The 52,102-nt window shown below is 34.2% G+C and carries 53 protein-coding genes; 22 read left to right on the forward strand and 31 right to left on the reverse strand.

Annotated elements, in window-relative coordinates:
- Positions 1 to 132: 132 nt before the first annotated feature.
- The 5 genes from lpdA to ACH6CY_RS11655 form a co-directional block, all read right to left on the reverse strand.
- Complete coding sequence (gene lpdA, locus ACH6CY_RS11635; RefSeq protein ID WP_374067504.1) at positions 133 to 1,542, reverse strand: dihydrolipoyl dehydrogenase; 1,410 nt, start codon at positions 1,540 to 1,542, stop codon at positions 133 to 135.
- 4 nt (positions 1,543 to 1,546) lie between these two features.
- Complete coding sequence (locus tag ACH6CY_RS11640) at positions 1,547 to 3,127, reverse strand: dihydrolipoyllysine-residue acetyltransferase (RefSeq protein ID WP_374067505.1); 1,581 nt, start codon at positions 3,125 to 3,127, stop codon at positions 1,547 to 1,549.
- Positions 3,128 to 3,154: 27 nt separating this feature from the next.
- Positions 3,155 to 4,132: an alpha-ketoacid dehydrogenase subunit beta gene (locus tag ACH6CY_RS11645; protein ID WP_374067506.1), complete on the reverse strand. Its 978-nt coding sequence runs from the start codon at positions 4,130 to 4,132 to the stop codon at positions 3,155 to 3,157.
- 3 nt (positions 4,133 to 4,135) lie between these two features.
- Positions 4,136 to 5,218 (reverse strand): pyruvate dehydrogenase (acetyl-transferring) E1 component subunit alpha, encoded by a 1,083-nt coding sequence (gene pdhA / locus ACH6CY_RS11650; RefSeq protein ID WP_374067507.1) that lies wholly within the window; start codon positions 5,216 to 5,218, stop codon positions 4,136 to 4,138.
- A 395-nt stretch (positions 5,219 to 5,613) separates the two neighbouring features.
- On the reverse strand, positions 5,614 to 6,273 hold the full coding sequence (locus ACH6CY_RS11655) for a YkyA family protein (RefSeq protein WP_374067508.1): 660 nt from the start codon (positions 6,271 to 6,273) through the stop codon (positions 5,614 to 5,616).
- Positions 6,274 to 6,453: 180 nt separating this feature from the next.
- On the opposite strand from ACH6CY_RS11655, the gene def reads away from it, so the two are divergent.
- The 3 genes from def to rnjA all read left to right on the forward strand — a co-directional run bounded on the left by def (position 6,454) and on the right by rnjA (position 9,374).
- A complete protein-coding gene (gene def / locus ACH6CY_RS11660; RefSeq protein WP_374067509.1) occupies positions 6,454 to 7,011 on the forward strand; it encodes a peptide deformylase in 558 nt (185 codons plus the stop codon).
- A gap of 482 nt (positions 7,012 to 7,493) precedes the next feature.
- Positions 7,494 to 7,703: a DNA-dependent RNA polymerase subunit epsilon gene (locus ACH6CY_RS11665; RefSeq protein WP_374067510.1), complete on the forward strand. Its 210-nt coding sequence runs from the start codon at positions 7,494 to 7,496 to the stop codon at positions 7,701 to 7,703.
- Positions 7,704 to 7,706: 3 nt separating this feature from the next.
- Positions 7,707 to 9,374: a ribonuclease J1 gene (gene rnjA, locus ACH6CY_RS11670; RefSeq protein WP_374067511.1), complete on the forward strand. Its 1,668-nt coding sequence runs from the start codon at positions 7,707 to 7,709 to the stop codon at positions 9,372 to 9,374.
- 55 nt (positions 9,375 to 9,429) lie between these two features.
- On the opposite strand, the gene ACH6CY_RS11675 is transcribed toward rnjA, so the two are convergent.
- The 3 genes from ACH6CY_RS11675 to ACH6CY_RS11685 all read right to left on the reverse strand — a co-directional run bounded on the left by ACH6CY_RS11675 (position 9,430) and on the right by ACH6CY_RS11685 (position 13,822).
- On the reverse strand, positions 9,430 to 10,101 hold the full coding sequence (locus tag ACH6CY_RS11675) for a potassium channel family protein (protein WP_374067512.1): 672 nt from the start codon (positions 10,099 to 10,101) through the stop codon (positions 9,430 to 9,432).
- A gap of 123 nt (positions 10,102 to 10,224) precedes the next feature.
- Positions 10,225 to 12,054 (reverse strand): ABC transporter ATP-binding protein, encoded by a 1,830-nt coding sequence (locus ACH6CY_RS11680; protein WP_374067513.1) that lies wholly within the window; start codon positions 12,052 to 12,054, stop codon positions 10,225 to 10,227.
- Between the two features lie 16 nt (positions 12,055 to 12,070).
- A complete protein-coding gene (locus tag ACH6CY_RS11685; RefSeq protein WP_374067514.1) occupies positions 12,071 to 13,822 on the reverse strand; it encodes an ABC transporter ATP-binding protein in 1,752 nt (583 codons plus the stop codon).
- Positions 13,823 to 14,083: 261 nt separating this feature from the next.
- On the opposite strand from ACH6CY_RS11685, the gene ACH6CY_RS11690 reads away from it, so the two are divergent.
- Complete coding sequence (locus ACH6CY_RS11690; RefSeq protein ID WP_374067515.1) at positions 14,084 to 14,905, forward strand: mechanosensitive ion channel family protein; 822 nt, start codon at positions 14,084 to 14,086, stop codon at positions 14,903 to 14,905.
- A gap of 43 nt (positions 14,906 to 14,948) precedes the next feature.
- Here the strand turns inward: ACH6CY_RS11690 and ACH6CY_RS11695 are convergent, their stop codons facing one another.
- From ACH6CY_RS11695 to cbpB, 4 genes are all read right to left on the reverse strand, one after another.
- A complete protein-coding gene (locus ACH6CY_RS11695) occupies positions 14,949 to 15,188 on the reverse strand; it encodes a YkuS family protein (protein WP_374067516.1) in 240 nt (79 codons plus the stop codon).
- Between the two features lie 85 nt (positions 15,189 to 15,273).
- Positions 15,274 to 16,389 (reverse strand): N-acetyldiaminopimelate deacetylase, encoded by a 1,116-nt coding sequence (locus ACH6CY_RS11700; protein WP_374067517.1) that lies wholly within the window; start codon positions 16,387 to 16,389, stop codon positions 15,274 to 15,276.
- An 87-nt stretch (positions 16,390 to 16,476) separates the two neighbouring features.
- On the reverse strand, positions 16,477 to 17,199 hold the full coding sequence (gene dapD / locus ACH6CY_RS11705) for a 2,3,4,5-tetrahydropyridine-2,6-dicarboxylate N-acetyltransferase (protein ID WP_374067518.1): 723 nt from the start codon (positions 17,197 to 17,199) through the stop codon (positions 16,477 to 16,479).
- Positions 17,200 to 17,270: 71 nt separating this feature from the next.
- Entirely contained in the window at positions 17,271 to 17,735 is a 465-nt protein-coding gene (gene cbpB, locus ACH6CY_RS11710) for a cyclic-di-AMP-binding protein CbpB (protein ID WP_374067519.1), read from the reverse strand.
- A gap of 308 nt (positions 17,736 to 18,043) precedes the next feature.
- On the opposite strand from cbpB, the gene ACH6CY_RS11715 reads away from it, so the two are divergent.
- A complete protein-coding gene (locus ACH6CY_RS11715; protein ID WP_374067520.1) occupies positions 18,044 to 18,508 on the forward strand; it encodes a YkyB family protein in 465 nt (154 codons plus the stop codon).
- A 448-nt stretch (positions 18,509 to 18,956) separates the two neighbouring features.
- Here the strand turns inward: ACH6CY_RS11715 and ACH6CY_RS11720 are convergent, their stop codons facing one another.
- Positions 18,957 to 19,805 (reverse strand): patatin-like phospholipase family protein, encoded by an 849-nt coding sequence (locus ACH6CY_RS11720; RefSeq protein WP_374067521.1) that lies wholly within the window; start codon positions 19,803 to 19,805, stop codon positions 18,957 to 18,959.
- A gap of 368 nt (positions 19,806 to 20,173) precedes the next feature.
- Here ACH6CY_RS11720 and ACH6CY_RS11725 point away from each other — a divergent pair, with 368 nt between their 5' ends.
- The gene (locus tag ACH6CY_RS11725; RefSeq protein WP_374067522.1) at positions 20,174 to 21,334 is read left to right on the forward strand and encodes an aminotransferase A; all 1,161 of its coding nucleotides are present in this window, start codon (positions 20,174 to 20,176) and stop codon (positions 21,332 to 21,334) included.
- Positions 21,335 to 21,348: 14 nt separating this feature from the next.
- Here the strand turns inward: ACH6CY_RS11725 and ACH6CY_RS11730 are convergent, their stop codons facing one another.
- Entirely contained in the window at positions 21,349 to 21,516 is a 168-nt protein-coding gene (locus ACH6CY_RS11730) for a Spo0E family sporulation regulatory protein-aspartic acid phosphatase (RefSeq protein ID WP_374067523.1), read from the reverse strand.
- 218 nt (positions 21,517 to 21,734) lie between these two features.
- Between ACH6CY_RS11730 and ACH6CY_RS11735 the strand changes: the two genes are divergently transcribed.
- Positions 21,735 to 22,484, forward strand: a complete 750-nt coding sequence (locus ACH6CY_RS11735) for a hypothetical protein (RefSeq protein ID WP_374067524.1) — start codon at positions 21,735 to 21,737, stop codon at positions 22,482 to 22,484.
- A gap of 275 nt (positions 22,485 to 22,759) precedes the next feature.
- On the opposite strand, the gene ACH6CY_RS11740 is transcribed toward ACH6CY_RS11735, so the two are convergent.
- Entirely contained in the window at positions 22,760 to 23,209 is a 450-nt protein-coding gene (locus tag ACH6CY_RS11740) for a hypothetical protein (protein WP_374067525.1), read from the reverse strand.
- A gap of 222 nt (positions 23,210 to 23,431) precedes the next feature.
- Here ACH6CY_RS11740 and ACH6CY_RS11745 point away from each other — a divergent pair, with 222 nt between their 5' ends.
- From ACH6CY_RS11745 to spoVAE, 4 genes are read left to right on the forward strand one after another with little or no spacing between them, the layout of a single operon-like run.
- Complete coding sequence (locus ACH6CY_RS11745; protein WP_374067526.1) at positions 23,432 to 23,857, forward strand: YhcN/YlaJ family sporulation lipoprotein; 426 nt, start codon at positions 23,432 to 23,434, stop codon at positions 23,855 to 23,857.
- Between the two features lie 17 nt (positions 23,858 to 23,874).
- The gene (spoVAC, locus tag ACH6CY_RS11750; protein WP_374067527.1) at positions 23,875 to 24,342 is read left to right on the forward strand and encodes a stage V sporulation protein AC; all 468 of its coding nucleotides are present in this window, start codon (positions 23,875 to 23,877) and stop codon (positions 24,340 to 24,342) included.
- Positions 24,342 to 25,352 (forward strand): stage V sporulation protein AD, encoded by a 1,011-nt coding sequence (gene spoVAD / locus ACH6CY_RS11755; protein ID WP_374067528.1) that lies wholly within the window; start codon positions 24,342 to 24,344, stop codon positions 25,350 to 25,352. The genes spoVAC and spoVAD overlap by 1 nt, the downstream gene beginning before the upstream one ends.
- A gap of 2 nt (positions 25,353 to 25,354) precedes the next feature.
- Entirely contained in the window at positions 25,355 to 25,705 is a 351-nt protein-coding gene (gene spoVAE / locus ACH6CY_RS11760) for a stage V sporulation protein AE (protein WP_374067529.1), read from the forward strand.
- 19 nt (positions 25,706 to 25,724) lie between these two features.
- Here the strand turns inward: spoVAE and ACH6CY_RS11765 are convergent, their stop codons facing one another.
- Complete coding sequence (locus ACH6CY_RS11765; protein ID WP_374067530.1) at positions 25,725 to 26,717, reverse strand: zinc-binding dehydrogenase; 993 nt, start codon at positions 26,715 to 26,717, stop codon at positions 25,725 to 25,727.
- Between the two features lie 84 nt (positions 26,718 to 26,801).
- Between ACH6CY_RS11765 and ACH6CY_RS11770 the strand changes: the two genes are divergently transcribed.
- Entirely contained in the window at positions 26,802 to 27,095 is a 294-nt protein-coding gene (locus ACH6CY_RS11770; RefSeq protein WP_374067531.1) for a hypothetical protein, read from the forward strand.
- Between the two features lie 32 nt (positions 27,096 to 27,127).
- On the opposite strand, the gene ACH6CY_RS11775 is transcribed toward ACH6CY_RS11770, so the two are convergent.
- Entirely contained in the window at positions 27,128 to 27,946 is an 819-nt protein-coding gene (locus ACH6CY_RS11775) for an N-acetylmuramoyl-L-alanine amidase (protein WP_374067532.1), read from the reverse strand.
- A gap of 35 nt (positions 27,947 to 27,981) precedes the next feature.
- Entirely contained in the window at positions 27,982 to 28,215 is a 234-nt protein-coding gene (locus ACH6CY_RS11780; protein ID WP_374067533.1) for a phage holin, read from the reverse strand.
- A 207-nt stretch (positions 28,216 to 28,422) separates the two neighbouring features.
- Between ACH6CY_RS11780 and ACH6CY_RS11785 the strand changes: the two genes are divergently transcribed.
- The 8 genes from ACH6CY_RS11785 to leuD all read left to right on the forward strand — a co-directional run bounded on the left by ACH6CY_RS11785 (position 28,423) and on the right by leuD (position 38,610).
- A complete protein-coding gene (locus tag ACH6CY_RS11785) occupies positions 28,423 to 29,751 on the forward strand; it encodes a TrkH family potassium uptake protein (protein ID WP_374067534.1) in 1,329 nt (442 codons plus the stop codon).
- A gap of 832 nt (positions 29,752 to 30,583) precedes the next feature.
- Positions 30,584 to 32,317, forward strand: a complete 1,734-nt coding sequence (gene ilvB / locus ACH6CY_RS11790) for a biosynthetic-type acetolactate synthase large subunit (RefSeq protein ID WP_374067535.1) — start codon at positions 30,584 to 30,586, stop codon at positions 32,315 to 32,317.
- Positions 32,314 to 32,838, forward strand: a complete 525-nt coding sequence (gene ilvN / locus ACH6CY_RS11795; RefSeq protein WP_374067536.1) for an acetolactate synthase small subunit — start codon at positions 32,314 to 32,316, stop codon at positions 32,836 to 32,838. The genes ilvB and ilvN overlap by 4 nt, the downstream gene beginning before the upstream one ends.
- A 58-nt stretch (positions 32,839 to 32,896) precedes the next feature.
- Positions 32,897 to 33,928: a ketol-acid reductoisomerase gene (gene ilvC, locus ACH6CY_RS11800; protein ID WP_374067537.1), complete on the forward strand. Its 1,032-nt coding sequence runs from the start codon at positions 32,897 to 32,899 to the stop codon at positions 33,926 to 33,928.
- Positions 33,915 to 35,462 (forward strand): 2-isopropylmalate synthase, encoded by a 1,548-nt coding sequence (locus ACH6CY_RS11805; protein WP_374067538.1) that lies wholly within the window; start codon positions 33,915 to 33,917, stop codon positions 35,460 to 35,462. Before ilvC ends, ACH6CY_RS11805 begins: the two co-directional genes overlap by 14 nt.
- A 19-nt stretch (positions 35,463 to 35,481) precedes the next feature.
- A complete protein-coding gene (gene leuB / locus ACH6CY_RS11810) occupies positions 35,482 to 36,549 on the forward strand; it encodes a 3-isopropylmalate dehydrogenase (RefSeq protein ID WP_374067539.1) in 1,068 nt (355 codons plus the stop codon).
- A 28-nt stretch (positions 36,550 to 36,577) separates the two neighbouring features.
- On the forward strand, positions 36,578 to 37,993 hold the full coding sequence (gene leuC / locus ACH6CY_RS11815) for a 3-isopropylmalate dehydratase large subunit (RefSeq protein WP_374067540.1): 1,416 nt from the start codon (positions 36,578 to 36,580) through the stop codon (positions 37,991 to 37,993).
- Between the two features lie 26 nt (positions 37,994 to 38,019).
- Entirely contained in the window at positions 38,020 to 38,610 is a 591-nt protein-coding gene (gene leuD / locus ACH6CY_RS11820) for a 3-isopropylmalate dehydratase small subunit (RefSeq protein ID WP_374067541.1), read from the forward strand.
- A gap of 405 nt (positions 38,611 to 39,015) precedes the next feature.
- Here leuD and ACH6CY_RS11825 read toward each other — a convergent pair whose 3' ends face one another.
- From ACH6CY_RS11825 to ACH6CY_RS11850, 6 genes are all read right to left on the reverse strand, one after another.
- Positions 39,016 to 40,065, reverse strand: a complete 1,050-nt coding sequence (locus tag ACH6CY_RS11825; protein ID WP_374067542.1) for a lactonase family protein — start codon at positions 40,063 to 40,065, stop codon at positions 39,016 to 39,018.
- Between the two features lie 119 nt (positions 40,066 to 40,184).
- On the reverse strand, positions 40,185 to 40,319 hold the full coding sequence (locus ACH6CY_RS11830) for a hypothetical protein (RefSeq protein WP_374067543.1): 135 nt from the start codon (positions 40,317 to 40,319) through the stop codon (positions 40,185 to 40,187).
- Positions 40,320 to 40,400: 81 nt separating this feature from the next.
- Positions 40,401 to 40,973 (reverse strand): RNA polymerase sigma factor, encoded by a 573-nt coding sequence (locus ACH6CY_RS11835; RefSeq protein ID WP_374067544.1) that lies wholly within the window; start codon positions 40,971 to 40,973, stop codon positions 40,401 to 40,403.
- A 17-nt stretch (positions 40,974 to 40,990) separates the two neighbouring features.
- Positions 40,991 to 42,967, reverse strand: a complete 1,977-nt coding sequence (locus tag ACH6CY_RS11840; RefSeq protein WP_374067545.1) for a DUF6449 domain-containing protein — start codon at positions 42,965 to 42,967, stop codon at positions 40,991 to 40,993.
- On the reverse strand, positions 42,942 to 43,838 hold the full coding sequence (locus ACH6CY_RS11845; RefSeq protein ID WP_374067546.1) for an ABC transporter ATP-binding protein: 897 nt from the start codon (positions 43,836 to 43,838) through the stop codon (positions 42,942 to 42,944). Before ACH6CY_RS11845 ends, ACH6CY_RS11840 begins: the two co-directional genes overlap by 26 nt.
- Entirely contained in the window at positions 43,831 to 44,220 is a 390-nt protein-coding gene (locus ACH6CY_RS11850; RefSeq protein ID WP_374067547.1) for a GntR family transcriptional regulator, read from the reverse strand. The genes ACH6CY_RS11845 and ACH6CY_RS11850 overlap by 8 nt, the downstream gene beginning before the upstream one ends.
- A 204-nt stretch (positions 44,221 to 44,424) precedes the next feature.
- Between ACH6CY_RS11850 and ACH6CY_RS11855 the strand changes: the two genes are divergently transcribed.
- Both ACH6CY_RS11855 and ACH6CY_RS11860 read left to right on the forward strand, forming a co-directional pair.
- Entirely contained in the window at positions 44,425 to 44,949 is a 525-nt protein-coding gene (locus ACH6CY_RS11855) for a DUF2975 domain-containing protein (protein WP_374067548.1), read from the forward strand.
- A gap of 9 nt (positions 44,950 to 44,958) precedes the next feature.
- Positions 44,959 to 45,165 (forward strand): helix-turn-helix domain-containing protein, encoded by a 207-nt coding sequence (locus tag ACH6CY_RS11860; protein WP_374067549.1) that lies wholly within the window; start codon positions 44,959 to 44,961, stop codon positions 45,163 to 45,165.
- 588 nt (positions 45,166 to 45,753) lie between these two features.
- On the opposite strand, the gene ACH6CY_RS11865 is transcribed toward ACH6CY_RS11860, so the two are convergent.
- From ACH6CY_RS11865 to ACH6CY_RS11895, 7 genes are all read right to left on the reverse strand, one after another.
- Entirely contained in the window at positions 45,754 to 46,197 is a 444-nt protein-coding gene (locus ACH6CY_RS11865; protein ID WP_374067550.1) for a DUF5392 family protein, read from the reverse strand.
- A 305-nt stretch (positions 46,198 to 46,502) separates the two neighbouring features.
- Positions 46,503 to 47,225: an amino acid ABC transporter ATP-binding protein gene (locus ACH6CY_RS11870; RefSeq protein WP_374067551.1), complete on the reverse strand. Its 723-nt coding sequence runs from the start codon at positions 47,223 to 47,225 to the stop codon at positions 46,503 to 46,505.
- Positions 47,218 to 47,877: an amino acid ABC transporter permease gene (locus ACH6CY_RS11875; RefSeq protein WP_374067552.1), complete on the reverse strand. Its 660-nt coding sequence runs from the start codon at positions 47,875 to 47,877 to the stop codon at positions 47,218 to 47,220. The genes ACH6CY_RS11870 and ACH6CY_RS11875 overlap by 8 nt, the downstream gene beginning before the upstream one ends.
- A 28-nt stretch (positions 47,878 to 47,905) precedes the next feature.
- On the reverse strand, positions 47,906 to 48,688 hold the full coding sequence (locus tag ACH6CY_RS11880; protein ID WP_374067553.1) for a transporter substrate-binding domain-containing protein: 783 nt from the start codon (positions 48,686 to 48,688) through the stop codon (positions 47,906 to 47,908).
- A 107-nt stretch (positions 48,689 to 48,795) separates the two neighbouring features.
- Positions 48,796 to 49,959 carry a M20 family metallopeptidase gene (locus ACH6CY_RS11885; protein ID WP_374067554.1) on the reverse strand — a complete coding sequence of 388 codons (1,164 nt, stop codon included), beginning with the start codon at positions 49,957 to 49,959 and terminating at the stop codon, positions 48,796 to 48,798.
- 101 nt (positions 49,960 to 50,060) lie between these two features.
- Positions 50,061 to 50,681 (reverse strand): 3'-5' exonuclease, encoded by a 621-nt coding sequence (locus ACH6CY_RS11890; RefSeq protein ID WP_374067555.1) that lies wholly within the window; start codon positions 50,679 to 50,681, stop codon positions 50,061 to 50,063.
- A gap of 225 nt (positions 50,682 to 50,906) precedes the next feature.
- Positions 50,907 to 51,626 (reverse strand): YebC/PmpR family DNA-binding transcriptional regulator, encoded by a 720-nt coding sequence (locus ACH6CY_RS11895; RefSeq protein ID WP_374067556.1) that lies wholly within the window; start codon positions 51,624 to 51,626, stop codon positions 50,907 to 50,909.
- Between the last annotated feature and the right edge of the window lie 476 nt (positions 51,627 to 52,102).

The following is a 52,102-nucleotide window of genomic DNA, read 5'->3' on the forward strand; positions in this document are numbered from 1 at the left end:
GGAATTTTTTAAAATTACATTATTAATTTTCTGCAGGTCTTTGTATTTTTAAAAAGAGCAATTATGAAATTGATTCACTTAAATAAACAATCCAAAAAAGCTTACACTTGAAAGTGTAAGCTTTTTTATCTTTTATTTTACAATGTGAATTGGTGTTCCCATTGCTACTTCTGCAGCTTCCATTGTAATCTCCCCTAATGTTGGGTGAGCATGAATCGTTAAAGCTAAATCTTCAGCTGTCATGCCTGTTTCAATTGCCAAACCAAGTTCAGAGATCATATCACTTGCATTTGCACCAGCAATTTGAGCTCCTAATACTAAGCCGTCTTCTGTTCGAGTAACAAGCTTAACAAATCCATCTCCGCTACCTAATGATAGCGCGCGACCATTTGCAGCAAATGGGAATTTTGCAGCTTTAACATCGAAGCCAGCATCTTTCGCACCTTGTTCTGTATAACCAACAGTAGCTAATTCTGGTTCGGAGAATACAACAGCAGGAATACCGTTGTAATCAATTTCTGTTTTCTCACCAGCAATTACCTCAGCAGCAATTTTTCCTTCATAAGATGCCTTGTGAGCAAGCGGAGCTCCAGGGACAATATCACCAATCGCATAAATATTATCTATATTTGTGCGACATTGTTTGTCAATTTGTATTAGACCTCTATCATCCATTTCAATACCTAATGACTCCAAGCCAATTTCAGATGTATTTGGATAACGTCCAACAGTAACTAGTACATAATCTGCTTCAATTGTTTCTTCTTTACCTTTTGCTTCATATGTCACTTTCACACCATTATCTGTTACTTCTGAACTTTTTGCCATTGCTTCCGTAACAATAGAAACATTTTTCTTCTTCAAGTTACGTTTAACTAGAGATGACATTTGACTTTCGAAACCACCTAGAATATCTTTCGCACCTTCAAGAATGGTTACTTCTGTGCCGAAGTTTGCATATGCAGTACCTAATTCTGTACCTACATACCCACCACCGATTACAACCATTTTCTTAGGAATTTCTTTTAAATTCAACGCACCTGTAGAATCTATGATACGCTCAGAAAATTTAAAAGTTGGAATTTCGATCGGTGTTGAACCAGTTGCAATAATACAATTCTTAAATGTGTAACTTTGAGAATTTTTCTCATCCATTACACGTACTGTATTCTTGTCAACAAAGTAAACTTCACCTTTAACAATATCCACTTTGTTTCCTTTTAATAATCCTTCTACACCACTTGTTAATTTGTTTACAACACTTGATTTCCATTCTTGTACTTTTGAAAAATCAACTGACACATTCTCAGCAGTAATACCCATTTCCGCAGCACCATGTGCTTCTTCATAACGGTGTCCTGCTTGGATTAAAGCTTTAGAAGGAATACAACCAACGTTTAAACAAACGCCACCTAGCGCTCCTTTATCAACAATGGTAACTTTTTGCCCTGTTTGTGCAGCACGAATCGCAGCTACATAACCACCAGGACCTGCTCCAACTACTAATGTATCTAATTCGATTGGAAAATCGCCTACTACCATAACTCTACGCCTCCATCATAATTAATTGTGGATCGTTTAATAAACGTTTCACTTGATTTAATGCCATTTGCGCTGTAGCTCCATCAACAATACGGTGATCAAAGCTCAATGATAATGCCAATACTGGAGCAACAACAATTTCTCCATTTTTCACAACTGGTTTTTCTGCAATTCGACCAATTCCTAAGATTGCAGCTTCTGGATAATTGATTACCGGAGTAAACCACTGACCTCCAGCTGAACCAATATTAGTAATTGTACATGAAGCACCTTTCATCTCATTAGGAGCAAGCTTTCCACTTTTTGCTTTTCCAGCTAATTCATTAATTTCTTGAGAGATATCAAAGATTGATTTCTTATCTGCATCTTTAACTACAGGCACAAGTAAACCTTTCTCTGTATCCGCTGCTATGCCAACATTATAATAATGCTTGTAAACAATCTCGTCAGTATTATCATCAATAGAAGCATTAATGATAGGATATTTTTTCAATGCTGAAACAAGTGCTTTCACAACATAAGGTAAATAAGTTAACTTAATTTCTTTCTCTGCAGCAACCGGTTTGAATTTCTTACGGTGAGCTACTAATTCAGTTACATCAATTTCATCATGTAATGTAACGTGTGGTGCCTTATGTTTTGAATTAACCATTGCATTTGCAATTGATTTACGGATACCAGACATTTTTTCACGTGTTTCTGGTAGGTCTCCACTAGTTGCAACTTGTTGGGATTTAGCTGCTTTTTCTTCTTTAACAACTGTTGTGCCTTTATCAGAAGAAGTTGTTTCTTTCGCAATTTGCTGATCACCATTTAAGTATGCATCAATATCATCTTTTAAGATACGACCATTCTTACCACTACCAGTAACCTCGACAATGTTCACGTCATGATCTCGTGCATATTTACGAACAGACGGCATTGCAATAATGCGTCGGTTAGGGTCTGCTTTTTCTTGCTTAGCAGCCTTAGGTGTAGATTTTTCGGCTGATTTCTCTTCTTTAGCAGGTGTTTCTTCAGCTGCGCCTTCATAACCAACTGCATCAATTGTAATAATTGTTTGACCTACAGTAGCTACAGCACCTTCTTCAAAATGCACTTCTTTTACTGTTCCTTCTACAGGTGAAGGGATTTCTACTACTGCTTTATCATTTTGTACTTCACAAAGTACATCATCTTCTTTAATTTCTTCACCGGCTTTAACAAACCATTTTACAATTTCACCTTCGTGAATTCCTTCGCCAATATCAGGCAGTTTAAATTCATAGGCACCAGTATTGCTACTTTCATTAGTTTCAACTTCTGAAGAAGACGCTTCTGAAGCATCACTAGATTCTTCTTCATATCCTTCTGCATCAATCGTAATGATTGTTTCACCTACGGTTGCTACAGCACCTTCTTCAAAATGTATTTCTTTTACTGTTCCTTCTACAGGAGAAGGAATTTCTACTACCGCTTTATCATTTTGTACTTCACAAAGTACATCATCTTCTTTAATTTCTTCACCGGCTTTAACAAACCATTTTACGATTTCACCTTCGTGAATTCCTTCACCGATATCAGGCAATTTAAATTCAAATGCCATCGTTAGTGCCTCCCGTCATAATTTCAATTAAAAGTTTAGTACTGTATTTACCTTTTCAACGATATCGTTGTAATTTGGCAACCAAACCTCTTCTGCTTGTGTAAATGCATATACTGTGTCAGGAGCAGCAACACGTAACACTGGAGCTTCCAAATGTAAAATTGCACGTTCTTGAATTTCTGTTACAATTTGAGCAGCCATTCCTGCTTGTTTTTGTGCCTCTTGTACAACTACAACACGATTTGTTTTTTCAACAGATTTTATAATTGTATCTATATCTAGTGGCATTACTGTACGAAGGTCAATTACTTCCGCTTGAATACCATCTTTCTCTAATTCTTCAGCAGCTTTCATAGAAGCTTGAACCATTGCACCATAAGCAACTAATGTAACATCTGTCCCTTCACGTTTTACATTAGCTTTACCTAGTTCAATCGTGTACTCTTCTTCAGGTACTTCTTCACGGAATGAACGATAAAGCTTCATATGCTCTAAAAATACAACTGGATCATTATCTCGTATGGAAGAAATTAATAATCCTTTAGCATCATATGGATTTGAAGGGATAACAACTTTAACCCCAGGTTGTTGCGCAATTAATCCTTCTAGTGAGTCCGCGTGTAATTCCGGTGTATGTACACCACCACCAAACGGGGAACGAATAGTGATTGGCGCATTCATTGTGTTACCTGAACGATAACGAAGGCGTGCCATTTGTCCATTAACCGCGTCCATTGCTTCATAAATAAAGCCAAAGAATTGAATTTCAGGTACCGGACGGAATCCTTGTGTAGCTAAACCGATAGAAATACCACCTATAGCTGATTCAGCAAGTGGTGTATCAAACACGCGGTCTTCGCCAAATTCTTGTTGCAAGCCTTCCGTTGCTCGGAATACACCACCATTTTGACCAACATCTTCACCAAAGACTAATACGTTTTCGTCATTTTTAAGTTCTGTGCGTAAAGCATCAGTAATTGCTTGGATCATTGTCATTTGAGCCATGATTTACTTCGACTCCTTTGCTTTAAATTCTTCTAATTGCTCTTCTAAATGTGCAGGAAGTACTTCATACATATTTTCAATTAACTCAGAAACTTTTTGTTTTGGTTGTCCATCTGCTTTTTTAATTGCAGCTTTAATTTCTTCTTTTGCTTTTTCAATCACTTCATTTTCTTGTTCTTCTGACCATAATCCTTTGTTTTCTAAGAATTTACGGAATCGAACGATAGGATCCTTTTTCTCCCACTCGCTATCCAAGTCTTCTGTACGGTAACGGGTTGGATCATCGCCAGCCATTGTATGCGGACCATAGCGATAAGTTAATGTTTCAATTAGTGTAGGTCCTTCTCCGTTTACAGCGCGCTCACGAGCTTCTTTTGTTACAGCATAAACAGCTAAAACATCCATTCCATCTACTTGAACACCTTCAATTCCTGCTGCAACAGCTTTTTGAGCTAATGTTTGAGCTGCTGTTTGCTTTTCTACTGGAACAGAAATTGCAAATCGGTTATTTTGCACAACAAAAATTGCAGGGGATTTGTACGCACCAGCAAAGTTAATTCCTTCATAGAAATCACCTTGTGATGTTCCTCCATCACCTGTGTATGTTATAGCAACTGATTTTTTACCACGCTTTTTCATACCCATCGCAACACCAGCTGCTTGTATATATTGTGCACCAATAATAATTTGTGGACTTAATGCGTTTACACCTTCTGGCATTTGGTTACCATGGTAATGTCCTCTAGAAAATAAAAATGCTTGATAAAGTGGAAGACCATGCCAAATCAATTGTGGAACATCACGGTATGCCGGCAAGATAAAGTCCTCTTTTTCCAATGCAAATTGTGTACCTAATTGAGATGCTTCTTGACCAGCTGTAGGTGCATAGAAACCTAATCTCCCTTGACGGTTTAAAGCAATTGAACGCTGATCTAATATTCTAGTATAAACCATTCTCGTCATTAATTCTTTCAACTCATCATCTGAAAGTTCAGGCATTAACTCTTCATTAACAATTTCGCCATCTTCATTCAGAACCTGAAACGTTTCAAACTGATTCTCGATATTTTCAAGTGTACGTTTCAAAAGATTCACCTCTTCCTTCCTAATATCCTTTTTAAAATGTAGTTATATTGTTTTTACAAACTTTGCAAAAACATTGAACAGAATTGCACTTACTCATACAATACCCTATTGTAACTTTTTTTAATCTTACTTTCTTGATATGTAGAAACTGTCACGCTGTTACATAGATAAATTGCATTTCTACTGGTACAATTTCAATTCATTTATAAGTTTAGCTTATTATATTATTTCGGTCAAACACTTTGCATCACATTAATTAAATTTCTAAACAAAAAAGTTTAATTCCTTTTAAATTTTCCTTCTGTACTATAAAATGTTCAAAACCTGTACTATAAATGAACATAAAAAAACCGATGTCCATTTTGTAGAACTATAAGGACACTCGGTTTTTTTGTTTATTCTTCCTCTTCATAGGATATCTTCAAATCGGAATTTTTATAAAATGATCTTTTTTTAGCATTAAATATATTCGTTTGTTCATTGAATGTATCATTTGCCTCAGAAACTTTTTCATATTGTCCATTTACTTTTTCGATTTGTTTTGACAAAACATCTTGTTCAAGGTCTTCTTTTTTAAATAATTCATACAATTCTTGATCATGTGCTAATGATTTTTTATATGATTTATATAGTGTCATATATGCATCATAACGATCATTCATTGCTTGATTCATTTTTTCTCCCGCTTGTTTTAATTTTTCATCTTCAAGATCTTCTATTAATGAATCAATTTTATCAAATTCTTCTTTAGCAGCATCTATACTATTCTTTTCCGTCTCCAATATTTCTTTTCGTTCCTCAATGGAGTCTAAAGCTTGGTCTGCTAATGAATTAATTTGATCAAACTCTTCCATACTTAACTTACTAATTTCATTATAATTTTTTTGCTCTTCTTCTTCTAACTTTGTTAATGGTTCCTGTTGATTAACAAACTCGCTTTCCAGTGATACTGATTCTTCCAAATGTTCATATACTTTTTCTGTAGTTGTCTGACTTGAACATGCCGAAAGAACTAAAATCAACACACCCACTACACCGGCAATCTTTAACTTCAACGAGTTAACCTCCCTATTATCTAACTAGTACGAAAACATGATAACACATTTATGAAAATAGTATAACATACTATTAATTTCAACCGTATCTTTCTTTTGTAACGATTTATTTTCTATCCGTTTTTTTTTATCTATGTTAAACTATGATACAGTAAAATGCACTAAAGGAGCGTGAACGCTTTGATCACAATGAATGATATCGTACGAGAAGGTAATCCTATTTTAGAACAAATAGCAACACCTGTTGAAATACCGATAAACGATCAAGAGAGAAAAACATTAAAAGAGATGTTGCAATATTTAAAGAATAGTCAAGATGAAGAAATTTCAAAAAAACACCAACTTCGTCCAGGTGTAGGACTTGCCGCACCTCAAATCGGCCTTTCTAAAAGAATGATTGCTGTTCATTTTGAAGACCTTAATGGGAAGCAATTCAGCGAAGGGCTTATCAATCCAAAAATAATCAGTCATTCAGTAGAAAAAACCTTTTTGTCTAATGGTGAAGGTTGCTTATCTGTTGATAGGGAAATACCAGGCTATGTCCCGAGGTATGCAAAAGTCACTGTTAAAGCATTAAATGTACATGGTGACCCCATTAAATGGCGACTTCGTGGTTATGCAGCCATTGTCATACAGCATGAAATCGATCACTTGAACGGCATAATGTTCTATGACCATATCAATAAAACAAACCCATTCCACATACCCGAAAATGCAAAGGCATGTGATGTAGAATAAAAAAATTGATGGACAATTTGTCATCTGTTTTTTATTTTAATTTAAATCGTATAAGAACTGTAATGTTAGACAAAAATATACTATCATCATTGAACGTATATCGGCTTCTCTTTATCCTGTAGCGTAATAATTTTTTAAATATACAGTATAAGGTCTACTTATTTTTTAAAATCTTTTAAACGTTTCTGTTTCCAAATGAAGCATTCCATACTATACTAATAGTAATAGGGATTGGACGGTTGAACATTTTTGCTTTTCTTTAACATGAAGAAAGGAGCTGTAATAGCTTATGTTAAAGCGATTGAAAGAAAAGCTTAGAAAACGTTGGAAAAAATTGTTAGGTCAAAATCGTGTTCCAAATGCTTTTAAAAATAACTGTCGGTAAAAGCATGTTACGTACAATTAAGTTAAATTCCGTAAAATGAAGCATTGCTATGTGTCATACAAAAAGTACTTTTTTCAAGTTAATAAGGAGAGATTAAATGATTTATAAAGTTTTATATCAAACAATACCAAATGAAATACCTGTTCGTGAAAGAACGACAAGTGTTTATTATGAAGCAGATTCCGAAAGACAAGTCCGTAAAGCATTAGCAGCTAAAAATGTAAATATTGAGTTCATCCAGCCTTTAGATGGAGCACATCTAGCATATGAAAAACAATCTGAAAATTTCACAGTGGAGAACGCTTAATTCATGAAATTTGTAAAAAATGATCAAACAGCTGTATTTGCACTAGGTGGTTTAGGGGAAATAGGAAAAAACACATATGGTATTCAGTTTCAGGATGAAATTATTTTAGTCGATGCTGGCATTAAATTCCCTGAAGATGAATTACTAGGTATTGATTATGTTATTCCTGACTATACCTACCTCGTTCAAAATCAGGATAAAATCAAAGGACTTTTTATCACTCATGGTCACGAAGACCATATCGGTGGTATCCCTTATTTGCTGCGGGAAATAAATGTTCCTATCTATGCTGGAAAACTTGCACTTGGCTTAATCAAAAATAAACTAGATGAACATGGGCTCTTACGAAATGCGAAGCTGCAAACATTTCAAGAGGATGAAATAATTAAATTTAGAAAGACATCTGTTTCTTTCTTCAGAACGACACATAGCATACCAGATTCATACGGGATCGTTGTAAAAACACCACCTGGAAATATCGTTCATACAGGGGATTTCAAATTTGATTTTACACCTGTTGGAGAACCTGCCAACATAGCTAAAATGGCAGAAGTCGGTAAAGAGGGTGTGCTTTGCTTGTTATCTGACAGCACGAACAGTGAAGTTCCAGGTTTTACAATGTCAGAACGAGTTGTAGGTGAAAGCATCAATGATATTTTTAATCGTGTTGACGGAAGAGTGATTTTTGCAACTTTTGCATCAAATATTCACCGTTTACAACAAATGGTGGACGCCGCTGTTAATCATCAGCGTAAAATAGCAGTATTCGGAAGAAGTATGGAAGCTTCTATTTCGATTGGTCGCGAACTCGGTTATATTAAAGCACCTGAAGACACTTTTATTGATGCACATCAAATTAATCGACTTCCTGCAAATGAAGTAACGATTCTTTGTACTGGCTCTCAAGGTGAACCAATGGCAGCTTTATCAAGGATAGCAAATGGAACACACCGACAAATTCAAATTATACCTAATGACACAGTCGTATTTTCTTCTTCACCAATCCCTGGTAATACGGTAAGTGTCAGCAAAATAATCAATATGCTTTACCGAGCAGGTGCCGATGTTATTCATGGACCATTAAATGACATTCACACTTCTGGACATGGTAGTCAAGAAGAACAAAAATTAATGTTACGACTTTTACGTCCTAAATTCTTTATGCCTATACATGGGGAATATCGCATGCTTAAAGAACACACAAAATTGGCCGAAGCTTGCGATGTAGATCCTGGCAACAGCTTTATTATGGATAATGGTGATGTGTTAGCATTAGGAAAAGAAAATGCTAGTGTGGCTGGTAAAATCCCTTCTGGGTCTATTTATGTTGATGGTAGTGGAATCGGTGATATAGGAAATATTGTGTTACGTGATAGACGTATTCTTTCAGAGGAAGGCTTAGTAATTGTTGTTGTTAGTATTAACATGAAGGAATTCAAAATTGCATCAGGACCAGATATTATCTCTCGTGGATTTGTATATATGCGAGAATCAGAAGATCTAATAAACGAAGCACAAAAATTAGTTTCTTTGCACTTAAATAAAGTAATGGAACGTAAAACGACACAGTGGTCTGAAATTAAAAATGAAATCACTGACACGATTGCTCCGTTCTTATTTGAGAAAACAAAGCGTCGCCCTATGATACTTCCAATTATCATGGAAGTTTAACAATACAACCCTATATGTATAAAGCACCTCAGAAATTTTTTCTGAGGTGCTTTTTTCAATCATCTACTACTAGGTTTTTTTCAAATCTCGAGATATCTTTATCCGCTCCGATTACAATTAGTACATCACCTGGTTCGATTCTCTCCGTCGCCATTGGTGAAACATTAATTTCTTTCGTAACACCTTGTTTGATAGCAACAACATTACAGCCATAATTCGCACGAATATCTAAGTCAACTAGTGATTTTCCAATCATTTTTTCTCCAACTTTTACTTCCACTATGCTATGATCATCCGATACTTCCAAGTGATCTAAAATATTACTAGAAATAATACTGTGGGCAATTTTTTTTCCCATATCTCGCTCCGGGTGAACCACCTGATCTGCTCCGATTTTATTTAATACTTTCTCGTGATAATCGTTTTGCGCTTTTACAGTTATTTTATTAATTCCTAACTCTTTAAGCATCAAAGTAGTTAAAATACTTGCTTGAATATTATCACCTATTGCAACAATAACATGATCAATATTCCTAATTCCTAATTCTTTCAATACTTTTTCATCTGTTGCGTCTGCAATCACTGCATGAGAGGCAATATCTTTAAATTCGTTCACTTTATCTTCTTCTGTATCAATAGCTAATACTTCCATACCCTCTTCACTCAGTTCACGACAGATACTCCCTCCGAATCGACCTAAACCGATTACAGCAAACTCTCGTTTCATTGCTTCATCCTCCTACTACAGCTACACTTTATTTCTTAAAATAGTTTATCACATCTTGGCACAAAAAGGGATATCATTGTCAAAATCGAAAAGTACCGTTGTCATACAGAAGTTCAACTTTTTTCATAGTGCATCCAACATATCAAATTGTGATTTAACTAAATCAAAATACTCTCCCTTTTTTCCTATTAATGTATCATGATTTCCTTGTTCTAGTACTTTACCGTGTTCAAGAACAATAATATTATCCGCTTCTCTAATCGTAGATAGACGATGAGCGATCATAATTGCTGTTCTACCATGTAACAGTTTTTTAAGCGCTTGTTGAATTTTCATTTCTGTTTCTGTATCAATACTTGCTGTTGCTTCATCTAAAATTAATATCTTCGGATTAGCTAGCAACGCTCTTGCAAATGATAGCAATTGTCTTTCACCAGCTGATAATATACTGCCTCTTTCCTCTACCTCTGTATTATATCCATCAGCTAAGCGCACAATAAAGTTATGTGCACCTACAATTTTTGCTGCATCGATCACTTCTTCATCTGTTGCTTCTGGTCTACCGAATCGGATATTCTCCATTATCGTACCACTGAAAATAAATGTATCCTGTAGTACAACACTAATATTTTTCCGTAGACTATCTAATTTCATATCCTTCAAATTATTTCCATCTATTTCTACCTTTCCATACGTAGGGTCATAAAAGCGACTAATTAAGTTTGCAATAGTTGATTTCCCCGACCCAGTATGACCAACGAGCGCTATTGTTTCACCTGCTTTCATTTCTAATGAAATCTCATGCAATGCAATGCGATCATCATCATATGAGAACTGCACATGCTCAAAGACAATATGACCTTTCATGTCTGTAAATTCACGTGCATTTGCTTTCTCTTCGACATTTGGTTGTTCATCCAAAAATTCAAAGATCCGTTCAGATGAAGCCATCGCTACGAGTAGCTGATTGTAAATTTGACCGAGCCTAGAAATAGGTTCCCAAAACATTCCTAAAAAGAATGCAAACGAAACAAAATCACCTATTTCTATTGCACCAGCTATAATTAAATGTGCACCGAAGGAAATCAATATTACTGTCCCTATTGCATTACTCATTTCTACAAAAGGACCAAAATAGGCACTTTTTTTCATCGCTAGACGTTCTTTCTCATAATTATCTGTATTCACGCCATTAAAAAATGCTGTATTTTCTTTCTCTTGTGAAAATGACTGTGTGATACGAATACCTTGTAAGCTCTCATTTAAATGCGAGTTCAAACGGGATTTTTGTATGCGCACTTCCTGCCATGACCGTCGAATGCTTCCTCGTAATCTTGTTGAAATGTAAAACATAATCGGGAGAATGACCAATACAGCTATTGCTAATTGAGCACTTAATGAAAATAAAATAATTATTATTCCCAACAACATCAACATGTCTGTTAATAGATTAATAATACCGTTTGTAAATAGCTCTTGAAGTGAATTCACATCGTTAAGGATTCGAACTAAAATTGACCCTGCTGATCGTTTATCAAAGAAATTATGCGATAAACGCTGGACATGTGAAAATAACTGTTTTCTTAAATCATGTATAACTTTTTGCCCTAATATATTCACTAGTTTAATTCGATAACGATTTCCTATGTAGCTAAATAAATACATAATGGAAATAATGATAACCAAATAAGACAATAAAGAAATATCTTTATTAGCTATCGCTTCATCTATTACTACCTTACCGATTAAAATCGGAACAGCTAATCGGACAAGTGTAGAAACGAGCATAGCAAGCATAGCAAGCGGTAGGATAGTTTTTGAATAAGGTTTTACGTAAGCAAACAATCTAGTCATTTGTCTCCAATTAAATGGTTTTTCTACAGCTTGATCTAATGGATAATAGAATCGTTTTAAATGTGGATTTTTATCTGTCCTAGTCTGTTTTTCAGCCAATCGTTTCCCCTCCCTTTTAGTTTGTTATGTTCATAATTTCTTGTTTATCTTGATACTGAATATCGTAAATACGTTGGTAAGGTCCGCCATTATCTATTAGTGCTTCATGCTTACCACGTTCAACAATTTCACCCTCCTCTAAAACTAAGATCTCATCTGCGTGCTTTAATGATGAGATTCTATGTGCGATGATAAAAGTTGTTCGCCCTTGCATTACTTCTTTCAAAGCCTTCTGGATCTTGAATTCAGTTTCCATATCTACTGCAGAGGTGGCGTCATCCAAAATTAGAATTCTTGGATCGATTAAAATAGCTCTAGCAATAGCAATACGTTGTTTTTGCCCTCCTGAAAGACCCATCCCTCTTTCACCAAGCATCGTGTCGTATCCATTAGGCATCTCCATGATAAAATCATGCGCTTGTGCCCGCTTAGCTGCTGCAATAATATCTTCTATAGAAGCATCAGGATTACCATAAGCAATATTTTCTTTAATTGTAGTTGAAAATAAAAAAGACTCTTGTAATACAAAACCAATCTGCTTTCGCAAAAATTTCAGGTTATATTCCTTTGTTGATTTTCCATCTATATACACGTGACCTTCTACCGGATCATAAAATCTAGTCATTAACTGGGTAATACTTGTTTTACCAGCACCAGTTGCCCCAATTAATCCGATAATTTTTCCCGGTGGTGCATCAAATGAGATAGATTTCAGTGCTTCATCATCTTCATCAACGTATTGAAGTGTGACATGATCAAATGTGACATGCCCCTCAATAGCACCAGATGAAATAGCATTGTCTTTCTCTTGAGTGTCCTCTCTTGCTTCTAATATTTCTAAAAGTCTTTCTCCTGAAGCTTTTGCTTGCGAAAACTGGTTTACAATAAAACCCAAATATACGAGTGGCCCTAATATATAGTTCACTAAACTAAAAAAAGCGATTAGCTTACCTAACGTTAAATCACCATTCATGACTAAATATCCACCGTAAACTAGAAGTGCAACCATCGAAATATTACCAATAAACTCCATGAAAGGAAAATATTTCGCCCAAATATTTGAGGTTTTAATATTTACTTCTCGATAATCTTCATTATTTTCGGTAAAACGATCAATTTCAAAATCTTCTTTCGATAAAGATTTAACAGTATTCATACCACTGACATTCTCTTGAATACGAGTATTCAGACGTCCTAATGATTTTCTTACTGTTCGGAACGCCGGATGTACTTTCTGATCAAATTTATAAACAACAACAGCTAAGAACGGCATTACTGCCATTGTAACTAACGCTAAAGGAACAGAATAAAAGAACATTACCGATAAGCTAATTACAATAAGCAACACAATACGTATCAATTCTTTTAAGCCTGCAGCTAAAAAGAACTTAAATCCCTCTACATCCATCGTTAAACGAGACATCAAATCTCCTGTACGAGCATTGTCATAATAGGTGAATGATAGTCGTTGTAGCTTTTTGTATAACCCATCCCTTAAACTATATACGGAGGACACTCCAAACAAATCTCCTAAATATTGTTGCAAAAAATTTGAAACACCTTTTATAATCATAATTAGAATAAAACCAATTGCTAAATAGGGTATTAAACGGTATTGCTCTTTTAAGACAACATCATCTATCGTAATTTGTAAGATAATTGGATAAATAACAGTAATTACGGTAACTAATATAACGAAAATTAATGAACTAAAAAAATATTTCTTGTAAGGCCAATAAAATTGTTTTAACTTCTTGAATGTTTCCAATCTCTGTCCCTCCTCTTTTTCTATTTTGTACTTACAAATATATCGAGTTCCGAAATAAATATCTACCCATTTGCTTTAATTTTTCTGATTTTTTCAAAAATCAGTCTTTAGACTGATTCATTTAATCAATTAACTATATACATATTTTCACAGGGATATAACGTTGTAAAAATGGGTATAGGTTGAATATCCTTATATATTGTAGTAAATTATCAAAGGGGTTTAATTTTATCATAATTACATCAGAAAGGGAGAAAGCATATGTTTGGAATTGATCTTACTAATTTTGTGGACACTTACATGGCTATAGCACTTAAAATTATTATTTTAATTATTGCTTATACTATCGTTTCCCCGCTAGGAAAAAAAGTTATTTCAAAGGCTTTAAAAAGAACCATGCATAAAGAACGGATTTCTGAAGGTCGAATAAAGACTTTAGAAAAACTACTTATCAATATATATACCTATCTATTGATATTTATCTTTATTACAATGTTATTTGGGATTTTCGAGTTGGATTTAGGTCCTCTTTTAGCAACTGCAGGTGTGTTAGGTCTTGCAATTGGCTTCGGAGCTCAGGGCTTAGTAAGTGATATTGTCACAGGGTTTTTTATTTTGCTAGAAAAACAAATTGAAGTAGACGAATATGTTAGCACAGCTGGATACAGTGGTATTGTTGAAGAAGTTGGTTTACGCACAACGAAGATTAGAAGCTTTGATGGAACGTTAAATTTTATTCCTAACCGTCAAATGGAAGGAGTCAGCAATCATTCTCGCGGAACCATGCGTGCACTTGTAGATATCGGTATTAGCTACGATGATAATATCGATCATGCAATGAGCGTGCTTCAAACGGTTTGTGACGAGTTTCAAGAAGATGAACGTTTCGTTGAAGGACCAGATGTATTAGGAGTTCAAAGCTTCGGTTCTTCTGATATTGTTCTACGCATATTAGGTAAAACAGTAAATATGGAACAATGGGCTGCAGAACGTGACATTAGAAAACGTATCAAAGAAGCATTTGATGCAAATGGCGTTGAAATTCCTTTCCCTCATCAAGTCAATGTAATGAAACAATCATAATAGCTAAAAAAGTGGTTTCTCAGATTAGAAACCACTTTTTATATTAGAAACGAGCATCAACTTGTTGACAGATGGCATCAGCAGTCAATCCATTTGCATTTATAACTGCACCTTTGTACTCGGTATCTTGCATACCCATTACATTCTTATCTTGACCCGAAATAACACAACAATCGCATCCATCGACATCTGCTTCTTGTTTTACATCAACTACCTCATACCCTCTTTGTTGTAATGCATCCTTTACGTCTGTTAGTGTACCTTCAACTCCAACACGCTTCAAAGTCATCCCTCCATTTCTATTTTAAATCAAGCTTAGTTTAAACTTTACTAAAGCATTCTATTCAAATTAGAAATGAAGAAAATGATTACAATTGACGTATAGTCGATTCAACGATATTTACACCTTTAATCAATGCCTCTTCGTTAGGATTTAGTTTACTATGGTGCAATCCATAAGTTGAGTCTACCCCTAACCAAAACATAAACCCAGGAATATCTCGTAAAAAGTAACCAAAGTCTTCTCCAGTCATTGCAGGACTTGCTTCTCTATAAGTCATTTCTGATTTACTTACAATTTCTTTAAATCGCAAAACACAATCTTTATCATTGTATACTTGATAATAATTAGAACCGTAATCAATCCCTATACTACAATGATGGCTCTTTTCAAATCCTTCTGCCAACTGTTCGATTGCTTTTTTGATGTCATTAATCGCTGATGGTTTTCCTGTACGAATGGTACCTTCAAGACGTGCTCTCTCTGCAATGACATTCTGAACAGTACCACCAGTAATTTTCCCTATCGTAATCACACTACTATCTAGAGGATTTACTTGTCTCGCCACAATCTGTTGCAATTGTGTAACGAATGTACTTGTAGCAACTACCATATCATTTGTTAAATGTGGATAAGCCGCATGCCCACCTTTACCTACAAAATCAATAAAAAGCTCACTCGTATTAGCAAAAAGTAAACCTGGTCTTGTGGAAACCGTCGCTACAGGTAGTTCAGGTGCAATGTGTAATCCAAATATGAGGTCAGGTTTCACAGCTTGAAATTTCTCAGACTTTAGCATTGGTAATGCTCCACCCGGACCTTCTTCTGCTGGTTGAAAAATAAATAGAACATCATCATCTATTGGATAGTTAGCTAAACGTTCTAGCGCTCCTAATGCAATGGTCATGTGAAAATCATGTCCACAAGCATGCATATTACCTTGATGATAAGAAGTAAAAGCTAAATTTGTTTCTTCTTCGATTGGTAGTCCATCTATGTCTGCACGATAACCAATTATTTTTGACGGATTTTTACCACGAACTTTTACTAAAATGCCTGTTTTCCAAGTGGTGATTTCTAGATGATTTGTATTGAAACTTTTAATCGTTTCTAGTAAATATGCTTGTGTTTTAAATTCCTCGAATCCCAATTCTGGGATTTGATGTAATTTCCGTCTAATTTCTCTTAATTGATATGATTCCATTTGATCAACCCCATTTATGATCTAAAATTAAATATGATAAAAGCAGGAGAATATAATCTCCTGCTTTTTTTACATCTAAATCACACTTTATTCCTCATCAAGTTTTCGTAATGCTTGCATGATTTCTGTCTTTGTTTTTGTCTGATCATCTATTTTCTTAATCATTTTCGCAGGGGTTCCGGCAACTACTGTATATGGCTCGACATCAGAAGTTACAATGGCACCTGCAGCAACTACTGCACCTGTCCCAACGGTTACTCCTTCTAAAACAACGGCATTTGCACCAATTACAACACCATCTTCAACCACTACTGGTTTAGCAGAAGGGGGTTCAATAACTCCAGCTAGAACGGCACCTGCACCAATGTGACAATTTTTACCTACTGTTGCTCTTCCACCTAAAGTAGCATTCATATCAATCATTGTTTCTTCACCAATAACAGAACCAATATTAATCATTGCCCCCATCATGATAACAGCACCATCGCCTATTTCTACTTGATCTCTAATAACTGCTCCCGGTTCAATTCTAGCATTAATAGCTTTTAAATCTAATAAAGGAATAGCTGAGTTTCTTCGGTCATTTTCTAACACATAATCTTGAATTTGCTCTTTGTATGTATCTAAAGCGTCTTTAATCACTTTCCATTCGCCAAAAAGCACGCCAGTATTAGATTGAACAAAAGCTTGAATCTCGTGATCAAATGCAAGTTCATCCAAGTTTTCACCCTTAATATATACTTTTACTGGTGTTGATTTTTTACTATTTGAAATAAAAGAAATTATTTCTTTAGCATCCATCATATTCATTTCATATACCTCCAACAAACAGATTGTTTTTTTATAACTTTATCAGACTAACACGAACATTTACAAGTGTTTTACTTATCTATCTCTTGAAATAAAGCTTTATTAACATGCATATACTTATTTACTTGTTTCAAGATCGCCCTTCGAGTTAAGATTCCATCAAAATAACCATCATTATCAACAACACAGACAAACGGATAATCAATCACTGTTTTTAAACACATAAAAAAATCATCCAATTTGTTTACACATGGAATGGTTTGGTTCATAACATCATGCACTTCAATTTGGGACAGTTTTTCCATTTCAAATCGTTCTATACCAAGCACGCGATTTAAAATAAGATTTTTGCCAATCGTACCTTTAAACTTGTATGATGTATCTAGTACTGGAACAGCAGAGTAACCAGACTTAACCAATATTAACAAAGCGTGTTCTAAGGGATTATTCATCTGAACGTGAGCGACTTTTTCAGAAGGTATCATTAAGTGCTTTGCCTTTAAATCCAATAAGGTTAATTCTTTAATATTATTCATTTCTTCCACTCCCTTTACTAACAGTTGAAGGAGTTCTTCATACTGATGATTCATCAGAAACATACATTAGTATTTTATCATATTAAAATATATTTAACCAACTTTTAGCATATCAGATTGATATAACGTCGTTCATTTTATGTCAAATGATAAATTTCTCTCTGTGCTATATAGTTTTTTAAACTAGAAAATGTTAGAATAATGGTCAATTGGAAAACTTTCATTTTACTTGGATTATATAAAACAATCACACTTACCTCTCAAAAGGAGCTTTATTAGCAAGACTAACATGGAAGGAGGGTATGTACATGGATGTTAAAAAAGGGGAAGACTTGAATCAAATTGCTAAGGCATTATTTGTAATTAATCGTCATGCAAAAACTGCACTAAATCCAAGAGAACTGTATAATTTAAAAAAACAAGCTATTAATGAATTATTAAAAAATGATAACGCAGAAAAAGTTGGACTTCATTATTCCGATCATCCCAAATTAAGTCATCAACATTCTACCCTACTTGTTAAGGTAGGAAATTATTATTTCCACATACTACCTAACAAACAAGATTTTAAAGATGTTAAACATCTAGGTAATATAGACAAAAGCTATAGAAACCCCAAAACAAAAATGTCTCTTACTCAAGCGAAAAAGATTATCTGCGCTTATTTAAATATTGATATACCTAAACAAAAAAGAACATACTCTTCTTATTATACACCATCGTCTTTAGGTAGATGGAATCAATCTTATTTTAAAGGAAAACGAAAAAAATAACACTACTTTCGTTTTAGATGGGAGAGTATTAGCTGGGAAATACGCACAATCATAACAATCATACCTAGCGATACAATAGATAGTAGAATAAAAGAAGTGGAACTAGGACCTACATTTATATATTGTTGGTTTTTGATCATCAGTATAACGTTGCCAAAAAGTAAAATCGATATGAAATATGTCATTAAAAAATTCCATTTTAAACGTGAGAACAGTTGGATTACCGGTTTAATCACAAAAAATAATGTAGTAAGAAATAACACACACATAACAAGCTGAAATTGTTCTTCTTGCATAGAAAATAATTTAATGTTTTCATTATAAAACCAACTAGCCAGAACAAAGAATGGTATTTTAATAGAGAGCATTACTTTTTCTCCTTATTATATCAATTAACATTCTTCATAGTATTTACTAAAATCTTTGTTTCTATTCCAAAGCTTTAATTTTAATTTATAAATTTTATTAAAGCCTCACTAATCTGATTTGCTTGCTTGTAACCTTCCATATATAAAGCGTGTAACTTTTCCTTGTTCCTTTCTACTCTACTTACTTTTATCGATTTTTCCGGCTGTATAATAAACACTTCGCCATTTTTCTCCATCTGCTTTAAAGTATTTATTGTTTGATTATATGCCTCATGCCTCCCTTCTAACGTACTTACTAACCCCGGATATTTTTTATATGTATGTTTTACGATCCGATTAAATTTGAGCCTCTTTTTTTTATATCCTTGATTTCTCGTTAAAATAACTACATGTTTTTTATTCCCATCTTGAATCGATGCATTAATTGGTATAGGATCACTCACTCCTCCATCCATTAGCTCTAAACCCTGATGTAACACACTTTTAGAGACAAATGGAAGTGAGCTTGATGCACGAACAATTTTAAATAACTCATCTTTACTATTAAATGAATCATAATATACTGGCTTTCCCGTATGTATATCAGTTGTAGCGATCACTAATTTACTGTGATTTTTTAAAAATGCTTCGTAATCGTATGGAACCAATTGATTAGGAAGTGTATCAAAAATAAAATCCATACCGAACAACGACCGTTTTGTTAATAAACGCTTAAATGATAGGTACTCTGGATGACTACTGTAATCTACAAAAACTTTATAATTGCGTCCTCTTTGATTTGCCACGTATGAAGTAGCTACACAAGCGCCGACCGACGCACCAACCACGTAAGGAAACCTTATTTTTTTATCATGAAAATAATCTAAAATACCCGCTGTATAAACACCCCTCATTGCTCCTCCTTCTAATATCAATCCAACTTGTTGCATAATTTGTCCCTACTTTCTTTTAAAAGCACACTAAGCTTATTTTTACCACGTTCAGCATAAATTACTACACCATTTTAATTCATTTGAAATTTTGTTATATATTATTTAATTATGGTATGATTAACTTACATGTGTTTTATTATCTATATTCTTTTCTAATTGAATATTTTTGATCCAAACTTCTTCTAGTTTTTTCATCGCAAGCTTATCATTGTGTAATCTTTGTTTGCTTTGACTAACTAATTGGCCAACATTTATTTTCTATTACACATTTTCAATCACTCCTTAAATTAATCACTTTAATTATAACTTGTTATTTTTTAAAAAACATATAACATCATACGACATTTATCAAAGGAGCTATTACAATGGAACATTTACTTAATTCAACTGTGAAACAAATCGAAATTTCTGGTATTCGAAAGTTTTTTAATATGGTCAGTGATAAAAAAAACATTCTTTCTTTAACGATCGGGCAACCAGACTTCGCCACACCGGAACACATTAAGTATGCTGCGAAACAGGCAATTGATAATAATTATACTACCTATACGCACAATGCTGGACTTCTATCGCTTCGTCAAGCAATCGCACATGCTGTTTCCACTGACTATCAGCTAAATTACGATCCAGCTAATGAAATCATCGTAACTGTTGGGGCTTCTCAAGCGATTGATATTGCTCTTCGAACGATTATCGAACCAGGGGATGAAGTGTTATTACCAGGTCCTGTTTATCCTGGCTATGAACCTCTGATTAGACTTTCTGGTGCAAAGCCTGTATACATTGATACAACCGATTCGGATTTTAAAATAACACCAGAAAAATTAAAACAACATATTACAAGTAAGACAAAATGTCTAATACTTCCTTATCCATCCAACCCAACAGGGGTAACATTAACTAAAAATGAATTAAAAGATATTGCTGATATAATAGAGGGGAAAAACATATTTATCATAGCAGATGAAATTTACAGTAAATTGACTTATGATACAACTCATTATTCTATAGCTGGCATCAACGAACAAATAAGACAACAAACGATTGTCATCAATGGATTATCTAAATCACACGCCATGACTGGTTGGCGCATCGGTTATATATTAGCTCCTTCTTGGTTAACGAAACATATGCTTAAAGTGCACCAATATAATGTTTCTTGTGCTACATCAGTCAGTCAACACGCTGCTTTAGCTGCAATAAAAAACGGCGTTCAGGATCCAACAGCAATGAAACACTCCTATCAGAAAAGAAGAGATTATGTTTATACACGACTAATTGATATGGGACTGAATGTAGTCAAACCAGATGGTGCCTTTTATTTTTTCCTTAAGACAAATTCAAACCTTCCGTCCTTTGATATAGCATTAAATTTAGTTAATGAAGTTGGGCTTGCATTAGTACCAGGAAGTGCTTTTAGTCAGTACGGAGAGGGATATTTAAGATTATCTTACGCCTATCATTTAGAAACATTAGAAGAGGGCTTAAAGCGGTTAGAAACCTATTTACGACAGTACAACAAGTAGTAGATACTTGTTTACTACTTGACTCCTTTCTTTATTTCATACTGGTTTAATAAAAAATCTAGTTCTTGACTTAAAATGATAGACTCTTTGCTAGTAAATCCTTTAATTAATGCAATCTCGACCATTTGTTCTCTGATTAACTCTATTTGACTTAACAAATAGTTCGTATCATCTATATTCAAATCGAGATACCTCCTAGGAAATAGTAATTTAAGTTATATCAATAATGGATTGAGATGCGACAGGTAAATCAAACGATACTATTTTATCTAACAGGTCAAATTTACATGGTATCCCAGAACAACAACAGTAATTAATTATTATTATTATCATACCCTTTATTCAAGAAATAAAAACCATATATCTTGTTTATTATTCCTTTAGGAGTTGGAAAATCAAAATGAAAAATATAATGTATTCTTTTATATTTATAAGTTTAATACTACTTATCACTGGATGTTCCTCTGAGGATAAACCAATCATTGTTAAAGAAGAAATGACTACTCCAGCACAAGAAAGTGCCACATTAGTTGAAGAGACTGATGAAAAAGATCCAGAAGAGTCACAAATGATGATCGAATTCATGTTAGAAGAAGAACAACTGACAATCAACTTAAATAAAGTTCCTATTTTGAAAAATTACTTATCACAAATCGATAATCGTAAGCAAGCAATTAACGAAATGGAGATTAATAAACTTGATATACAATCACCTGAGTCAATATATTTGCTTGGTTTTGCTAAATCTAATCAACTATATTCTTATCTCCTGTTAGATCCTACAGGAGAAGGACACTCTTTTTTATTAACAGATCGTGCAAATTTTATCCAAGTTGCTCAATCGCTAGATAACGATAAGCTAGTTTTTAACTTTGAGCGTAGCGTGAAAGATAAACCATGGAAAAAAAATAAACTTATGATATTAGATTTAAAAAATTGGGGAAATAAAAATCTGACTAACAAAGAAGAAAATATTAACATAACTCTAGATCAATTTGATTGGCCTGTTTTAGCTGTTGATTGGGTAGATGATACAACCATACTGGCAACGATTCCTTCAATCGAGCAACCATCAGAAGAGGAATTACTTCATTGGACAAATTCTGAACAACAAACGAAGCAAGTTGAGCTTTCAATTATAAATAACTAAAAGAAGCGGACAACAGATTATTTCTAAACTGAAAAGGCATACGAAGAACATAGCTTCTTATTTTGGAAGAGTATCATATATTTACACAGCTAAATGAAAAAGATAGATTAAAATGCTCCCCTTAAGGGGAGCATTTTAAGTTGTACAACCACATTTCTATAATGATGGTAAATATCAAAACAACTAAACGGCCTTAGTCCTATCGAATTTAGAGCTAAAGCCATGTAAATTAATTTTGTTATCTTTGTTGGCTATTTGACTATGAGCACTTCATATCATTGTATATTTACATTTTTTTCTATTTTAATATTAATAACTTCTTCATCGGCAATAAACTGGCAATGAATATATAAAGTATTTGATCCATTTTCTAAAGGTTTAAATACTTTTCTTGTCGGAGTTGTTCGATAAATATCTCCAGGTTGAATTGTTTTGCTAATGGGGCTTCCTGTAAAGTTACTTTTCCTTGCTCCAAAAGAAAGATAAGTTAATGGTGTTCGGTGTGTAATTGTAATCGGTTTTTCCCCTACATATTCTAATGAATGTAAAACCCTAAAACCTTCCGTATTATTTTCCATTCTCATATGTAAAATAAAATTACCTTCCTGTTTATGAATAACAACTGGTTCAGCTAGTGTCTTTGTTGAACTAGTCCTAAACCATACAATCGTTCCTAGCCCTAATAAAATAACGATGACAGACATGATTGCGAATCGCTTTATCACCAAACACCCCCCCTTTTTTCAAATTACTTCTATCTAACATATATGACGTATTACCATTAAAAAAAGTTTCACAATAATGTAAATAAATAATAATTTGTCCAATTAAGTCAATTCTGTTCGATTTGTGATATTCCTTGCATAATTACAATAGATTGAACCAAACTAATCACAACCTTTCTTCTTTTGTTGAATGAAAAGGAATTTCTACGTATAGGTGATGACATGAAAAAAAAACGCTATATCTTACTTCCTATCTTACTTTTGTTCTTTAGTTTTGTTGCTTGCAATCAACAAAAACCTTTGACGAATAACACAGAAAACATTGAACAAATGCAATATAAACAAAATCATCAATCTGATATAACAACTTATATACGTGAACAGTTTAGTTCGATCTCAGATGTTACAGCAGTTGTATATAACCAAGAATTAATTGTTGCGATAAAAGCTACTACTTTTCAACAAATAAATGAACAATCGATTGAGAAAAAGGTAAAGAAAAAATTAAAAAAACAATTTCAGTTTAAGAAAATTACCGTCTCTTCAGATCAAAAAATTTTTATTGAAATTAATAAAATACATCAATCCTCTGATAACTTAAAAGAGAAATTTAATCACATTAAAAAATTGTTAAAAGATAACGCTTAGAAAGAAGGATTACATATATGGACAAATCACCTTCCACTACAAAAAAAACATATCAAAAATTAGCTCAACAAAAAGAACGTAAACGCCCTATTTTAAAGAATTGTATTAACGCTTTTTTCTTTGGTGGTTTAATATGCACAATCGGCCAAGGCATTTCTACTTTTTACATGTATTTTTTTGATTTCACTGAGCAAACAGTTGGTAACCCTACTACCGCAACGCTAATTTTCATCACGATGTTATTAACAGGTTTTGGTGTCTATGACCACATAGCACAATATGCTGGAGCAGGTACTGCCGTTCCTGTTACAGGGTTTGGTAATGCAGTTATTTCTGCCGCTATTGAACATCGATCAGAGGGATTTGTTCAAGGTGTTGGCGGGAATATGTTTAAATTAGCTGGGTCTGTAATCTTATTTGGTGTGTTTTCTGCATTCGTTGTGGCATTAATAAAAACACTTTTATTAGAATGGGGTATTATGTAATGTTACTTGGTAAACAAACATGGAAATTTGAAAATAACCCAACGATTATATCAACCGGGACTGTAGGTGGTCCATTTGAAGCAAAAAGTAAATTATCAACAACATTTGATCAATTGTACAATGATTTTTGGCTAGAACAAGACTCTTTTGAACAAGCACATCAACTTCTTTTTGAATCAGCATGTAATCACGCTCTTAAAAAAAGTAATATAACAAAAGAAGCAGTTCAATACTTAATTGCTGGTGATTTAATCAATCAAATTACTCCCACAAGTTTTACTGCAAGATCATTTCAAATCCCATATATCGGTACATTTAGTGCCTGTGCAACATCCATGGAATCACTTGCACTTGCAGCAAACTTAATTAATTCAAAAAGCGCAAATTACATTATAACTGGTTCAAGTAGTCATAATGCAGCAGTTGAAAAGCAATTTAGATATCCTACAGAATATGGTGGACAAAAGCCGCCTACAGCACAATGGACGGTAACCGGAGCTGGCGTATGTTTACTAGCAAATAAGGGAAACGGGCCAAAAGTAACAAGTGCAACAATCGGGAAAGTCGTTGATATGGGAATGACAGACCCCTTTAACATGGGAGAAGCAATGGCTCCAGCTGCAATTGATACAATAGCTACTCACCTAATGGATCGAGGAGTTGATGCTTCGTATTATGATTGTATCATCACTGGTGATTTAGCCGAAATCGGTAGATCAATTGCGCTAGAGTTAGCCAAACAAAAAAACTTACTTTTAAATGCTGATTCTTTTTTAGATTGCGGATTAATGATATATAAAAAAGATCAAGAAGTTTTTGCAGGTGCAAGCGGATCAGGTTGCTCTGCTGTGGTTACTTATGGACATTTGATCAATCAGTTAAATGAAAAAAAGTTAAATAAAATTTTAGTTGTAGCAACAGGCGCTCTATTATCTCCTTTAACCGTACAACAAAAACAATCTATTCCTTGTATTGCACATGCTGTTTCAATAGAGAATGGAGGTAGTTAAAAATGGTGTTTTTATGGTCCTTTTTAGTTGGTGGAGTGATTTGTGTTATTGGCCAACTCATGTTTGATATCTTTAAATTAACACCTGGTCATACATTAAGTATACTAGTCGTAGCAGGTGCAATCTTAAATGGATTTGGCTTATATGAACCTTTAATCGATTTTGCTGGGGCTGGCGCCACTGTTCCTATAACTAGTTTTGGTAACTCTTTAGTTCATGGAGCTTTACAAGAAGCGGAAAAGCATGGATTAATAGGTGTGGTAACCGGCATGTTTGAAGTAACTAGCTCTGGAATTACAGCCGCAATTATTTTTGGAATGATCGGAGCAATATTCTTTAAACCAAAAGGATGACTAGAAGTTCTAATTACTTCTAGTCATCCTTTGCAACTTGTATTGCTACCTTACCAAATTGTTGTGCTTTTTGTAGATATTGAAAGGCATATGCTGTATCATCTAATGCGAAAACACTGTCTACTACAGGATGAATCTGATACTTCTCAATAAATTGTAATAAATTACGCAATTCTTCTCTACTCCCCATTGTTGAACCTAATAATTGGTATTGCCCATAGAAAAATTGTCGAATATCGATGGATACTTCATCTTCCGTTGTAGCACCGAACGTAACCATTTTTCCACCACGCCTAAGTACGGATAAAGATCGATTAAATGTTGCCCTTCCTATACTTTCAATCACTAAATCAATGGTTTCATCTTTCAGTTCTTCGTTCCAATCTGCTTCTGTATCAATAGCTAAATCTGCTCCTAATGAGATAGCATGTGCTCTTTTTTCGGCAGATCGAGAAGTAACGATAACTCTTGCTCCAATTGCTTTTGCAAATTGAATAATGTACGTAATAACACCACTTCCTGCACCTGGTAAAAATACAGTAGTATTAGCCGAAACCTTTCCTTTAGTAAATAATGCCCGGTATCCGGTTAATGCAGATAATGCTAAAACACCAGCCTCTTTCCACGTTAAATAACTTGGTTTTTTCTCAACATAGTTTTGATCAACAATATATTTTTCAGCAAATGTTCCATCGTTTGGCATACCAACAACTTCAAATGACTCTGGTGGTGCATCTGATTGATTCAACCATCCTAAACCAGGATTAATAATTACTTCATCTCCTACAGAAAAGCCTGTTACATCTCTCCCTACCATCTCAATCACTCCAGCCCCATCCGAACCTAATACTAATGGTGTGGAAACATTTCCCCTTCGTTTTGGAATATGTAAGTCACGATGATTTAACCCAGCTACTTTAATTGCTACCTTTACCTCGTTATCTTTAATAGCAGATTCTGATATTTCCTTGAGTAGGATTCTTTCTTTTTCATGGACAAATGCTTTTATCATATAAACACTCCAAATCACTATTTTTGATTTCATGATTTCTTTTTGTCATACTTATATCATCAATACTAGAAGAGGATGAGATACTTGTCAAAGTTAGCTACACAAACTTATATAGTTGTCGAAAGAAAAATTGAGAAAAATCAACAATGTATCATGCAAGATGAGTATACACTTACCTTGCATAACCATTGCATACAAAGTGCCAGTCAACAATTTTCTATTCATAACGTGTATGATATTACTTATCGAAAAGTAAATATAAATTACTTTCTTTACCTTCATACAAATAAAGGAGTAACAACTTTCCAAACTATTGAAAATCCTGATGCTTTTGTAGAATCATTTAAGAAGTTAAAGCATTTCATAAATACGGATTAACAACCTAAGCTAACCTCTTCATTTTATGGTGGTTATTTTACTTTCACATATTTCTCATTAGCCGTAATATAATAAACATCTCCGTTTGAATTTTTCACTTGATATTGTTCTCCATTTTCAACTGTTAATTTATCTATGATTTCTGGAAAACCGATCCCTTTGTCTATTGTATTAACCAAGAAACGATCACTCCAGTCAGGTTGGTAATAGTAACGTAAATTATCTACAATACTTTCTACACGTTTACCAATATACCAAGCATTTGCTTTATCTTCTGTGCCTACTCTGTTTGTCCAGTTATCATAAGGTGTGTCAGTTAATAAACAAATTCCTTCAACAACTGCTTCTGCTAGCGCTTTCCAGTCTTTAGTCAATTTTCTTTGATCTTGTATGGAATCCGCAAATCCATATTCAATAATAATTGTTTCTACCCGACCTGTCTCTCTATGCATATAGTAATAGTCTTTTTGATCATTGTAAGAAAGTGTACGAGTAAATACCCTTCTAACTTTTTGATTTGTTTGTTCTATTTTTTCAGCTAAGATATTCGCATGACTTCCGTCCGTATAAATAGAATGAATTAACTCTGCACCGACTCCACCACCTGAATTAATATGGTTAGAAATACAGTACGTTGCATGACTAAACAAAACGCGTTTTACTCGCTCATCGCTATGAAGATACTTGTCAGTGTATCGTGTCATTTCCACGGGGATACCTAACTCCTGCAATCGAGTATATTGATAGAGCGATAGCTTTAACACAAAATTTTTTTCTAACCATGATGAATTAGAACCACCGCCTTTATCTCTTCCGCCATGTCCAGGATCAATGATTATTATAATAGTCACTCCTTTTCTTTATTTTTAAAAATAAAAACATAACATTATTTTGTCAAACCATTTTTTCTTAGAACATCTAATTGTTTTTTTCCCTTTTTACTGACGTAGTTATTCCCATACCAAGCATAAATAGATGATACAAGAGTGAAAATTGTTGTTACCATTTGTTCTATTAGTTCTTCTGAAAAAGGAAGTGGTGATTTACCAAACAAAACTAGCATTTGGTTAGTCAAAGCTAATATAAGCATAACCGTTCGAATGACAGTACCTTTATTCATAAACTCCCTCCTTTTTATTTTGATTACACATTAATACACTACAATATTTATAGTAATTGATTTGCTGAAAAGGAACGGCTCCTATCAACTTTCACTACTTTTATAATCGAAAAACACGAACTAAAAAGTGTCTTGTTTGAAAACAATTGCATAATTGATTCATTGTTTTATAATATTAGATAAAAATATAAAATTAGGAAGTTTACTATGGACAAAATAAAAAACGCATTTTTTACCATCTCGCCACCTCGAATATTAGCAATTAGCTTTATAGCAATAATAATGATCGGTACTATCCTGTTAAAGTTACCGATGTCGACAACATCACCACTAAGTTGGATGGATGCCTTATTTACTGCTACATCAGCTACTACAGTCACTGGGCTAATTGTTGTAGATACTGCGACATCTTTTACTCGAGTTGGGCAAACATTTATTATGATTATGATCCAAATTGGTGGAATTGGGTTGATGACATTTGCTTTTTTTACTTTATTAATAATTGGTCGAAAGATAACACTCAAACAACGATTGTTTTTATCGGTAAGTTTTAATCAGGATCACCCAGGTGGAATTATTCGTCTGATAAAATTATTAATGTTGTTTGTATTTATGGTAGAAATGATTGCTTTTTTCATCCTATCTTTAGTTTGGATTCCTGAGTACGGTTGGGGAGATGGCTTGTTTCACAGTATGTTTCATACTATTTCAGCATTTAATAATGCTGGTTTTTCTACTTGGACAAACAACCTTATCAATCATGCTCACGCTCCAATAATAAATATTATTATTACAGCACTATTTATTCTTGGAGGATTAGGATTTACAGTTATTGCTGATTTAAAAATAAACAAGCGCTGGCGATCTCTATCTTTACACACAAAGTTGATGTTGTCAGGTACGGTGACAATCAATGTAATCTCTATTCTCGTTTTATTTTTACTGGAATACAGTAACCCAAATACAATTGGTTCATTTAACACATTCAATAAATTATTAGCTGCTTATTTTCAAGGGTTAGCTCCTCGAACCGCTGGTTTTAATACTATTGACATTGGTTCTATGAAAGATGCATCTCTATTCTTCACTATGATGCTTATGTTTATTGGTGGTGGAACAGGCTCTACAGCAAGTGGAGTAAAACTAACTACCATCATCGTTGTTCTTTTGGCTACTTATTCTTTTTTAACTTCTAAAGAAGAACCTGTAATCTTCAACCGTAGTATCTCTAAAGAAGTTATTACTCGTTCTTTATCTATCCTTAGTTTAGGTATGGTTATTGTATTTCTCTTTACTTTTTTGTTATCTATTACTGAAGATGCACCATTTCTATCTATTATATTTGAAGTGGTATCTGCTTTTGGGACAGTTGGTCTATCAACAGGTTTAACAGGTCATTTATCTGAAATAGGAAAAACATTAATTATTCTGCTAATGTTCATTGGAAGATTAGGACCATTGACTTTTGCTTTTTTGTTAGCAAAGCCACACAAAACAAACATACGATACCCAAAGGGAGATATCTATACCGGTTAAAAAAGAACTTGGGACATAAGTTAAATAACAAGTAGTAGAAGGCGGATTTTGATTCTAATATTGAATTAAAATCCGCTTTTTTAAAGTCAATAGTTTATCTGTAGATACATACGACACTCCTCAAAGATAAAGAGCTTTTTTTCGTACGATCCATTGCTACCAAGCTTGTATAAAAGAAGGATATTTTCACAGCGATGTATGTTTTAGTACGTTAAAATAATCGTTCGTATTTTAAGTTGAGCAGTGAGATTTTTCCCTAGTTTTTTTAGTTAATGCCTATTTTTTAAAAATATCAGAAAATTTTCACTAAACCTGTTGACCTTCTCTTAAATTAATTGTATGATTGTCGACAACCAAATAAATAATTTATTCTTAATTATTAAACATTTAAAAATCAGAATTTTTTAAACCATGTAAATTTTTATTCAATTTGAAGATTATTTAAACAAAAAATTAAATATAAAATAAATTGTTGATGAGAACAAAGGAATAAATCCCTTGTGTTTACAGAGAGCCGGGGTTGCTGGAAGCCCGGAAATACAAGTTATTCTGACATCGTCTCGGAGAGTTAAATGGAACAGTCAATACTTAGTATATTTAACCGGGTGTATTGTAAACACTCGTTATTAAAAATCGAAGCTATCTGGTTACCATTAGACAAGTGGCTTCATAAGGCAGTATTTGCAAGAATACTGTAAATCAGGGTGGTACCGTGAAAAGTTAGACCTTTTCTCCCTTGTAATGCTGAATATATCGGCTTTATTAGGAGAGAAAGGTCTTTTTTATTTATAGTATCAAGTAAAAATAATTTAATACTCATAGGAGGGATAAAATGGTACAAACAAAAGATATGCAAAAGAAAAAAACAACTACTTCACATCACGCCCCAAAAACAGGAGCGGATTTGTTGGTTGAAACATTTATAGAAGCTAATGTCGACACTTTATTTGGTTATCCGGGCGGGGCAGTACTACCTATTTTTGATGCATTGTATAAAGCAAAAGAGTCTTTTAATCAAGTGCTAGCTCGCCATGAACAAGGTTCCATTCATGCTGCTGAAGGTTATGCCCGCGTCTCAGGTAAACCTGGTGTAGTCATTGCAACTTCAGGTCCAGGAGCTACCAATTTAGTAACCGGTATTGCTGACGCAATGATGGATTCCATTCCACTAGTTGTATTCACAGGGCAAGTAGCACAAAACGTTATTGGAACAGATGCATTTCAAGAAGCTGATGTAATGGGAATTACAACTCCTATTACGAAGCACAATTATCAAGTTCGCTCAATTAGTGATTTACCTAGAATAGTTAAAGAGGCATTTCATATAGCCTCTACAGGGCGACCAGGTCCCGTTGTTGTTGACATTCCAAAAGATCTTGCAGCTAATCCCTGTAGTGATCCATACAATACAGATTTTCACTTGCCTGGTTATCAACCAACAACGAAACCAAATCCAATGCAAATTAAGAAATTAGGCGAAGCAGTTCAAACGGCGAAAAAGCCAATCATTCTTGCTGGAGCTGGTGTAATTATAGGTAAGGCAACTGATGAGTTATTAGCATTTGCAGAGCAACATCAAATCCCTGTTACCTCTACTCTACTTGGCTTAGGTGCTTTTCCTGGCACACACGAATTGTTTTTAGGGATGGCAGGAATGCACGGAACATATGCTTCTAATAACGCATTGTATGAATGTGATCTATTAATCAATGTTGGAGCAAGGTTTGATGATCGACTAACCGGTAACTTAGACCATTTTGCGCCATCAGCTATTGTCGCTCACGTTGACATTGATCCAGCTGAAATAGGAAAAAACATTACAACACACATACCAGTTGTTTCAGATTCTAAAAAAGCTCTTACATTAATGTTGAAACACATTAAATTGTCTGGAGATTATAAAGATTGGCTAACACATGTGCAACAAAACAAAAAAAATTATCCATTATGGTATAAACAACCGAAAGAAGGAATGATTGGCCAATGGGTAATTGAACAAGTCTATAAAGCAACGAACGGGGATGCAATTGTTGCAACTGACGTAGGACAGCATCAAATGTGGGCTGCGCAATACTACAAGTTTAATAAACCAAATCGTTGGCTTACATCTGGTGGACTAGGAACAATGGGATACGGTTTTCCAGCTGCAATTGGTGCACAACTAGCCGCACCAAATGATAAAGTTATTGCTATTGTTGGGGATGGCGGTTTTCAGATGACTTTACAAGAGCTATCCATCTTACAGGAAAGAGATTTACCAGTTAAAATTATCATTGTGAATAACGCCGCACTAGGCATGGTAAGACAATGGCAAGAACAGTTTTACGAAGAACGTTATTCTGAATCGATCTTTAGTATTCAACCAGATTTTGTGAAGTTAGCTGAAGCCTATGATATTAAAGGTGTAAAAATTGAATCTGAACAAGAACTAACAGAGAAATTACCTGCATTGCTTGCTGACGATGGACCTGCTCTTATTGACTGCCGCGTGTTGCAACAAGAAAACGTTTTTCCAATGATTGCACCTGGTAAAGGAATTCATGAAATGATAGGAGTGAAACCATGAAACGAATCATAACCGCAACCGTACAAAACCGAAGTGGTGTACTAAATCGTATCACTGGATTACTTCAAAAAAGACAATTTAATATTGAGAGTATTTCCGTTGGTCGTACCGAAGTGGAAGGTATATCCAAGATGACCTTTGTAGTTGAAATTGAAGACAACCAAAAATTAGAACAAGTAACCAAACAATTAAACAAACAGATTGATGTTTTAAAGGTTTCTGATATAACAGATAAAGCCATTGTTGCACGTGAACTTGCATTAATAAAAATAGTTAGTAACAGTCAACTTCGATCTGAAATACAAGGAATTATTGAACCGTTTCGTGCAACTGTTATTGATGTAAGTAAAGACACGATATCTGTGCAGGTTACTGGGAAATCAAATAAAGTAGAAGCCTTAATTGATTTATTACGGCCTTATGGTATTAAAGAGTTAGTAAGAACTGGTGTTACCGCATTTTTACGAGGACAGCAGCCTCAGCAAGCACAAGAAAATAATTCATTATCTTTATTAAATTAAGAAGTAAAATGAATCAATCATTTACTATAAAAATTATATTTGAGAGGATGTAGAAAAAATGGCAAAAGTACTTTATCACAATGACATTCAAGAAGAGGTATTAAGAAATAAGAAAATTGCAATTATCGGTTATGGATCTCAAGGACATGCACACGCATTGAACTTAAAGGAAAGTGGCTTTAATGTAGTTGTAGGTTTACGTCAAGGTAAATCATGGGATAAGGCAGTTGAAGATGGTGTAGAGGTTAAAACAGTCGGGGAAGCAACGAAAGAATCAGAAATTATCATGGTGCTTTTACCAGATGAATATCAACCAGCTATTTATAAAGAGAGTATTGAACCAAATTTAGAAGCTGGAAATGCACTTGTATTCGCCCATGGGTTTAATGTTCATTTTAATCAAATTGTACCACCATCAAATGTAGACGTATTTCTTGTAGCTCCTAAAGGTCCTGGTCATCTCGTTCGTCGTACGTATGAAGAAGGTGCCGGAGTTCCTGCGTTATACGGAATTTATCAAGATTATACTGGAAACACAAAAGAAATAGCTCTTGCTTACGCAAAAGGAATTGGCGCAGGTCGAGCAGGAATACTAGAAACTACTTTCCAAGAAGAAACAGAAACAGACTTATTTGGTGAGCAAGCGGTTTTATGCGGGGGACTAACTAGCCTTGTTAAAGCAGGATTTGAAACATTAACAGAAGCAGGATATCAACCAGAAGTTGCTTATTTTGAATGTTTACACGAGCTAAAGCTTATTGTTGACCTTATGTATGAGGGTGGTCTTGAAGGCATGCGCTACTCTATTTCTGATACGGCTCAATGGGGTGATTTTATTTCAGGACCTAGAGTGGTTAACGAAGATACGAAGGCTCGCATGAAAGATGTTCTAACGGATATTCAAACAGGTGTATTTGCTAAAGGATGGATTTTAGAGAATCAAGCAAATCGTCCTCAATTCAATGCTACAAATACGAAGGAAAATAACCATTTAATTGAGAAAGTTGGTAGAGAGCTTCGTGAATTAATGCCATTTGTTAAACAAAAAGCAAATGCAAAGAAAGAAGTGAGCTCGAATGACGCAAATTAAGATTTTTGATACGACACTTCGAGATGGCGAGCAATCTCCTGGTGTAAACTTAAATCAATTAGAAAAACTTGAAATTGCCAAGCAGTTGGAACGTTTGGGTGTGGATGTCATGGAGGCAGGTTTCCCTGCTTCCTCCACTGGCGATTTCCAAGCAGTACAAAAAATTGCAGAGACGATTGATTCAGTTACAGTTGCCGCTCTAGCTAGAGCAAACGCAAAAGATATTGACGCTGCATGGGAAGCCATTAAATCTGCAAAAAAACCAAGAATTCATGTATTCATTGCCACCTCCCCTATTCACATGGAATACAAATTAAAAAAGACACCTGAAGAGGTGATCGATACTGCGGTTGAGATGGTGAAATACGCAAAACAAAAATGTCAAGATGTTGAATGGTCAGCAGAGGATGCCTCTCGCTCAGATTTACCTTTTTTAGCAGAAATCATTGAAAAAGTAATTGATGTAGGTGCTACTGTCATAAACCTACCTGATACGGTCGGATATACAACGCCCAAAGAATATGGAGAAATGTTTCGTTATGTGAAGAACAATGTGCCGAATATTAATAAAGTAGACCTTTCTTGCCACTGCCATGATGACCTAGGAATGGCGATTGCAAATTCAATTGCGGCAATACAAAATGGCGCTACACAAATCGAAGGTGCAATTAACGGTATTGGAGAACGTGCTGGTAATGCAGCTTTAGAGGAAATTGCTGTAGCACTAAAAATAAGAGAAGATTTTTACCCATTTGAGACAAACATGGTTTTAAAAGAAATTAAACGAACAAGCGATCTAGTCAGTAAGTTAACTGGAATGGTTGTACCTGGAAACAAAGCAATCGTTGGTAGAAACGCATTTGCACATGAAGCAGGTATTCATCAAGATGGCGTATTAAAGCACGCAGAAACATATGAAATCATAACACCTGAACTAGTTGGAATTTATTCTAATAACTTAGTTTTAGGTAAACATTCTGGACGACACGCTTTTAAAGATAAAATTGAACAATTAGGTTTTAAGCTGAATGAAGATAAACTACCAGAAGCATTTCAAGCATTTAAACAGTTAACAGACCGTAAAAAAGAAGTTACAGATGATGATCTATTTGTTATTTTAACAGATATTCAAACAGACATTCAAAACATAAAGCGATATAAACTTATATCGTTCCAAGTACAATACGATTCAAATAATTTACCAAAAGCTACTGTGTTCCTTCTCACACCTGATGGAAAAGAAATTAAAACCGCTAAAACTGGCCAAGGTAGTGTAGAAGCGCTATACAATACAATTGAATCACTTATAATAGAGGAAATTCAATTAACTGACTTTAATCTGAGCTCTATTGGTAAAGGAAAAGATGCATTAGCTGAGGTACACGTGAATATGAATGTAAATCAAATACCTGTTAGTGGACGTGGCACTGCACAAGATATTTTAGAAGCTGCCGCTAATGCTTATTTAAACGCAATTAATCGAATATTTATTACTAAAAATTTTGAATCAACTGTTATAAGTACTAACGCTTAGATTGGATGTGTCCTTATAAATGTCAAAGCATATTGTTTTACTTCCTGGGGATGGAATCGGACCTGAAATAATCGATGCTACCCACGATGTACTCATTCATTTATCAAATAAATTTAATCATACTTTTACTTTTGAAAAACAAACGATTGGCGGAAGTGCAATTGACTTACATGGCACTCCCCTACCTGATCAAACAATTTCAGCTTGCAAAGATGCTGACGCAGTACTATTAGGTGCTGTTGGTGGTCCAAAATGGGATCAAAACCCTTCTCATCTGCGCCCTGAAAAAGGATTATTAGGTATTCGAAAAACACTTGATTTATACGCAAACTTACGTCCAGTTAAAGGATTTTCCGCTCTACTAAGTGCATCACCTCTAAAAGAAGATATTATAAAGGATAGTGATTTATTAATTGTTCGAGAACTGACAGGTGGCTTATATTTTGGAACACCAAGTGAGCGAATCGAAAACGGAAATGCTGTCGTAGATACACTGTATTATCAACGATATGAAATAGAACGTATTATCGATAAAGGGTTCCAAAGCGCTCAAATTCGCAGAAAAAAATTAACTTCAGTGGATAAAGCAAATGTTCTTGAGTCAAGTAAGTTATGGCGTGAGATTGTTGAAGAAAAGAAGCTAGAATATCCAGACGTAGACGTTCATCATGAATTAGTAGATGCTGCTGCTATGAAATTAATAACTAGCCCGAAAGACTTTGATGTCATTATTACCGAGAATATGTTTGGAGACATTTTAAGTGATGAAGCATCTGTATTAACTGGTTCGTTAGGTATGCTACCATCTGCGAGTCTTGCAGAGAATGGAGTTGGCTTATATGAGCCCGCTCATGGATCGGCACCTGATATTGCGGGAAAAGGAATTGCTAATCCAATCGCAGCGATCTTGTCTGCCGCCCTTCTACTGCGCTATTCATTCGATATGGAAAGTGAAGCTGATGCGATAGAGCAAGCGATAGATAAAACCATTGCCGCAGGTTATCATACCGCTGATTTAAAGATTAAGGACAATGGTAAGAGAGTAAGTACAAAGGAATTAACAGAAATAATTAAAAAATATATTTAAACTTAGGTGATAAAGGAGTGAAACAATCATGGATAAACCTAAAACGGTCATAGAGAAGATTTGGGATAAACATGTCGTTCATCATGAAGAAGGTAGACCAGACCTCTTATATATCGATCTTCATTTAGTCCATGAAGTAACTTCTCCCCAAGCGTTTGAAGGCCTTCGAATGAAGAAGCGTAATGTTCGTAAGCCTCATCTTACATTTGCTACGATGGATCACAACGTTCCTACCATCCATCGTAACGTAATTAAAGATGAGATATCTAAAAGGCAAATGGATCAATTACAGAAAAACTGTAATGAATTTGGAGTTCCACTAGCAGGCATTCATCATAAGCATCAAGGAATTGTTCATGTCATTGGACCAGAGCTAGGGCTTACGCAACCAGGAAAAACGATCGTTTGTGGTGACAGCCACACCTCAACCCACGGAGCATTTGGTGCATTGGCATTTGGTATTGGCACAAGTGAAGTCGAGCATGTTTTGGCAACTCAGACGATATGGCAATCAAAACCAAAAACGTTAAATGTTAAAGTAGATGGCAAGCTAGGTACTGGTGTAACGGCAAAAGATCTTATTCTCGCTATTATTGGTAAATTTGGAGTTACATTTGGAACCGGTTATGTTATTGAATACACTGGGGAGGCAATAAGAGATCTATCCATGGAAGGTCGAATGACGATATGTAATATGTCGATAGAGGCTGGAGCTAGAGCGGGGCTAGTTAGCCCTGATGAAAAAACGGTTGAATTTTTAAGAGGTAGGAAATATGCTCCAAAAGAAGTGGAGTTTGATCAGGTTGCAAGTGAATGGTTAGATTTAGCTACAGATGAAGGTGCAGTCTATGATGCAACAGTAGAAATTAATGCTGATGAAATCGAACCACAAGTAACATGGGGAACTAATCCTAGTATGTGTATTCCTATTAGTGGTAGCATACCCAACCCTAATGACGCTAATACAGAAAGTGATCGTAACGAGATTAATCACGCTTTAGCTTATATGGGGCTAGAAGCTGACCAACCAATATCGTCTGTTCCTATTGAGCATGTTTTTATCGGATCATGCACCAATTCACGTTTAGTTGACCTTGAACGTGCTGCTAGTATTATTAAAGGACGAACAGTCCATTCGGAAGTTAGAGCAATTGTTGTTCCTGGATCACAATCAGTTAAAACCGAGGCAGAAAAACAGGGGTTAGATATTATCTTTAAAAAAGCTGGCTTTGAATGGAGAGGGGCTGGTTGTAGCATGTGTCTAGCTATGAATGGAGATATTGTTCCACCAGGTGAACGTTGTGCTTCTACATCGAACCGAAACTTTGAAGGGAGACAAGGTGCTGGTGCTCGAACACATTTAGTAAGTCCTGAAATGGCTGCAGCTGCAGCAATCGAAGGGAAATTTGTCGATGTAAGGCAGTTACCAATCCCTACTGATTAACATTGAACCAAAGGAGGATTTTTCAAATGGAGCCATTAAGAAGACACAATGGTTTAGTCTACCCACTTAACCGTGCAAATATAGATACAGATCAAATCATCCCAAAACAATTTTTAAAACGGATCTCCAGACAAGGATTCGGTCAGTTTCTTTTTTATAATTGGAGATTTGATGAAAAAAATCAGCGAAAATCTGATTTTTCGTTAAATGACCCTAAATATTCCGATGCATCTATTTTAGTAGCTGGTGATAACTTTGGGTGTGGCTCTTCTAGGGAACATGCACCATGGGCATTACAAGATTTTGGATTCAAGGTTATTATCGCCCCTAGTTTTGCTGATATTTTTTATAATAACTGTACTAAAAACGGAATATTGCCGGTTAAATTAACGAATTCAGAAGTACAACAATTGATTCTCAATGCGAAAGAAGACAATTATTACTTGACTGTTGATTTAGAGAAGAAAAAAGTGTTTGATTCAACTGGTTTTGAAGCAAATTTTGACTTAGCAGAATACCCAAGAGAAATGTTATTGAATGGTTGGGATGAGATCTCAGTTACCCTAACCCATTCAAGTAAAATTGATGCCTTCGAAATGAAGCATACCGTTCATTAAAGTGAGGATGGGACATAACCAAATCTTATACAATAGAAAACGAACTATAACCCTAATATAGTGGATTATAGTTCGTTTTTTATCTTAAGCAAGCAAATTAGCTGTGGAAACATACGATACTCCTCGAAAATGAAGTGCAATTTTATTCGTGCGATGCATTGCTGTCGAAGTATTCCTTGTCCTACAGGAACAGCGCGCATCCAAAGGATCCACTCCTTAAAGGAATCGACGTTAGACTAAAACCGTCACGTCCTGTGACAACATCTAACTGACCCACGTCTTGTGGCCCCCGAAGCCGTGCCTGTGGAAAGAGAGTATATTTCCACAGCGGTGTTTTTTATTCTTCATTAAAATAAATGTTCGTATTTTCTATTGAGAAACATTGTTTTGTCTCAAGCTCATATATTAATAATTCAAGAATTTCACACAAACCGCTTCCGGGGCTACTACATCTGTTTGAAGTGCGGTTAACCTGCCTGTTTGTTCATCTCTTTGATAAAGCGTTAATGTGCCTGATTTTTGATTTGATGCAACTAAGAATTTCCCTGTTGGATCAAGTACAAAATCTCTTGGCCAATCTCCTTCTGTCGACACCCACTCTATTAAAGTAAGCTCACCACTCTCATCATTAATAGCAAAGACAGCAATACTATTATGCCCTCTATTAGCTACATAAACAAATTTTCCGTCTTTTGAAATGTGTATCGCGCTTCCATCATTCGTTTCGTCATAATCAGAAGGTATTGCTTTGATCGTTTGTTTTTCTGTAAACGACCCATCTGATCTATTGTACGATAATACAATTACTTCAGAGCTTAGCTCAGTCATAACATAAGCAATATTTGCACTAGGATGAAAAGCAATATGTCGTGGACCACTACCAGGCTTTGTCTGGAATGTATGTACTTTTGTTAACTTGCCTTCTTCAGCTTTATAAGTAATGATATTATCACTACCTAAATCAATTGCAATGACGAATTTTTCATCTGGAGTAAAACCAGCATAATGCATATGTGGTTTTTCTTGACGTTCATGTGGTCCTGAACCATCATGCTCGACAACATCTGTAAGCGTTTGTAAAGAACCATCTGGATTAGTCAGGTAAGATTCAACTTTTTTTGTATGATAATTAGCTGTAACAACATTAGAGTTATCACTTTTTATACTGACATGACATGGAGGTGAACCAGCCGTAGATCGACTGTTTAATTTTGTTAAATTCCCTGTTTCTCTGTCAATCGCGAATGAAGTTACTCCACCTTTTTCTCCGTCCTTCGACACCGCGTAGAGATATTTATTATCATTTGATACGGTGAGATATGTAGGGTTATCAAGCTCCGCAGCAGGAGATACATTTACAATAGAAGCTTGATCAATATCTAGTACAAATTTATACACCCCTTCACTTTCTTGCTTTGTGTATGTTCCAACATAACCGATAAATTGGTTACCCATTTGAACTCCACTCCCTTTTCTATTGTTTTGTTCATTATAACAAAACAATAGAAGAGAAGCTATGAATTAGAAAAGCAGACGAATAGTATGATTCGCCTGCTCTAATTATAATTATGCTATTACTGTTGTTGGGTCATAGTTTTTGTCATTTTTGACATCATATTACCCATATCTTTATTTCTCATACTGTAATATGTCGCTGCCCCAACACCGATTGATGCTAAAATAGGAAGTATCATGTTTTTGTTTTTCATGTTCTCTCACCTCCTGTTAATACTATTTCCATTGTAAATTATTTTACTACCAGAAATATTTAACAGGACCTTTAAATCTTGTCAAGACACCTCTAACCATTGCTGAAATGTTGTATTAAACTCGTCTTTTAAAAGTTTTTGCAACTTTATTCTTGCTCGATATAAACGTGTTTTAACAGCTGATATAGAGATAAGTAATTTTTGAGCAATTTCTTTATCTGTTAAATCAAAATGTAGTTTCAAATAAAGCACATCCCGCAAACTGGGATTTAATGATTCAATTGCATTAGTAATTTGTTGGTATTTAATGTTCTTTTCCATTGCTTCTTCTACATAAGAACAGCATCTATTTTCAATTATGATATGATTTTGAAGCCAATCATCAGCAGGTATCGTCTGCATACGTTGTTGTTTACGTAACACATCAATAGCAGTCCGCTTAACAATTGTTTTTAACCAAGCTTTCCACTTTGATTTATCTTCAATATTATGTTGATGGTAATACGCTTTAATAAATGATTCCTGTACAACATCTTCCGCTAAATAACTATCTCTAGTTATATGGGTAGCTATAGATAACATATCTTGATAATAAAGTTGAAAGTAACAGTAGAAAATAGGATTCTCTCCTCTACTTGCTTCTAGAGTTAACACGTCAGCATTACCTCCATTTATTTAATCACTTCTAAGACAAAATCAGGAACTTTAGTTGGTTCTAATGACTCAACAAGCATCTCATCCATACCTTTTATGTCAATTGCCATGCCGTAAATTTCTTCTTGTACATAATTCCCACGTAGACTAATGGACTGTAGCAAAGTGCTAATTTCTTCTTTATTAGTAATTTTAACAACATCCTCATTGTCTAAATAGAATTCACTGTTGTATACTTGGCCACTTTCTATGTTGAATTTTTTAAGGTAAATAGCATTCACCTTATCAGCTGTAACAATTAATTCATCATAAATCCCTTGATCTTTCAACCAATTTAAAAATGAAATATCATTCGGATGAATGTTTATATAAACAGGAGATTCATCATTATTCAAATAAATTGCAACTTCAACCAAAGCATTAGTAGGATGACGCATATCTTGATAACTTTTGTTAAGTGCATCCTGTTGTAATACATCAATTAAAGACGCCATGCGTTTCTCATTAGAGGTAACATGAACGGTTTCATAGTAATTTGCAAATTCATTAATTTCAATATAGTCAATATTACGATTATCTATTGCAAAAATTGGCTCATTCATTTTTTTGAATTCTTTTGATTCATAAATTGGTTTTAAATGCTCGTCTAACGAAGTATTAGAGATATTATATTTTCTTATCACATGGCGACCATTATTTAAGTCATATTTTAATTCAATTGTACTATCTTCATAGCCATATGCTTGCGAATGGTCAGAGGAATCAATTAACGTTTGATGAAGTTCTCTCACTTCATTAATTAATTGTGCTGATTTAATACCCTTATATTGTTCACCTATATCTCCTTCCTGCCAATAATATGGTGACCGTTCCTGTACATACACTTGTTCAATGTCATCTAAATTAGGAATTCTATTTTCATATCCCGTAACATCAAGCGAAACTAGGATAAACAATATACTACATGCTAACACATAATATAAATAACTTTTCCAGTCAGTAAATACTCTCCAAGTTTTTTTTAACATCATTTGTGCTAACAGATAACCAATAATCGATCCGAAAATATAACCAAAAATAACCCAAGCATAATGATGCTGCATGATACCAAAATAAGTGCCACCTACTAACGTCATACAAAAAGTAAATCCATACTTAAATATGGGACGTAATGGTAAGAAAGCGATAGTTTGAGATGCAGCCTCTGTCTTTCTGTTTGTGTATAACAAAAGGCTAAATCCTGTGAATAACAAAATTAATAAACTATATATTGAGATATCAACAACGGTAACATTCATCTCATAAAGCAATTCCCAACTATATGTTATTGGGGAATATTTAGATAGTTGATCTTCTAGTAAATAATTTGTTGGAAATCCAATTAGAAAATTATTCAAGTTATACATGATCAGCGTCGTGATGCCAACTGGGAAAAACATAAGTATATAGGTGAAAATTCCTTGCATAGCAGATAATCCAGTCAGCATACCAACAAATGTCGCTATGGTAAAAACTAATGTTTGTAACAGTAAACTTAATCCAAACCATGGTCCTATGTCACTTAGCGTGTAAAAAAGAGAAACATCAAAACTTCGCTCCATTAATACTAAAATTAGACTAATAATTACATTAGTTGCTACTAAAAGAGCAACTCCTAATCCGAATTTATACATAAAAATTGTTTGTCTTTTAATCGGTAAGCTGTGCATAAAATCAACAGATTGTTTTGTTTGCATATAACGGAATAGAGTTATTGCTAATAACACTGGTGCAACGAATATAGCTAGTATTTGAATGATAGGAGTAAATTCGAATAAATTAGTATACGTATCATTTGTTATATACCGATCCATCCTATCCTGACTTAGATACATTGCTATATTTAATGGGATTACGAAAAATAGAACAAGTGTGTACACAAGACTAATCCAACCTACTTGACGAAAGTCTTGTTTTACTAATTCCTTCTTAAACCAAGATGTTTTCGATTGCATAACCTACACCTCCCATTTCGTAAACAAAAATCTCTTCTAATGTAAGTGGTAATAAATCATATACAACAGGGTTATAAGATTTAATTGTCTGATCAATTTCCTCTCGACTACCTCTTACAATTAATAAATGAACACTTCCTCTTTTTTCTTGATGAACAATGTCTAGCTGTTCAAGCAACTCGGTACTGTCATTCTTCACAGCAATCTGAATTTTATGAATATCTGATTTCAAGTCATCCAAGTCTTTTTCTAAAACAAATGAACCATGATGTAAAATACCTATATGATCGCAAATGTCTTCAATCTCTCGAAGGTTATGTGACGAGATTATCACAGTCATTTCTCTATCAGCAACATCTTGGATGATTAAGTTTTTAATTTTTTGACGCACAACAGCATCTAGACCATCGAACGGTTCATCTAAAATCAATACATCCGGCATTGTACACAAAGTTAACCAGAACGCTACCTGCCTCTGCATCCCTTTAGAGAAACGTGCTATTTTTCGATTTAACTCCAATCCAAGTAATGCATGTAACTTATGAAATCGTTCTTGATTCCATGTATCGTATATATTGGCATAAAACTCAGCCATTTGTTTCACAGTATATTGTGGAAAGGTGAACGGCAAATCAGGAATAAACATGATCTTTTGTTTCAAACTAGGATTTTCATATACTTGTTGTGTATTTATTATTATTTCTCCATGATCTTGTTTCAATATTCCTGCAGTCATTTTTAATAGCGTTGTTTTTCCAGCACCATTGGAACCCAACAAACCATAAATGGAACCTTTATTTACTCCAAAGGTGACTTGATCTAACACCTTTTCTTTATCAAATCGCTTTGAAATGTTCGTTAAATTAATCATTTCTATTGCCACCTCCAATTTGTTCATATGTCATATCAATCATTTGATTTATCTCATCTTTTGTTATTCCTACAAAAAAAGCTTCAGCTAGCAGTTTTTCTAAATCTGTTCTAATTCTATTCACCTCATTCAAACTGACCTTTTTTGCTGAACGATCAACAAAACTTCCCTTTCCTTTTACAGAATAAATAAAACCTTGTACTTCTAATTCACGGTACGCTTTTTGAATAGTATTTGGATTCACAGTTAATTGTTGGGCAAGTATTCGTACAGATGGAAGTTTTTCATCTACTTGTATCACATCATTAATAATTAATTCTTTAAACTTATTAACCAATTGTTCGTATATTGGTTTTCTGTTACGCAAATCTAGATCAAACATATCTATCCTCCCTTTCAACTGTATTAACTGTATTATTCATCGTAGTACAGTTAATACTATACGCTTCATCCATCAAATTGTAAAGGACTATTTTTCAAATATATTCATATTGGAAAAATTTACATTTTTATTGATTATCAATAAAAATATATTTATAATTGATAATAATTAGGTTATAATGAAATTTAAAGGGAGGTTATTTAAATGAAAAATAAAAGAAAAATATTGATATTCGGTTTGTTTCTTCACATTGTTTTGATGCTTGTTTTTACCATTTACACCGTGTGGAGATTCATAGATAATTCTGAATTCAATTATAATAATGAGATGGTTGTAATGAGCAGCTCGCTTCAAGTAAAAGTGATTATATTTTTATTATTAACATCAGCTACGATCGTATATTCCCTATATTTAATGATTCGTTTAATTAAAAACTTGGAGAAAGATAAGATATTTAATAAAGAGAACATTAAACTTATGGAAAGAATAGTACGATCATTAGTTGTTTTTTCACTTTTAGCTATACTTGGAATATCAATCAACGGTTCGTTTTCGATTGGATTTTCTAGATGGAGTATCCAAAATGGAGTACTTGACTTTTCGGGCTTTAATCTTAACTTTTCTGTATTTATCATGGCTATTTTATCTATTATAATAATCATTATAGCGATGGTAGAAGTTTTTAAAGAAGGATTAAACCTAAAAGAAGAAAATGATTTGACTGTGTAGGTGATTAAATTGGCGATAATAGTGAATTTAGATGTCATGATGGCAAAGAGAAAAATTAGCTTAAATGAGCTTTCAGAAAAAGTAGATATCACACAGGCAAATTTATCAATTTTGAAAACAGGAAAAGCAAAAGCAATAAGATTTTCAACTTTGGAAAAAATTTGCGAGAGCTTAAATTGTCAACCAGCTGATATTTTAGAATATAGAAGTGAATAGTCTTAACTACATTTTAAATGTTTTAAGCTGATAGTGGATAAAAGCATAAACAACTGTTAAAATTCGAATGGTTGGGATAAAACTAAATAAAAGCGGACTATCGTACATTTAGTATGAATGATAGTCCGCTTATTTATTTTAATGATCACTATGTGAATTTTCTTATGTATAAAACAATCAATTTAACAACAATACGTATGCTCAACGAACAATAATAAACCACCATAATAAAATGGATATAAACACTATTATTCCAGTAATCGTACTATAAAATGAAAAATTAAACTTCCTTGGTATAAAATAAAAAATTATATTAGTAATTATAGCTGACAAGCAAACAAAAATAAGGAGATAGATAAACATACCTAATAGATTATTCACTGGTAAGCTCATTATTTCTAGCAATCCTCTCACCTCTTTGAAACAAAATTAATACAAAACTATATTATAGTATTATTTAAAAAGAAACAACTCTTTACTAACCGTGAACATAGCTTTTTTGTTCAATTTAAAAACGGAAGACTAACACAAACTCGCATTAGTCTTCCATCTAGCATGTTTTTCAACATTGTATCAGGAACTACATTCTTATGAATACATATTTTGTTTTTCTTTATTTTCTTCCGTTAAAAAGTTGAAGAAAACTTGAAGGCTCATTTTTGATTGATTTTTCACCATTTTAATATATGCATTCTTTTTTTCTTCTCCAATAATTCTACTCATTTCCATTCGTTCAATAATATGTTCCTTACCTACTTGATGAATCTTTTTGCTCATAAATTTAGATTCTTTAAATAACGCAATCCCTATTGCTGTAATTAAAGCGTATATACCAGTTACAGGTAACATATCAAAACTATACGCATCTTGGAAAAACATTACGATCAAATTTAATCCGCCAACAAGCATAAATGGAAAAGCAAACATAATATATTTAGAGTTTTTTTTCATTAATGGCTGAATTTGCTGTGTGATTTTTTCCATTTCTTTCTTAATAAAAGGCGGCATATTTTCAAATAATAAAGAATTCATTTTTCACCTCTCCTTTTTATTTTGCAGATTAGTTTCTATACTATTCCATCCTATGAAAAAAGACCTCCCCATATACACTGGTAAAGGTCTTGCTAACAACATTAGTTGCCAACAAAGCCGAGAATGACGGTGTGTGTACATTCTGTATTGACGACTTTATTGTAAAAGCTACTCCCCTTAAGGAAAATATATTTTTATATATATTTATTATATCGCTAGATGCTTTTTAGGTCAATTGTAATGCGTGTGAAGCATTTGTTCACAAAAAGAGTTCTTTTGCATTTAGCGGAAGAACTCTTTTAACTTTATAAAATCTTTTCTAAGAATGTTGCTGCTCGTTCTGTCTTTGGTGCATCAAAAAAACTATTTGGCTCTCCATCTTCTACTAATACACCATGATCTAAAAACAACACACGATCGGCTACTTCTCGTGCAAACCCCATCTCATGTGTTACAACAGCCATAGTCATACCAGAGTGAGCGAGATCTTTCATTACATCAAGTACCTCTTTTACCATTTCTGGGTCTAATGCTGAAGTTGGTTCATCAAATAGCATTAATTCAGGCTCCATTGCTAATGCGCGTGCAATTGCAACACGCTGCTTCTGTCCTCCTGACAAACTATTAGGAAAAGCATCAGCTTTATCAGATAAACCTACTTTTGCAAGTAAGTTAGTAGCTTTCTCTTGAGCTGCTAACTTAGACTCTTTTTTCACCTTCATTGGTGCATATGTTAAGTTATCTAATACAGACAGATGAGGAAATAAATGAAAATGCTGAAATACCATCCCGATTTGCTCTCTTACCTTCATAATATTTGTTTTTGAATCTGTTAAATCTTTATTATTAATATAAATTTTTCCATCAGTAGGTTGTTCTAAAAGGTTCATACAACGTAAAAAAGTAGATTTACCCGAACCTGAAGGGCCAATGATAGAAACCACTTCACCTTTTTGTATTTCTGTAGATATGTTAGATAATACTTCATTACTACCAAATTTTTTTGTTAAATTTTCTACTTTAATCACTTACTCTCAGCCTCCGTTCCAAGAATCTACCAATTAGCGTAAGACCCATTACTAGTAACCAGTATATCACACCTACAAATAACAATGGCTCAAAATTTCGATACAAATCAGCACCAACAACTTGAGCACGTCGCATTAAATCTAAGTAACCAATAGTTGAAACAAGGGCAGACTCTTTCGTTAACGTAATAAATTCATTCATTAATGCCGGTAATATATTCTTCATCGCTTGAGGCAGAATAATATCTGTCATCATTTGACGATAAGGAACACCTAATGCCAAAGCAGCTTCTGTTTGTCCTTTATCAACTGCTTGAATACCAGCTCGAATAATTTCAGATACATATGCAGACGAATTTAATCCAAAAGCGAGTATAGCTGACAAGAAAATTGGTATATCATAACCAGTTAATTGTGGTACCGCAAAATAAATAATCATTAATTGTAAAATTAATGGTGTACCTCTAAATATTGATGTATAGGCATCCGCAAACCATCGTAAAGGACGAATCCTTCCTATTTTAAATAAAGCTAATATATTCCCTAATATAAAACCAAACAATATAGCTACAATTGCTAACTTTAACGTTTCCCATATTCCTTCTAGCATAAAAGGAATATAAGGCACGATTTGGCTAAAATCCAAATTCATGCCTTACACCTCTCTTCTTTCAATATTTTTATTTTTGTTCGTTTAACCATTTATCTTTTAATTCTTGAAGTTTTCCATTTTCTTCTGCTTTCGCTAATACTTCATTCACTTTTTCTACAAGGTCACTCCCTTTAGGAAAAGCAATTGCCATGCCAGGTGAGCTTGTAGTTGGATCATCGAATCCTGCAAGGTCTTGTTCTTCAATATACCCAACAGCAACAGATTTATCCATATATGCCACATCGATACGATTAGAAATTAATTCTTGAATTAAGGTCGTTCCATCATCTACTGTCTTTAATTCGAAATCAAAATCTTCTTGAAGTGTTTCAGCGCCCTCTTGTTGTATCGTTCCTAACTGAACACCAATTGTTTTTCCTTCAATATCCTCAAGCTTCTTAACATCAGAATTTTTTAATGTAACAAACATTTCGCCGGAGTGATTATATGGTGTCGATAAGTCGACATTTTTTTTACGATCTTCCGTAGCTGACATACCAGCTAACACCATGTCCACACGATTACTTTGCAAAGCACCAACTAATCCATCAAATTTCATATCTTTAACTTCTAGATCATACCCAAGTTCTTCTGCAACATATTTAGCTAAATCAATATCAAATCCGACAATCTCTCCGGATGCATTCCGTGATTCAAATGGAGCAAAATCAGCTGAAGTTGCCATTTCTAATACTTTTTTCTCTTCCCCATCTGATTCACTAGTGTTATCATCACTAGCTGCTCCACATCCAGCTAATAGAACAGAAAATATACTAATAAATGCTACAAGTAAAAAAAATTGTTTTTTCATTTTTTCTTCCCTTCCCTTATTTCTACGTATATTTATTCATAATTATGTATTTTAACAAATAATTATGCATTTGGAAAGCGAAATTTAAATTTAATTGTCATCTTTTTTTATTTTTGTTGTTTATCAAACGCTAGCTTAATATTTTTCAATAAATCTGGCTGCTGAATAACATCTGCTCCTGTAAGCGCCAATGCAAGTGTCCCTCTTTCAATCACCATATGACCAGTTTCAGTCACTGTCTTGCTTGCAAATGCTGTAGTATGAGGAACAATTCCCGGTTGACCAAATCCAACATAAGGATGTATAGCTGGACAAACTTGACTTACATTTCCCATATCAATAGATCCATAAGATGTTTTTTGTGGCACAATTTCCGTTTCTCCTGCTTGATATAGATTTTTTGTGAACTGATTTGATAACACTTTATTTGTACGCATATCATCATAACTCAATTCATAATTACTAATTTCAAGTGTTGCGCCAGTCATTAATGCAGCACCATGAGCAATTTCTTTTACTTGTGCCACCACTTTATTCAAATAGCTGCGTTCCTTTGCACGCACATAAAATTGCGCGACAGCTTTATCAGGAACAACATTTGCTGCAACACCGCCCTCTTTAATCACACCATGCATACGAACATCTGATTTAACATGCTGACGTAATGCGTTAATACCATTGAATAATTGAATCACACTATCTAATGCATTAATTCCTTCTTCAGGAGATGCAGCTGCATGACTCGTTTTACCGAAATATTCAAATTGAATCGCATCCATAGCTAACGACTCACCACTTTCCGTCGATACATCGCCAGGATGAACCATCATTGCTACATCTACATTATCAAAAAACCCTGCTTCAGCCATAGGCACTTTAGCACCGTTTGTCTCTTCAGCAGGAGTACCAAAAACAACTACTTTTCCACCAATTTGTTCTAAGACTTTACTTAATGCGATACCTGCACCAGTACCCATTGTCGCAATCATATTATGCCCACAACCATGCCCCACACCTGGTAGAGCATCATATTCCGCCATAAATCCTATCGTTGGCCCTGCTTTCCCACTATCAAATGTTGCTCTAAATGATGTTTGCCGATTAACGAGGCCTGTTTCTACTTCAAAATGATGTTCTTTTAAAAAGTCTACTAAAACACCCATAGAACGATATTCTTGATCTCCTAATTCTGGGTGTGCAAACAGATCGTCACTGATTTCCCATAATCTTTTTTTAATTTGATCTACTGCTGTATGTAATTGCTCCATCAACTTCTCTCCTCAATCTCTATGGTGAATGTACATTCAATACTTTGTATAAATATAATATAATCAAACGTTTTTTACAATAATGATATCTTCAAAATCATGATTTAGGCGAAAAAATCTTTCGTTGTTTCTTGTACCAATTTCTTCTTGTGTTTCGGTGTTTGATAACTCCGTTCAAACAATTGACCATAAACGATCGACTGGTCCTGTAATAATTGATTTAAATTTGTCACACGAGTATCTTTGATTGCTTTAACTAACAAATCAATTACTGCTCTTGAATCTGCTAAAGCATGATGATGATCAAGCATAATCCCATGTACATCAGCTAACGTATTGAGTTTGTAATTTGGTAAGTTTGGCCAAACTTGACGCGATAACATGACAGAACACAAATACTGCAACGTCGGATAACAAAAACGATATTGATCTAACGAAGCGCGTAATACACTAAGATCAAAACTAGCATTATGAGCAACAACAACTTGATTGTTAATATAACTTTTTATTGTTGGCCACAAATCATGAAAGGTTGGAGCTTTTTCAACGTCCGCTTGCGTAATACCATGCACCCGTATATTTTGCATTTCAAACGAACTTTGCGGATTAATTAAACTATAATATTCGTCAATAACGCCATTTTCATCCCCAACAACAATACCAACTGCACAAGCACTATTTCTATACCTATTCGCTGTTTCAAAATCTATTGCAACGAAATTCAACGTTATCAACTCCTAAATTGATTAAATAATTGTTTCTATTTTATCAAACTATTGATTTGAACTAAAGCAGAAAAGTGTAGATAAAGACAAGACTGAATCCTTGCTACATTTCTATCTGTTCTAAAAAATTCCTTTACCAAAAACACGACAGAAAACACCCCTAAAGTTAACTTTTTTACTGTAACTTTAGGGGTGCAGTACCTTATGACCCTTTTTTCCTTTTTATTAATCCGGCAAATCTACATTATGATAAATTTGTTGTACATCTTCAAGATCATCTAAAGCGTCAATTAATTTTTCAAATTGCGTTTGATCTTCTGATGAGAGCTGCACTTCTGAGCGAGCTAACATCGATAATTCAGCGACCGTGAATTCTGTAATCCCCTGCTGTTTCAATTCTTCTTGGACATGATGGAATTGGTCAGGGTCAGCATAAATAATTACAGCTTGATCCTCCTCTAAAATATCTCTAACATCAATATCTGCTTCCATTAACCATTCCAATACTTGATCAGCAGTCTGATCTTCAAATCCAATTACTGCTGTTGCATCAAACATATATGCAACAGATCCATTGACACCCATATTGCCGCCATTTTTATTAAAAGCTGCTCGCACATCGGCAGCAGTTCGATTCACATTATTAGTCAGTGTATCAACAATTAACATAGACCCGCTTGGACCAAATCCTTCATAACGTAACTCATCATAGTTTTCATCCGCTCCGCCTTTTGCTTTTTCAATGGCACGATCAATAATATGTTTTGGTACGCTATACGTTTTTGCACGTTCTAAAACAAATTTTAATGTTTGATTCGATTCTGGATCTGGCTCTCCTTGTTTTGCTGCAACATAGATTTCTCTACCAAACTTTGCATAGATACGACTTGTGTTTGCATCTTTTGAAGCTTTTTTTTCCTTAATATTATTCCATTTTCGTCCCAATTGGATCCTCTCGCTTTCTATTCATACGAAATAAAATCAAAAATCTAAGTAAAGTATAAAACTATTATACCTTAAAATGGATAAATGTTAAGTGAACTTTTGATGAATAGCCACTTTTGTGCATCATCGCATCAAAGACAATCAAATGAGAGCAGGACAAAATGTCATTACTCAGTCGAAAATACGAACAATTATTTTAGTACATCAAAACAAGAAATTAAAATTCTTTCTCGGAAACACTACTTCGTATCGACGTCGTGTGGGCAAGTTAGACGTTGTCACATTAAAGAGCGATTTTAGCCTAACATCTATTAGACTCTAAAGTGTGTCGTATATTTCGATAGCTAAATGATTCGCTCTAAATAAAAAACGGTTGTACAATAAATGACGTTGGTGAGTAAAAAACTCACGAACGTCATTTTTAAATTCATGTTCTAAGTGATGATATAGTTTTTATTTGAATATCTATCAAAGAC

Source organism: Paraliobacillus sp. JSM ZJ581, from assembly GCF_044383835.1.
In the GTDB taxonomy this organism is placed as follows: Bacteria; Bacillota; Bacilli; order Bacillales; family Amphibacillaceae; genus Paraliobacillus.

Excerpts from the sequence above, each read along its gene's own strand:
- ilvN (WP_374067536.1), top strand. The coding sequence starts at position 32,314 with ATGAAACGAATCATAACCGCAACCGTACAAAACCGAAGTGGTGTACTA.
- dapD (WP_374067518.1), bottom strand. The coding sequence starts at position 17,199 with ATGAATATGATGGATGCTAAAGAAATAATTTCTTTTATTTCAAATAGT.
- ACH6CY_RS11780 (WP_374067533.1), bottom strand. The coding sequence starts at position 28,215 with ATGAATAAAGGTACTGTCATTCGAACGGTTATGCTTATATTAGCTTTG.
- ACH6CY_RS11765 (WP_374067530.1), bottom strand. The coding sequence starts at position 26,717 with ATGATAAAAGCATTTGTCCATGAAAAAGAAAGAATCCTACTCAAGGAA.
- ACH6CY_RS11725 (WP_374067522.1), top strand. The coding sequence starts at position 20,174 with ATGGAACATTTACTTAATTCAACTGTGAAACAAATCGAAATTTCTGGT.
- ilvC (WP_374067537.1), top strand. The coding sequence starts at position 32,897 with ATGGCAAAAGTACTTTATCACAATGACATTCAAGAAGAGGTATTAAGA.
- ACH6CY_RS11690 (WP_374067515.1), top strand. The coding sequence starts at position 14,084 with ATGTTTGGAATTGATCTTACTAATTTTGTGGACACTTACATGGCTATA.
- ilvB (WP_374067535.1), top strand. The coding sequence starts at position 30,584 with ATGGTACAAACAAAAGATATGCAAAAGAAAAAAACAACTACTTCACAT.
- spoVAC (WP_374067527.1), top strand. The coding sequence starts at position 23,875 with ATGGACAAATCACCTTCCACTACAAAAAAAACATATCAAAAATTAGCT.
- cbpB (WP_374067519.1), bottom strand. The coding sequence starts at position 17,735 with ATGAATAATATTAAAGAATTAACCTTATTGGATTTAAAGGCAAAGCAC.
- ACH6CY_RS11665 (WP_374067510.1), top strand. The coding sequence starts at position 7,494 with ATGATTTATAAAGTTTTATATCAAACAATACCAAATGAAATACCTGTT.
- ACH6CY_RS11785 (WP_374067534.1), top strand. The coding sequence starts at position 28,423 with ATGGACAAAATAAAAAACGCATTTTTTACCATCTCGCCACCTCGAATA.
- ACH6CY_RS11855 (WP_374067548.1), top strand. The coding sequence starts at position 44,425 with ATGAAAAATAAAAGAAAAATATTGATATTCGGTTTGTTTCTTCACATT.
- ACH6CY_RS11850 (WP_374067547.1), bottom strand. The coding sequence starts at position 44,220 with ATGTTTGATCTAGATTTGCGTAACAGAAAACCAATATACGAACAATTG.
- spoVAD (WP_374067528.1), top strand. The coding sequence starts at position 24,342 with ATGTTACTTGGTAAACAAACATGGAAATTTGAAAATAACCCAACGATT.
- ACH6CY_RS11715 (WP_374067520.1), top strand. The coding sequence starts at position 18,044 with ATGGATGTTAAAAAAGGGGAAGACTTGAATCAAATTGCTAAGGCATTA.
- leuB (WP_374067539.1), top strand. The coding sequence starts at position 35,482 with ATGTCAAAGCATATTGTTTTACTTCCTGGGGATGGAATCGGACCTGAA.
- ACH6CY_RS11825 (WP_374067542.1), bottom strand. The coding sequence starts at position 40,065 with ATGGGTAACCAATTTATCGGTTATGTTGGAACATACACAAAGCAAGAA.
- spoVAE (WP_374067529.1), top strand. The coding sequence starts at position 25,355 with ATGGTGTTTTTATGGTCCTTTTTAGTTGGTGGAGTGATTTGTGTTATT.
- leuC (WP_374067540.1), top strand. The coding sequence starts at position 36,578 with ATGGATAAACCTAAAACGGTCATAGAGAAGATTTGGGATAAACATGTC.
- ACH6CY_RS11840 (WP_374067545.1), bottom strand. The coding sequence starts at position 42,967 with ATGCAATCGAAAACATCTTGGTTTAAGAAGGAATTAGTAAAACAAGAC.
- lpdA (WP_374067504.1), bottom strand. The coding sequence starts at position 1,542 with ATGGTAGTAGGCGATTTTCCAATCGAATTAGATACATTAGTAGTTGGA.
- ACH6CY_RS11640 (WP_374067505.1), bottom strand. The coding sequence starts at position 3,127 with ATGGCATTTGAATTTAAATTGCCTGATATCGGTGAAGGAATTCACGAA.
- ACH6CY_RS11675 (WP_374067512.1), bottom strand. The coding sequence starts at position 10,101 with ATGAAACGAGAGTTTGCTGTAATCGGTTTAGGTCGATTCGGAGGGAGT.
- ACH6CY_RS11830 (WP_374067543.1), bottom strand. The coding sequence starts at position 40,319 with ATGAAAAACAAAAACATGATACTTCCTATTTTAGCATCAATCGGTGTT.
- ACH6CY_RS11880 (WP_374067553.1), bottom strand. The coding sequence starts at position 48,688 with ATGAAAAAACAATTTTTTTTACTTGTAGCATTTATTAGTATATTTTCT.
- ACH6CY_RS11700 (WP_374067517.1), bottom strand. The coding sequence starts at position 16,389 with ATGGAATCATATCAATTAAGAGAAATTAGACGGAAATTACATCAAATC.
- rnjA (WP_374067511.1), top strand. The coding sequence starts at position 7,707 with ATGAAATTTGTAAAAAATGATCAAACAGCTGTATTTGCACTAGGTGGT.
- ACH6CY_RS11865 (WP_374067550.1), bottom strand. The coding sequence starts at position 46,197 with ATGAATTCTTTATTATTTGAAAATATGCCGCCTTTTATTAAGAAAGAA.
- ACH6CY_RS11875 (WP_374067552.1), bottom strand. The coding sequence starts at position 47,877 with ATGAATTTGGATTTTAGCCAAATCGTGCCTTATATTCCTTTTATGCTA.
- ACH6CY_RS11805 (WP_374067538.1), top strand. The coding sequence starts at position 33,915 with ATGACGCAAATTAAGATTTTTGATACGACACTTCGAGATGGCGAGCAA.
- ACH6CY_RS11745 (WP_374067526.1), top strand. The coding sequence starts at position 23,432 with ATGAAAAAAAAACGCTATATCTTACTTCCTATCTTACTTTTGTTCTTT.
- ACH6CY_RS11845 (WP_374067546.1), bottom strand. The coding sequence starts at position 43,838 with ATGATTAATTTAACGAACATTTCAAAGCGATTTGATAAAGAAAAGGTG.
- ACH6CY_RS11645 (WP_374067506.1), bottom strand. The coding sequence starts at position 4,132 with ATGGCTCAAATGACAATGATCCAAGCAATTACTGATGCTTTACGCACA.
- ACH6CY_RS11720 (WP_374067521.1), bottom strand. The coding sequence starts at position 19,805 with ATGCAACAAGTTGGATTGATATTAGAAGGAGGAGCAATGAGGGGTGTT.
- ACH6CY_RS11735 (WP_374067524.1), top strand. The coding sequence starts at position 21,735 with ATGAAAAATATAATGTATTCTTTTATATTTATAAGTTTAATACTACTT.
- leuD (WP_374067541.1), top strand. The coding sequence starts at position 38,020 with ATGGAGCCATTAAGAAGACACAATGGTTTAGTCTACCCACTTAACCGT.